Consider the following 56663-nt stretch of genomic DNA (forward strand, 5'->3'; position numbering starts at 1 on the left):
CCGAGCTGATCGTCCGCCCCGCGCGCGGGGAAGACGTGGCGGGGATCGACTCGCTGCTGCGCACCTGTTTCGCGCGCGCCGACGAGGCCGATCTGGTGCGGCGGCTGTGCGTCGACGGCGCGATGGTGCTGATGATGGCGGCGGTCGACGGCGCCACCGGCGCGATCGTCGGCGCGGTGGCGTTCAGCCGCATGGCGGTGACGGTGAACGATCGCGCCGTACCCGCGGTGGCGCTCGCGCCGCTCGCGGTAGCGCCGGCCTATCGCCGCCGCGGCGTCGGCGAGGCGCTGGTCCAGGCCGGACTCGAGCGGCTCGAGGCCGAGCGCGTGGTGCTGTGCTTCGTGCTGGGCGAGGCGGCCTACTATCGGCGCTTCGGCTTTCACGAGGATTACGCGGCCAACTTCGTCTCGCCCTATGCCGGCGAGCATCTGCTCGCGCTGCCGTTGCAGGGCGGGCTGATGCCGTGCGGAGTCCGCGGCGACGCGCGCCACGCCGACGCCTTCGCGGTGCTCGGCGGAGGGTGAGCGGACACCACGCTGCCTGTTGCCGTTCCCCGGCGAAGGCCGGGGCCCAGGTGGGAAAGCCGCGGCGGCTCTCACCAGCCTCCCCCAACTGGGCCCGGCCTTCACGGAAAACAGCTGCATTAAGCCCCTACCTTCGCCCCCTGTCCTAACCCGCGTGCTTCTGGCACAGCGCGCGCCATGTCCCATGCTGGCCGCCCGCGAACGTTGAGTCCCGACGCGCCAGCGACTCAACATTCGCAACATTCGGACCCTCGCGCATGAGCTACAACACCTTCGGCCGCGTGTTCCGCTTCACCACCTGGGGCGAGAGCCACGGGCCGGCGCTCGGCGCGGTGGTCGACGGCTGCCCGCCGGGGATCGCGCTGAGCGAGGACGACATCCAGCCTTGGCTCGACCGGCGCCGCCCTGGCCAGTCGCGCTTCACCACGCAGCGGCGCGAGCCCGACCAGGTCCGCCTTCTCTCGGGCGTGTTCGAGGGGCGTACCACCGGCACGCCGATCAGCCTGATGATCGAGAACGTCGACCAGCGCTCCAAGGACTATTCCAACGTCGCGCTCGCCTATCGACCCGGCCACGCCGACTACGCCTATGACGCGAAATACGGCTTCCGCGATTATCGCGGCGGCGGCCGCTCGTCCGCGCGCGAGACCGCCGCGCGCGTCGCCGCCGGCGCGGTGGCGCGGCTGGTGGTGCCGCAGGTGCGCGTGCGCGCCTGGGTCGAGGCGATCGGCGGCGATGCGATCGACCCGGCGGCGTTCGACGACGCCGCGATCGACACGAACCCCTTCTTCTGCCCCGACCCCGCCGCGGCGGCGCGCTGGGAAGAGACTGTCGACGCCGCGCGCAAGGCCGGTTCCTCGCTCGGCGCGGTGGTGGTGTGCGAGGCGACCGGTGTCCCCGCGGGCTGGGGCGCGCCGCTTTACGCCAAGCTCGACAGCGAGCTCGCCGCGGCGTGCATGTCGATCAACGCGGTCAAGGGCGTCGAGATCGGTGATGGCTTCGCCGCGGCGGCGCTCTCGGGCGAGCAGAACGCCGATGCGATGCGCCCCGGCGCGGACGGCCCTGCCTTCCTCGCCAATCACGCCGGAGGGATCGCCGGCGGGATCGCGACCGGCCAGCCGATCCGCGTACGCGTCGCGTTCAAGCCGACCAGTTCGATCCTCACCCCGGTCGAGACCGTCACGCGGGAGGGCGAGGCGACCGAGATCGCGACCAAGGGCCGGCACGACCCCTGTGTCGGCATTCGCGGCGTGCCGGTTGTGGAGGCGATGATCGCGCTGGTGCTCGCCGACCAGGCCTTGCTCCACCGCGCCCAATGCGGATAAGTTGGTTAATTTAGGCAAGAAATGACTGGAACACCTGCTTCGTGCGCTTCGTTCGGACCGCACACACAAGGAGAGGTTCTCATGCGCATTCTCGTGATCGCGGCCGCGGCCGCACTCGCTTTGCCCGCCGTCGCCTCGGCACAGACGACCGGCGGCACGGGCGGCAGCACCGGCGGCGGCATGGGCACCGGCATGGGCCAGTCGAGCACCGGCATGGGTCAGTCGGGCACCGGCATGGACCAGGGCACGATGGGCACGACGCAGCAGCCCGGTTCGACCGGCACCACCACCCAGAGCACGCAGTCGGACACAATGTCGACGACGTCGCCGCGCTCTACCCGTGAGTCGCGCCGCTCGTCGCGTAGCCGCTCGACCATGAGCCAGCCGAGCACGAGCACGACACCGGATCCCTCGACCCAGACGATGAACCCGGACCCGACGGTCGCGCCGATGTCGCAGAACAACCCGCGCACCACCGGCGCCGACCCGATGGCGACGACGCCGCAGTCGCCGCAGTAACCTCGCCTATGCCGACCCCCGTGCGATCGCACGGGGGTCGTGCCGCGATCAGTCGGCGAAGGGGTCGCGCACCAGGATGGTGTCCTCACGCTCCGGGCTGGTCGACACCAGCGCGACGGGGCAACGGATCAATTCCTCGACGCGACGGATATATTTGATTGCCTGCGCTGGCAGATCGGCCCAGCTCCGCGCGCCCGCGGTCGACTCCTGCCAGCCCTCGATCGTCTCATAGACGGGCTCGACCAGCGCCTGGTCCGCCGCGTGGGACGGAAAATAGTCGATCACCTCGCCGCGCAGACGATAGCCGGTGCAGATTCGCACCTCGTCCAACCCGTCGAGCACGTCGATCTTGGTCAGCGCGATCCCCGTGATGCCGCCAACCGCCGCCGACTGGCGCACCAGCACCGCATCGAACCAGCCGCAGCGCCGCTTGCGCCCCGTTACCGTGCCGAACTCGTGCCCGCGCGTGCCGAGCCGCTCGCCGGTCGAGTCCTCGAGCTCGGTCGGAAAGGGCCCGGAGCCGACCCGCGTGGTATAGGCCTTGGCGATCCCCAGTACGAACCCCACCGCCGCCGGGCCGAGCCCCGAGCCGCCCGCCGCAGTGCCCGCGATCGTGTTCGACGAGGTGACGAACGGGTAGGTACCGTGGTCGATGTCGAGCAGCACGCCCTGCGCACCCTCGAACAGGATGCGCTTGCCCGCCTCCTTGGCGGCATTGAGGTCGCGCCACACCGGCTTGGCGAAGGGCAGCACGAAGTCGGCGATGGCGCGCAGCTCGGCGACCAGCGCGTCGCGGTCGATCGGCGCCTCGCCGAAGCCGGCGCGCAGCGCGTCATGATGCGCGGTGAGCCGGTCGAGCTGCGGCCCGAGATCGTCGAGGTGCGCGAGGTCACAGACGCGCAGCGCGCGGCGGCCAACCTTGTCCTCATAGGCGGGGCCAATGCCGCGCCGTGTCGTGCCGATCTTGCCGGCGCCGCTGGCATCCTCGCGCATACCGTCGAGGTCGCGGTGGAACGGCAGGATCAGCGCGCAATTGTCCGCGATCCGCAGCGTCTCGGGCGTGGCGACCACGCCCTGCGCGGCGAGCCGCTCGATCTCGGCCTTGAGCGCCCAGGGATCGAGCACCACGCCGTTGCCGATCACCGACGGCGTGCCACGCACGATGCCGGAGGGCAGCAGCGAGAGCTTGTAGACCGACTCACCGACGACGAGTGTGTGCCCGGCATTGTGCCCGCCCTGGAAGCGCACGACGACGTCGGCGCGCTCCGCGAGCCAGTCGACGATCTTGCCCTTGCCCTCGTCGCCCCATTGCGCGCCGATGACTGCTACGTTGGCCATGGATACAGGTCTCCGCCTGCCGGGCGAACCCGCGCGCCCTTCGACAGGACTCGGCACGCGAGTGGTTCAGCGATGTCGGTGGGGCGGGTAGCGGCGGAGCAGCGGCAGGTCAACCGGCAGAGCCCGCGGCGAAGACTGCGTCATCATGGGCCAGCTCCCGGCTTGACCGCCGCCGCAGCGCCGCATCACTCTTCGGCCTCGGGGGGACCGAACGACGATGCGACACCTCGTCCTATATGCGCTCGCGAGCGCGCTGATCACGGCGCCCGCCGCCGCGCGCGAGCTCAAGGTCGGCCAGCCGGCGCCGCCGATCGAGCTCACGCTGGTCGATGGCAGCAAGACCACCCTGGCCGAGCACCGCGGCGAAGTGGTGCTGCTCAACTTCTGGGCGACCTGGTGTGTCCCGTGTCGCGCCGAGCTGCCGCTGCTCGACGGCTATTATCGTCATACCAGGCAGCACGCGCTCAGCGTCTTCGCGGTGGCAACCGACGGGTCGGCGCCGCTTCACCAGCTCAAGCCGCTGTTCGCCGCCATGGCGATCCCGGCGGTGCGCCGGATCAAGGGTATAGACGCAGAGATGCCCGCCGTGCCGACCAACTACATCATCGATCGTGCCGGCGTGGTCCGCTATGCCAAGGCCGCGGCGCTGGATCTGGACGACCTTAATCGCGAGCTGATCCCGCTGCTCAACGAACCCGCGCCGAAAGGCTGAAGCGCGCCGCGGCGGAACGGTGCCGCAGCGCGCGAGTTGAGCGAAGATGAAGTCTTTCGCGCTCGCCGCTGTCGTTCTGCTGCTGCTCTCCGGCTGCGGCGACCGGACTCGGGAGCCTGAAGGGGAAGACGCCACCGGGGCTGCGGCCAACGCAACCGCCGCCCCGGATGGCTCAGCGAACATCGTCAGCGCCACTCCCTCGCCGGTCGCTAGCACCACCCCGTCGCTCGATCGCGCGCGTTATCTCGGGCGCTGGCGGGGGGTGGAAGGTCTGAACCTCGTCGTCTCCCCCCGCGCGGACGCCGACACCTTGGTGTCGCTGGCGATGCAGTGGAGCCTCGACGACAAAGGCACCTACGACGGCGAGGTCACCGCCGAGGGTATCGCCTTCCAGCGCGCGGGCGCGCGCGAACTGCTGCGCCCGACCGACGGCGCCGCGACGGGGCTCAAGTATCTCGACGGCAAGAGGGAGTGCCTCACCGTCAAGCCCGGCGAAGGTTACTGCCGCGACTGAACCGCACGATCGAGCACGATGAGCCGGTGCGCCTCGGTGAGGTGAAGCCGCTCCACCATCTCGCCCTCGACCCGGATCGCCCCCAGCGCCGCATGCTCGGGCAAGGCGAAAGCGGCGACTATCCGCTCGGCGCGGGCGACCGCCTCCGCCGATGGCGCGAAGGCGCGGTTCGCGGGCTCGATCTGCGCCGGGTGGATCAGCGTCTTGCCGTCGAATCCCCAGCGCGCGCCCTGCGCACAGGCGCGCTCGATCGCGGCGGCGTCGTCGATCGCGTTGGTGACGCCGTCGAGCGCGACGATGCCGGCGAGCCGCGCCGCGAGCACCACCTCGGTGAGGATCGGCCACAGCGGTGCGCGATCCTCGCCCAGGATGCAGCGCAGCTCGCGCGCGAGGTCATTGGGCCCGACCACCAGCGCGGCGAGCCCGGTCTCGCGCGCCACCGCTACGATCGAGCGCAGCGCCGTGACGCCGGCGCAGGTCTCGATCATCGCCCAGAGCGCGGGCCCCTCGCCCAGCGCGGCCCGCGCGGCGCGGAGCGTGTCGGCGCCGTCCACCTTGGGGAGCAGCACCGCGTCGAGCGGCGCATCGCGCAGCGCGGCGAGGTCGTCGGCGCCCCATCCAGTGTCGGCGCCGTTGACTCGCACGATGCGTTCGCGCGCGCCCCAGCCGCCCGCGGTGAGGCGGGCGAGTGCGGCGTCGCGCGCGTCGCACTTCACCGCGGGCGCGACCGAATCCTCGAGGTCGAAAATTACCGCGTCGCAGTCGAGCGTCGCCGCCTTGGCGAGCGCGCGCTGGTTCGACGCTGGAAGGAACAGAGCGCTGCGACGCGGGCGCGCCGCCACCGCACTCACTTGCCCGCGAACCCCGTCGGCGCGGGCGAGACCGCCACCGCGCCGCCGGCGCGCAGCTCCTTCACCTCAAGCGCGCGCTCGGCGACGCCGTCGCGGCCGAAGCGGAACGCGCCGTCGATCCCGGCGAAGCCGTCGGCATCGCGCAGCCGCGGCTCGGGGAAGGCGGTGCCCGGCTTCCAGTCGCGCGCGATCCGCACCACCAGCAGCACCGAATCATAACCGAGGCTCGACAGCCGGTACGGCGCGGCGTTGAAGCGGGTGCGGTAGTTGCGCGCATATTGGCGATACAGATCGTCGGGCACGCTGGCGAACCATGAGCCGCTCAGCGCGGGCGCACTCGCGCCTTTGTCGGCGTTCCACAATTCGGTGCCGAGGATCTGCGCCGAGGGGCTGTTGCGACGGAGCAGCGGCACTGCCGCCGTGGCGGAGCCGGCGCTGTCGGCGATCAGGATCGCGTCGAACGGCGCGTCCTTGACCATGCGCTGCACCGCCGCACTGAGCGCACCGGGGCCGCGGTCATAGGTCTGCAACGAGACCACGCGCCCGCCGGCCTGCTCGACCGCGCGCAGGAAGGCGGTAGAGGCGCGGCTGCCGTACAGCGCGTTGGGCACCAGCCCGCCGAAGTTGTTCATGCCGCGCGCGCGCGCGAAGCCGACCACTCGCTCGATCGACTGCGCCGGCGCATAGCCCAGCACGTACGTGCCGTTGCCCGCGACGCCGGTGTCGTTGGAGAAGGACAGGACCGGCACCTGGGCGGCGTGCGCGATCGGGGCGACCGCGCGCACGTCCTCGGCCAGCAGCGGCCCGAGGATCAGCTGCGCGCCGTCGGCGATCGCGCGCGAGGCGGCCTGCGCGGCGCCGGTGGCGGTGTCATAGCTGGTGATTCGTACCTGGGCGTTGCGCGTGTCGAGCAGCGCCAGCTGGGTGGCGTTGGCGAGGCTGCGCCCCACGCCGGCGTTGCTGCCCGACAGCGGCACCAGCAGCGCGACGCGGTGCCGCTCCGTGTCGCGCGGCAGGCCGCTGACCACCTCGGGCGCGGTATCACGCGGCGGCGGCGCCTGGGTCTGCGCGCGCGGTGCCTCGACGGGGGCGCGCGGCACCACCGTCGAACAGGCCGCGAGCAGCAGCGCGCCGGTGACCGCGACCAATCGGCCCCATGCGTTCGACCATTGCGGCCGCCCGATCGCCTCTGCCATGACAACTCCCGTGAACTCTCTACTTCCCGGGCTCTACATCGTCGCCACCCCGATCGGCAATCTCGGCGATCTCTCTCCGCGTGCGGCGGAGGTGCTCGCCGCCGCCGACGTCATCGCGGTGGAGGACTCGCGCGTCACCGCCGGGCTGCTCCGCCACATCGGCACGAAGCGACCGATGACTCCCTATCACGACCACAATGCCGCCGAGGTACGCCCACGCCTGATCGAGCGGATGGCGACCCAGGTGGTCGCGCTCGTCTCCGACGCGGGCACGCCGCTGATCTCCGATCCGGGCTATAAGCTGGTGCGCGAGGCGCGCGCGGCCGGGCGCCACGTCGTCACCGTCCCGGGCGCCTGCGCCGCGGTCGCCGCGCTGACGCTCGCCGGACTGCCGACCGATCGCTTCCTCTTCCTCGGCTTCCTCCCTCCCAAGGAGCAGGCGCGCGCCGAGGCGATCCGCGAGGTGGCGGCGGTGCGCGCCACGCTGGTGCTGTACGAATCGGGGCCGCGGCTGGCCGCCTGCCTCGCCGCGCTGGCGCAGCTGCTGGGCGAGCGCGAGGCGGCGGTGTGCCGCGAGATCACCAAGAAGTTCGAGGAAGCCGTGACCGGCACGCTCGGCGCCCTGGCGGCGCGCTACGCCGAGGCGCCGCCAAGGGGCGAGATCGTCGTCGTGGTCGCGCCGCCTGCCCCGCCCGCCCCGGCCAGCGCGGACGACGCCGACGCTGCGCTCGCCGAGGCGCTCACCCGCCTGCCCGCATCCAAGGCGGCAGGCGAGGTGGCCAAGGCGCTCGGTCTCGACCGCCGCGAGCTGTACGCGCGCGCGCTGGCGCTCAAGGGGTAGCGGGCGCGCTGGCCCCGTTCTCGCGCGCGATCGCCCCGGCCATGCGACCGCGCTGGGTGTAGGCGAAGGCGTTGGCCCCGCCCGTGTACAGGCCGCGCAGATAGCCTCGGTCGAACGCGGTGAGCTGCGCGGGCGACGCCGCCTTGCCGCCGAACAGCGCCAGCATCGTATCGAGACCTCCGCCGGGCAGCTCGCGCGCGCCGGCGAAGAGGCGTAGAGCGGCGTAGTCGGCGAGCTGACGCGAGGTCTTGCCCACCACCGCCTTGCGCTCGACGATCAGCACCGCGGTGACCACGTCCTGCCGCACCGGCTGGACGACGCGCGAGGCGACCGCGACGTTGAAGGTCGGCGGCCCGTCCCCGGGCAGGCTCGTCTCACCGTCGCGCGTGCGTATCTCGGTGAGCCGCCACGCGAACACCGGCCCCTCGCTCTTGAGCAGCGCGCGGCGCGCGTTCAAGCCGACGCCCAGCAGCGCGCGATGGTTGGACTTCGCCATCTTCGCCACCTCGGCGTGCGCGTCGTCGACGAACAGCACCATCGTGTTGGGCCGACAGTGATCGCCGGCGAGCGTGATGCCCACCGAGTCGGCGTCGTCGAGCATGCGCTGCGCGATCTCGCTCGACACCTTGTTCGAGAGCCCTCCGACCGCGACGCAGACGGGGTCTTGGAAGCGCGCGATCGGCACGTTCTGCGACACCGGGCCGGTGGCCGCGCGCACCTGGTTGCCGATGACCTTGCGGGTAGGCGCGGCAACGATGATGTCGCCGTTGTCGCCGAGCCGCTGATCCGCGGCGGGTACGGGCGCGGACTCCGTGACGCTGGCCGCCGTGTTTTCCGGCGCCGACTGGGGAGCCGCCGCGCTCGGCACCGGGGCGGGAAGCTGCAACGCGGCGATGACCAACGCTGCCAGATATGGGCCGACCATCGCCTTCTCTCCCGTCGTGCGGTGGACAGTTTAGGCGTGCCACCCTCCCATGCCCACGCCCTTTCTGATCCGGATCGAGCGAGGAGTGGCGATCGCGTGGCGCCGGGTAGGACGATCTGTCCCATCGAACCCGCGCACCGGCGCGCCTACATCGCCGCGCATGGAACCGACGCCCCCCGCCCCCCCCGCCGCCGCGCCGAGCGGCCGCGACCGATTCTGGTGGATCATTCGCTCGGGCTGGCGCGGCCGCTGCCCGCGCTGCGGCGAAGGCAGAATGTTCGTCTCCTGGCTCAAGGTGGTACCGCGCTGTGATCATTGCGGGCTCGACTATCGCTTCGCGGCACCCGACGACGGCCCCGCCTTCTTCTCGCTGTGCATCATCGCGCTGCCGCTGACCGCCTTCGTCGTCTGGCTCCAGGTCGCGTTCGACCCGCCTGCCTGGGTTCATCTCATCACCTCGGTGCCGGTGATGGCGCTCGGCACGCTGCTGCCGCTGCGGCCGATCAAGGGCTGGCTGGTCGCGTCGCAATACGTCAATCGCGCGCAGGAGGCGGGAACGCGCGGGCTCTGGTCCGACCTGCACGGGACCTCCGGCGCGAGCGACTTCGACCAGTGAGCGCACGGCGCGTCACGCTCGCCGCGGCGACGCTGGCGCTGCTCGCCGCCTGCGGCGACGGCGACGTGGCGGCCCGCCGCAGGGCGCTGGGCGCGAACCCGACGCTGGCGGCGCGGCTCGCCGCCGCCGACGCAGGTCGCGGCGCGCGGTTGTTCGGCCAGTGTGCCGCCTGCCACACGATCGGCGCGGGTGCGGGCGACCGCAACGGGCCCAACCTGCGCGGGGTGATGGGCGCGCCCGTCGCCGGGGTGAGCCCGCGCTTCGGCTACACCGCCGCCCTGCGCGGGCACGGAGGCAGGTGGACCGACGCGGCGATGGACGCCTGGCTTGCCGACCCGGCCGCGGTCGCGCCCGGCACCGCGATGCGCTTCGCCGGCGTGCGCGACCCGCTCGATCGCGCCGACCTGATCGCCTATCTGCACCGGCAGGGCGACGCGGCTCGCTGAGCCGGGCCAGCACCTGCTTGCCGCAGCCGCGCGGCTCGGGCACCCCGCGATCATGCGCCGCCCCCGCTCCCTGCTCGACCGCCGTGACGCCGAAGCGGCCGGCCGCCGCGGCGAGCGGCTCGCCGCCTGGTGGCTGCGGCTCCAGGGCTGGCAGATCCTCGATCGGCGCGTGCGGACGCCGGCGGGCGAGGTCGATCTGGTGGCGCGGCGCGGTGCGCTGGTCGCCTTCGTCGAGGTGAAGGCGCGGCGCACCGCCGCCGAGCTCGACGTCGCGATCGACGAACGCCGGCTCGCGCGCGTGGCCGCCGCCGCCGAGCTGCTGATGCCCCGCTACGCGCTGCCGGGCGACGACATCCGCGTCGACGTGCTGCTACTCGCCCCCGGCACGCGCCCGCGCCATATCGAGAACGCCTGGATCGGCTGAGCTCCGGCGTCGGCCCGCCCAAGCCGGCGCGACCGTGCGTGACATTGGCCCTGCGCCACCCTACCTGCCGCCGCATCGCTCTGCCGGAAAGGGACAGTCCATGGCGCTCACCGTCGCGGTCCAGATGGACCCGCTCGATCAGATCAACATCGCCGGTGACTCGACCTTCGCGCTGATGCTGTCGGCGCAGCAGCGCGGGCATCGCCTGTTCCACTACACCGCCGACCAGCTCAACTGGTCGAACGGCAGGCTATGGACCAGCGCGCACCCGGTGACGGTGCAGCGCGTCGCGGGCGAACACTTCCGCTTCGGAGAGCCGGTCGCGCTCGATCTCGGCGACGAGGCCGACGTCGTGCTCATGCGCCAGGACCCGCCGTTCGATCTCGGCTATATCACCGCCACGCACCTGCTCGAGCGGGTCGCCGATCGCACCCTGGTAGTCAACGATCCCGCCAGCGTGCGCAACGCGCCCGAGAAGGTGTTCGTGCTCGATTATGCGCGCTTCATGCCGCCGACGCTGGTGACCCGCTCGCTCGACGAGGCGCGCGCGTTCCTGCGCCAGCACGGCGCGATCGTGGTCAAGCCGCTTCACGGCAACGGCGGCAAGGCGATCTTCCGCGTCGGACCGGAAGGTGAGAACCTGTCCGCGCTGATCGAGGTGTTCAACCAGACCTGGCGCGAGCCGCACATGGTCCAAGCCTTCCTCCCGGACGTCGCCAAGGGCGACAAGCGCATCGTGCTGGTCGACGGCGAGGTCGCGGGCGCGATCAACCGGCTGCCGGGTGAGGGCGAGATCCGCAGCAACCTCGCGGTCGGTGGGTCGGCCGAGAAGACCGAGCTGACCCCGCGCGAGCGCGAGATCTGCGCCGCGCTCGGGCCCGAGCTGAAGCGGCGCGGGCTGATCTTCGTCGGCATCGACGTGATCGGCGGCGAGTGGCTGACCGAGATCAACGTCACCTCGCCGACGGGCATCGTCGCGATCGAGCGGTTCGATGGCACCGACGTCGCCGGTCTCATCTGGGACGCGATCGAGCGCCGCCACGCGGAACGCACGCGCTGACCGCACCGTTGGCGAGAGCGTGACCGAGTTCATCGTCAGCTGGATCGTCAAAGGCGGCTATCTCGGGATCTTCCTGCTGATGGCGCTGGAGAATGTCGTCCCGCCCATCCCGTCCGAGGTGATCATGGGTCTGGGCGGGATCGCGGTGGCGCGCGGGCAGATGGAGCTCGTACCGCTGCTGCTCTGGGGCACCGCCGGCACCACCGCGGGCAACGTCTTCTGGTACGTGATCGGGCGACGCGTCGGCTATGCGCGCTTCCGCCCCTTCGTCGAGCGCCACGGCCGCTGGTTGACGATGGAGTGGAGCGACGTCGAGCGCGTGCAGCACTTTTTCCATCACCACGGCGGCTGGGTCATCTTCGTCTTCCGGTTCATGCCGACCTTCCGCACGATGATCTCGCTGCCCGCGGGCATGGCGGCGATGCCGATGTGGCGTTTTCTCGTCATGACCTTCCTCGGCAGCATCATCTGGAACGCGGTGCTGGCGGGCGCGGGCTTTTATCTCGGCAGCCGCTTCAGCGAGCTCGATCGCTACGTCGGACCGGTCGGGATCGTGCTGACGGTGATGGCGCTGGGCTATTACGTCTACCGCGTCGTCACCTGGTCGCCGCGCGCCGGGTAGCGGGCAGCTCCTCCCCGCCCTGGGGAGGGGCATCGCATTACCCCCGCGGGTGCGCCGCGCGATAGACGTCGAGCAGGTGCGCCGCGTCGACCGCGGTATAGACCTGCGTCGAGCTCAGGCTGGCGTGGCCGAGCAGTTCCTGCAACGCGCGCAGGTCGGCGCCGCGGCCGAGCAGGTGAGTCGCGAAACTGTGGCGCAGCGCGTGCGGCGTGGTGCGCTCGCCCAACCCTAGCCGCGCGCGCGCGCCGCGCACCTTGAGCCGCACCACGCCGGGCGAAAGCCCGCCGCCCTTCACCCCGCGGAACAGCGGCGCGTCCGCCGCGAGCGGCCACGGGCACAGTGCGGCGTAGCGCTCGATCGCGGCGCGCACCTCGGCGAGCAGCGGCACGACGCGCGTCTTGGCGCGCTTGCCGGTGACGCGCAGCGTCTCGCCGAGCGGCAATACCGCGCCCGGCAGCATCACCGCCTCGCCGATGCGCAGACCGGCGCCGTACAGCAGCAGCAGCACCGCCCAGTCGCGTGCCGCCACCCAGGGCTCGTCGCTGTCCTCCGCCACGTCGGTGGCGAGCGCGACCGCCTCCTGCGGCGCGATCGGGCGCGGGACGCCCTTGCGCACGCGCGGCCCGCGCAGCCGCGGCGCCGCCCCGGTGCCGCCCGCCCATTCGAGAAAGCCGCGTACCGCTGAGAGCTCGCGTGCGGCCGAAGCGTTGCCCAGCCCGGCGCCGCCACCCGTCGCAGCGCCGCGCCGGTACGCGAGATAGGCGCGCAGGTCGGCCGCGTCGACGCGTGCCAGCCGCGTGCGATTGGTTTCCTCGCCCCAGTGCTCCGACAGGAAGGCCAGCAGCCGCGTGGCGGTGGCGCGATAGGCACGCACCGTATGCTCCGAGCGACGGCGGTCGCGCGCGAGATGGATTGCATAATGGTCGGCGAGCGTCAGCGGCACGTCCAGCATCGCGGGTCGAACTTCTCCTTTCGTCGCATTTTGCGTGCTTACGCGCGGGTGGAAAAGGTAAATTAACGTTAGGCAACCATAAGGTCGGCGATGGCACCTTCCCCTTCTCTCATGGCCCATGCGGTCGAGTCGAGCCGGCTCGCCGCGCTGAACGCGCTCGCGCTGCTCGACAGCGAGCCCGAGAGGGAATTCGACGCGCTGGTGGCGCTCGCGGCGCAGCTGCTCGGCTGCCCCACCGCGCTGCTCAACCTCGTTGACCGCGACCGGCTGTGGATCAAGGCCAGCGCACGACCGACCGAGACGCGCGAGCTCCAGCGCGACATCGCCTTCTGCGACCGTACCGTCAGCGAGCGCGACATGGTGGTGATCGAGGACCTCGCCGCCGACCCGCGTTTCGGCACCAGCCCGCTAGTGGTGGAGAACGGCCTGCGCTTCTACGCCGGCGCGCCGGTCAACGTGCTCGGCCAGGACGGCGCGCGCCACACCGTGGGGACAATCTGTGCGGTCGACATCGCACCGCGGACGCTCGACGAGGCGGCACGCGCCGCGCTGCGTCACCTTGCCGCGCTGGCCGAGGCGCTGCTCGACGCGCGCCGCACCGCGCTGAAGGCGATCCATATCGCCACCACGGGCGAGCTGCTGGTTACAAGACTCGCGCGCCAGGATCATATCTTCCGCCAGGCCGAGCAGATCGCGATGATCGGCTCGTGGCGGCTGTCGATCGCGGACCAGTCGCTGGAATGGTCGGACAACGTCTACCGCATCCACGGCCTGCCGCTGGGCGAGAAACCCGATCTGTCGCGCGCGCTCGCCTTCTACCCTGCCGCCGTGCGCGACGGCGTCGCCGCTACGATCGAGGCTGCGATTCGCGAGGGCAGACCCTTCGACTTCGAAAGCGACTTCGTCACCGCCGATGGCCGCACGCTACGCGTTCGCTCGATGGGCGATCCCGAGGTCGTCGACGGCCGGGTCGTCGGCATGGTCGGCGTGTTCCAGGACATCACCGAGCGCCACGCGCTCGAGGTGCAGCTGCGTCACGCCGCCGACACCGATGCGCTCACCGGCCTGGCCAACCGCGCCGCGTTCGACCGCGCGCTCGACTATGCGATGGCGCGCGCGCGACGCGACCGTACGCCCCTGCACCTCGTACTGATCGACCTCGACGGCTTCAAGGCGATCAACGACACGCTGGGCCACGGCGCGGGCGACGACGTCCTGCGGCTCACCGGCGCGGCGCTGTCCGAGCCGTGGCTGAGCGGCACGCTCGCGGCGCGGATCGGCGGCGACGAGTTCGCGCTCATCGTCGAGGACCCGGCGCTGATCGCCGACCTTGACTCGCTGCGCGAGCGGATCGAGGCGGCGCTGCGAGTCGCGGTCGCGGCGAACGGCGTGACGATGACGAGCGCGGGCTCGGTCGGCATCGCCGCCTTCGACGACGACTGCCACTCGTTGCGCGACCTGGCGCGCCGCGCCGACGTGTTGCTGTACCAGGCCAAGCGCGCGCGCGTCGGCCAGCGCCGCTTCGCGCCGCCGCGCCGGGTGGCGTAGCGGGGCTTTCGCTCCGACTCAGCCGCCGCGAGCCACCTGAAATCCGGCGAAGGACTGGCTCACCGGCATCAGCTCGAGCCGGTTGACGTTGAGATGCGGCGGCAGCGTCGCGATCCACAGCACGGTCGCGGCGATGTCCTCTGCGGTCATCGGCTCGGCCCCGGCGTAGAGCGTGTCGGAAGCAGCCTGGTCACCGCCGGTGCGCACGAGAGTGAACTCGGTCTCGACCATGCCGGGATCAATCGCACTGACCCGAACGCCGGTACCGTGCAGGTCCGACCGCAGCATCAGCGTGAGCTGCTGCACGAAGGCCTTGGTGCCGCCGTACACGTTGCCGCCCGGGTAAGGGTAGCTGCCCGCGACGGAGGCGAGATTGATGATCGCGCCCTTGCGCTCGATCAGGCCAGGCAGCAGCCGGTGGGTGATCGCCACCAGCGCGGTGACGTTGGTGTCGATCATCGTCTTCCACTGCGCCAAATCGGCGTGCTGCGCGGGGCCGGTCCCCAGCGCAAGCCCGGCATTGTTGACGAGCAGGTCGATGCCGCGGAAGCGTTCGGGAAGCGCGTCCAGCGCCGAAGCGACCGCGGCCTCGTCGCGCACGTCGAACACAACGGGCAGCAGGGCCTCGCCGAGCTCGGCCCGCAGCGCGTCGAGTCGGTCGCCGCGGCGACCGGTCGCGATCACCTGCCAGCCCGCCCCCGCCAGCGCGCGCGCGGTAGCGGCGCCGATCCCCGAGGTAGCGCCCGTCACGATCGCGGTCTTGACTGTCATGAACGTACCCATCCTCTTCCCGGACCGATGCGGCGGCCACCGCCGTCTCTCATACGACGGTTGCGCGCGGGGTCTAGCGCCCCGAGCGCCGTCACGCCGACGCCGCGGCGCACAACGACCGGCATCGCACCTCGGCGAGGCTAAGACATCTCCGAGAGAAGGTTATTGGAGGTAGCGGGAAACGATACGTGTGTGGCTCGCCGCCATAGTATGGCGCCACCCGCTCGCCGCATCGCCGCTCGCCGCCGGACGAAAGCGGCGGCGGCGCACCCGTCGCCGCCGCTCCCGGGTCAGGCGAGGCGGTTCTGTCGCAGGCCCGTGCGATCGGACGGCCGATAAGGCGTGAACCAGCGGCCGTGCTCGGCCGTATCGTTCACCGGATTCACGAAGAGCTGCAGCAGCGACGCCCGCGAGGTCGTGACCGACGACGTCGGCGTGATCGCTCGCAGCCCGCGGGCCAGCGTCGTCGCGGCCGAGTCCGGCGCCGCGACCGACGGCCCCGTCACCGTTGCCGTCTCGTCAGCGTTCAGTTCGACCGTGGGTCCATCGTTGCCGTGAACCACCGGATGCGGGTGCGCGAGCCATTCCACCTCGGCCGCGGCGCGTTGCTCTCGGTCGGCGTACCACTCGTCGAAACTTCTGTACGGCTGAGCGTAACCGTGGAAGCAATTGGGTCGATTGTGAGTGGTCGTGAAATATATCTTCTTCTCTTCCTCGGACAGGCTGTTTATGAAATTCAACTCGTTTACACAACCACCTCTATCAATCCCGCCGTTGTAATTCCACGATCTTATATAAAGATCCTTTCCGAGTTTCTCGATCTCGCTATCGTCGAACGACTGATAGAGACTTCTCGCCTGAAGCGACTCTTTCGAGCTATCAGTGAACGACCCATCTATCTGGCGTCTAAACGCTTGCGACCATGCACTTAGCTTTTGATCTAACGAATAGGCACCTGTCTTATCGTTGATTATTTTGATGTATTTATTAAATTCTTCCAGCAGTTTCTTCTTGTCCGACCCAGCTGGCGATATGGACTCGATCTCGTCCGATGCCGGTCTTGTCTCGACCCGCGCCTCCGGACGCGCCACCTGCAACGTATTCGCGTTCGATGCGATCGCGCTCGTATTGATCGTTGTCATCACTTTCTCCTCGCATGATAACGGCCATGGACGCTGCCGGCGCGGAACAATCGTCCACCGGCATCGCGCAACGACGTCATTCGGACGCCGCCTTGTTGATCACTGGATAAGCGGTAAACCGGCCCGTTTGTTCGTTTACATCTGCCGTGATCGCGCAATCGTACACCTTCTCTGCCGATTCAGATCCGTCCTGCTGTTTGGCGACGAAATCAAAGACGTATTTACCCTTCGCGTTCCACCAGAAAACGTGGCTTGAGAAATAGCACCCATAATTGGTGTCATCGGCCCAGGTTGTTGTCCCACTGAAATTTTGCCCGGCGGGCGCGTAGGCGTGCCCCTCGCTAGTCCCACCGCCGGGAGAAATTTCATCCGGCAGAGATTTTTCGTAGCTCGAAGAGAATGAGTCTCCCTTGGATATAAGCTTTTTATCGCCGTTGTTGGTGAAGTGATATTCTCCACCGAGCCCGCCGTCACTCTTCCCGGCGAGAGCCGGTGCGGCGAGCGCGACGCAGACCGCCGCGAACACGGCGCGCGAACTTGATCGAAACTTCATGAACCCTCCTTTCATCGAACGAGGCTCTCTTATTGTAGCCAGAGCGACCGCCCGCCCGCGCACCGCTCCGCCGCGTACGCGCACCCGGCCGTGAGAATCCTTTGCACGGAGGGTGATAGAATTACCCGGATCGGCGATACGACTCTGCCCCGTGCGTCGCAGCGCGCTACAAGGGGCAGTTGCTCAGCACCGCCTCGTCGCGCACCGCTCTTCCCGCCTTCTCCGCCCTGCTCCATATGGCGCGCATGTCCTCCCGCGCGCGCGTCCTCGTCCTCAACTCGGCGCTCGGCCCGCTCGACTATCGCGTGCCGCGCGAGTTGGCGGTCGAGCCGGGCTCGATCGTGGTCGCGCCGCTCGGGCCGCGCCAGCTGCTCGGCGTGGTGTGGGAGCCCGAGCGGATGCCGTCGGACGCCGAGGTCGGCGACAATCGCCTGCGCAACTTGCTCGCGGTGGCGGACGTGCCGCCGCTGCGCGCGCCCTTGCGCCGGCTGATCGAGTGGACCGCGGACTATTACCTCGCCCCCCCTGCGGCGGTGGCGCGGATGACGCTGTCGTCGAGCGCGGCGCTCGAGGGCGCGCGCAGCGCGGTCGAATATCGCGCCACCGGCGCGGTGCCGGACCGGCTCACCCCGCAGCGCGCGCAGGCGCTCGAGCGTATCGGCGACCGCCAGGGATTGATCCGCGAGCTGGCGACGATCGCCGAGGTGAGCGATGCGGTGATCCGCGGGCTGGTCAAGAGCGGCGCGATCGAGCCGGTCGAGGTGGGGATCGACAGCCCTTATCCCTCCCCCGACCCCGATCACGCACCGCCCGCGCTCTCACCGGAACAGGGCGAAGCGGCCGCGACGCTGATCGGCGCGGTCGAGGCCGCCGCGTTCCAGCCGATCCTGCTCGACGGCGTCACCGGGTCGGGCAAGACCGAGGTCTATTTCGAGGCGGTCGCGGCGGCGCTGCGCGCGGGCCGACAGGTGCTGGTGCTGCTCCCCGAGATCGCGCTGACCGAGCCCTTCCTTAAGCGCTTCCACGATCGCTTCGGCTGCGAGCCGGTGGCGTGGCACTCGGGGCTGCGCGCGACGCAGCGGCGGCGCGCCTGGCGCGCGGTGGCGAGCGGCGAGGCCAAGGTGACGGTGGGAGCGCGCTCGGCGCTGTTCCTGCCCTACGCCGAGCTCGGGCTGATCGTGGTCGACGAGGCGCACGAGACCAGCTTCAAGCAGGAGGACGGCGTCCACTATCACGCGCGCGACGTGGCGGTGATGCGCGGGCTGTTCGAGCGCTGCCCGGTGATCCTCGCCTCCGCCACGCCCGCGATCGAGACGCGCCACCAGGTCGCGCTCGGCACCTATGCCGAGGTCAAGCTGCCGGGCCGCTACGGCGTCGCCGAGCTGCCCGCGATCGCCGCGATCGACCTGATCGAGGAGCCGCCCGAGCGCGGCCGCTGGCTCAGCCCGCGACTGGTCGAGGCACTGCGCGACACGCTCGCGCGCGGCGAGCAGTCGCTGCTTTTCCTCAACCGCCGCGGCTACGCGCCGCTGACGCTCTGCCGCACCTGCGGGCACCGCTTCCAATGCCCGAACTGCACCGCCTGGATGGTCGAGCACCGGCTGACGCGCCGGCTCGCCTGCCACCATTGCGGGCATGTCGAACCGGTGCCGCGGCTCTGCCCCGAGTGCAGCAACGAGGACACGTTGGTGGCGTGCGGCCCCGGGGTCGAACGGATCGCGGACGAGGTCGCGGCGCTATTCCCGGAGGCGCGCGCGGCGGTGGTGACGTCCGACACGATCTGGTCGCCGGCCAAGGCGGCGGAGTTCGTCGCCCGCATGGAAGAAGGTGCGATCGACATCGTCGTCGGCACGCAGCTGGTGACCAAGGGCTATCATTTCCCCAACCTGACGTTGGTCGGGGTGGTCGACGCCGACCTCGGGCTGGACGGCGGCGACCTGCGCGCGGCCGAGCGCACCTTCCAGCAGATCCGCCAGGTCTCCGGACGCGCGGGGCGCGGTGCGAAGAAGGGGCAGGTGTTCATCCAGACGCACAGTCCCAAGGCGCAGGTGATGCAGGCGCTGGTGACCGGCGACGCCGATGCCTTCTACGCCGCCGAGACCGAGGCGCGGCAGGACGCCGGAGCGCCGCCGTACGGCCGCTACGCCGCGATCATCGTGTCGAGCGAGGAACAGGCCGCCGCGCACGAGGTGGCGCGACTGATCGGGCGGCACGCGCCCGAGGTCGAGGGAATGGCGGTGTACGGCCCCGCCCCGGCGCCGCTGGCGATGCTGCGCGGACGGCACCGTTTCCGCCTGCTGGTCCACGCACGGCGCGCGCTCGACGTGCAGGACGTGATCCGCGCCTGGCTGGGTACGCTCGACTGGCCGGCGAAGGTGCGTGTCGCGGTGGACGTCGACCCGTACAGCTTCCTCTGATCCGCGTCGGCGAGCAGCCTCAGCCGGCGTGTTCGGCCAGCACCGTCAGCCCCTTGGCGTTGACCTCGGCGAAGCCGCCGCGGATCGCGATCGTCTCGGGCGCGGCGCCGGGCGCCTTCTGCACCAGCACCTCGCCGTCACGGATCGTCGACATGAAGGGCGCGTGCCCCTCGAGCACGGCGAAGTCGCCGTCGGTGCCGGGCACCGTGACCATATGCACCTCGTCGGAGCGGACGAGGCGTTCGGGAGTGACGAGTTCGAAGTGCAGCATGGGTCTGATATCCTGGACGGCATGAAAGAGATAAGGCCGAGGCGTGCGGGCGACGGCGCACGGGCGCCGACGCGGGGCTAGCTTATCACAGCTTCAGTACTGCGATCAGCACGCCCGTGGCGGTGAAGATCGCGCCGACGAGCCAGGTGAGCGGCTGCGTCTTGGCCGACTCGATCCGGGCGGTCATGCGCTCCTCGACCAGGCGAAGATCGGTGGCGAACTGAGCGAAGCGGGCGTCGACCTTGACGTCCGCTTCATCGAGCCGCGCCTCGATATGATCGAACCGCGCGTCGACCTGGGCGAAGCGCGCATCGACACGGGCTGCCTCTCGATCGAACTGACCATCGACACGAGCAGCCTCCCGCTCGAAGCGAGCATCAATCCGCTCGCCCAGACGATCCAGATCCGCCTTCGTCGCCGCGCCTTCGCTCATCGCGCCACCGATCGCGGCGGCGATGGCCTCGGCCTGGTCCTGCGGCAGCGCCGCCGCGCGCAGGTCCTTCGCGATCGAGAGCGTGTCGATGCCCATACCACCCTAAAGTAGCCGGGCACCGACCCCGAGTCGATCAGGCGTCCTGCGCCAGCTTCTCCGCTTTGGCGACCGCCTCGTCGATGCCGCCCACCATGTAGAAGGCGGCCTCAGGCAGATGGTCATACTCGCCGTTCACCACCGCCTTGAACGAGCGGATCGTGTCGTCGAGCTGGACGAACTTGCCCGGGATGTTGGTGAACACCTCGGCGACGTGGAACGGCTGCGACAGGAAGCGCTGGATCTTGCGCGCGCGGCTGACCGTCAGCTTATCCTCCTCGGACAGCTCGTCCATGCCGAGGATCGCGATGATGTCCTGCAGCGACTTGTACTTCTGCAGGATCGACTGCACCGCGCGCGCCGTCTCGTAATGATCCTGGCCGACGGTGCGCGGCTCCAGCACGCGGCTGGTCGAGTCGAGCGGGTCCACCGCCGGGTAGATGCCCAACTCGGAGATCGCGCGGCTCAGCACGGTCGTGGCGTCGAGGTGCGCGAACGAGGTCGCCGGGGCCGGGTCGGTGAGGTCATCCGCGGGGACGTACACCGCCTGCACCGAGGTGATCGACCCCTTGTTGGTCGAGGTGATGCGCTCCTGCAGCGCGCCCATGTCGGTCGACAGCGTCGGCTGATAGCCCACTGCCGAGGGGATGCGGCCGAGCAGCGCCGACACTTCCGCACCCGCCTGGGTGAAGCGGAAGATGTTGTCGACGAAGAACAGCACGTCCTGCCCTTCCTGGTCACGGAAATATTCCGCGATGGCGAGCCCCGACAGCGCGACGCGCGCGCGCGCGCCCGGCGGCTCGTTCATCTGGCCATAGACCAGGGCGACCTTCGACCCCTCGCTGATCGCATTGCCCTCGGCGTCCTTGGCAATCACGCCCGCGTCGAGGAACTCGTGATACAGATCGTTGCCTTCGCGGGTGCGCTCGCCGACGCCGGCGAACACCGAGGTGCCGCCATGGCCCTTGGCGATGTTGTTGATCAGCTCCTGGATCAACACGGTCTTGCCGACGCCGGCGCCGCCGAACAGGCCGATCTTGCCGCCCTTCGCGTAAGGCGCGAGCAGGTCGATGACCTTGATGCCGGTGACCAGGATCGCGCTCTCGGTCGACTGGTCGACGAACTCTGGCGCCTTGGCGTGGATCGGCGCGCGCAGCTCGGTCTGCACCGGGCCGCGCTCGTCGATCGGCTCGCCGACCACGTTCATGATGCGGCCGAGCGTCGCCGGACCGACCGGCACCTGGATCTGGCTGCCGGTGTCCGTCACGGTCTGGCCGCGGGTCAGCCCCTCGGTCGAGTCCATCGCGATCGTGCGGACGGTGTTCTCGCCGAGATGCTGCGCGACCTCGAGCACCAGCCGCTGGCCGTTGTTGCTCGTCTCCAGCGCCGACAAGATCGCGGGCAGGTTGTTGTCGAAATGGACATCGACCACCGCGCCGATCACCTGGCTGACGCGGCCGACGTTGTTGCTGCCCGATCCGGTGCTCCCGCTGGTCGGGCGAATGTCTTCGGCGAGGGTTGCCATCACATCTTTCCTTGGTTCGTCTGCCCCGATGTAGGCGCGGAGCGGGTGAAGGTCACGGCCAACAGCCGCTCCTTGGGGGTGGTGGTGCGCGTCACCGCGTAATCGGCGCCGCCTTTGAGTTGTCCGGTGGCGCGCCGAGTGCCATGGATCGCGGCGAGCGCGCTGTCGCCGCCGCTCACGCCGAGCTGTTGGAGCGACTGGGCGAGCCATTTGTCGAACGAGTCGCGCGCGAGCTGGTCGTTCGCCGAGGTCGGCTCGACGAGGCGATATTCGATCGTCTCGAGCCGGTCGGCCGCGCCGCTGGCGGTGAAATGCGCCACCACCGGGTGCTTGCCCTGCGGGTCCGACATCGGCGTCGGCGCCGCCTCGGAACGCCAGACGCTGCCGCGCTTCTCATAGGCGCCCGGCCGCAGCCCGATCCGCCCGAAGCGGTCGAGCGCGACACCCGGATCGGTGAACACGCCGTCCCAGCTGCCGCCGGCGAGATTGGGCCCGCTCGGTTCCGCCGCCGAGGCGGTGTCGTCGGCCGGCGCCTGGTCGGCGGCGGGCTTCGAGCAGCCTGCCACCGCCAGCGTCGCCGCCAGCAGCAGGATGCCCGCCCGGATCACAGCGCCTCGGCGCCCGAGATGATCTCCACCAGCTCGGTGGTGATCGCCGCCTGCCGCGCGCGGTTGTACTGAATGCTCAGCCGCTTGATCATGTCACCCGCGTTGCGCGTGGCATTGTCCATCGCGGTCATGCGGCTGCCCTGCTCGGACGCGGCATTCTCCAGCATGGCGCGGAAGATCTGGATGGCGACGTTGCGCGGCAGCAGGTCGGCGAGGATCGCTTCCTCGCTGGGCTCATATTCGACCGTCGCGTCACCGGCGTTCGCCAGCCTGGGCTCGCCGCGATCGGAGATGGCAACCGGGATGATCTGCTGGCCCACCGGCTGCTGCACCAGCGCCGACTGGAACTTGGCGTAGAACAGATGCGCGACGTCGAACTCGCCGGCGGTGTAGCGCGCGATCAGGTCGTCCGCGATCGCCTTGGCGTCGTCGAACGCCACGGTCTTCACCGTGGACAGATCGTGGTCGACCTTGATCGCTTGCGGGTAGAAGCGACGCAGCACGCGCCCCTTCTTGCCGGCGAGATAGAAGATCACGGTCTTGCCCGCGGCCTCCAGCTCCTCGGCCTTGCGGCGCGCGGCGCGGACGATGTTGGTGTTGAACGCGCCCGCGAGGCCGCGCTCCGAGGTGGCGACCACCAGCAGATGCACCTGGTCCTTGCCCGTCCCTGCCAGCAGCGGCGAGGCGCCGACACCGACGTTGCGCGCCAGGCTGGCGACGACGCCCTCGAGCCGCTCGGCATAGGGGCGACCGGCGATCGCGGCCTCCTGCGCGCGGCGCAGCTTGGCGGCGGCGACCATCTTCATCGCCTTGGTGATCTTCTGCGTCGACTTGACCGAGCCGATGCGGATCTTGAGGGCCTTGAGTGACGCCATTCTATCCTCTTGCCGTCATCCCGGCGAAGGCCGGGATCCAGTTTCCACCGTCGGACTGGACCCCGGCCTGCGCCGGGGTGACGGTCATGCGTGTGTCAGCGATCAGGCGAAGGTCTTCGCGAACTGGTCGAGCGCGCCCTTGAGCTTGCTCTCGGTGTCCTTGCCCAGCTCGCGCGTGTCGCGGATCGCGCCCAGCACGTCGGCATGATCGTTGCGCAGGAACGCCAGCATCGCTGACTCGTAACGGGTGACGTCGGCGACCGGCACCTTGTCCAGATAGCCGTTGGTGCCGGCGTAGATCGACGCGGTCTGCTCCTCGAACGGCATCGGCGAGAACTGCGGCTGCTTGAGCAACTCGGTCAGTCGCGCGCCGCGGTTGAGCAGCTTCTGCGTCGAGGCATCGAGGTCCGAGCCGAACTGCGCGAACGCCGCCATCTCGCGATACTGCGCCAGCTCCAGCTTGATCGATCCCGACACCTTCTTCATCGCCTTGGTCTGCGCCGCGCCGCCGACGCGGCTGACCGACAGGCCGACGTTGATCGCGGGGCGGATGCCAGCGAAAAACAGGTCTGTCTCGAGGAAGATCTGGCCGTCGGTGATCGAGATCACGTTGGTCGGGATGTACGCCGACACGTCGCCCGCCTGGGTCTCGATGATCGGCAGCGCGGTGAGCGACCCGTTGCCGTTGGCGTCGTTCATCTTCGCCGCGCGCTCGAGCAGGCGCGAGTGGAGATAGAAGACGTCGCCCGGATAGGCCTCGCGGCCCGGCGGACGGCGCAGCAGCAGCGACATCTGACGATAGGCCACCGCCTGCTTCGACAGATCGTCGAACACGATCACCGCATGCATCCCGTTGTCACGGAAATACTCGCCCATCGCGGTGCCGGTGTAGGGCGCGAGGAACTGCAGCGGCGCGGGGTCCGACGCGGTCGCGGCGACGACGATGGAATAGTCCATCGCGCCATTCTCCTCGAGCGTGCGGACCAGCTGCGCCACGGTCGAGCGCTTCTGGCCGACCGCGACATAGACGCAGTACAGCTTATTCGACTCGTCGGTGCCCGCGTTGGCGGTCTTCTGGTTGATGAAGGTGTCGATCGCGATCGCCGACTTGCCGGTCTGGCGGTCGCCGATGATCAGCTCGCGCTGGCCGCGGCCGACCGGCACCAGCGCGTCGATCGCCTTGAGCCCGGTCTGCACCGGCTCGTGCACCGACTTGCGCGGGATGATGCCGGGCGCCTTGACCTCGACGCGGCTGCGCTGCTCGGCGACGATCGGCCCCTTGCCGTCGATCGGGTTGCCGAGACCGTCGACGACGCGGCCGAGCAGGCCCTTGCCCACTGGCACGTCGACGATGGTGCCGGTGCGGCGGACGACGTCGCCTTCCTTGATCTCCGAGTCCGAGCCGAAGATCACGACGCCGACATTGTCGGCCTCGAGGTTGAGCGCCATGCCTTGCACGCCGTTCGAGAATTCGACCATCTCGCCGGCCTGGACGTTGTCGAGCCCGTAGATGCGCGCGATGCCGTCACCGACGCTCAGCACCTGGCCGGTCTCGGACACCTGGGCCTCGGTGCCGAAATTGGCGATCTGGTCCTTGATGACCTTCGAGATTTCTGCGGCGCGGATATCCATGTGGTTAGCCCTTCATCGCGCTGGCGAGCGCATTCAAACGGGTACGGATCGAGGAGTCGATCATCTGGGAGCCGATGCGGACGACGAGCCCGCCGAGGATCGCCGGATCGACCTCGAGGTCGACCGACACCTCGCGACCGACGCGGCGGCGCAGCTGCTGCTTGAGCTCGTCGACCTGCTCGGCCGAGAGCGGGTGCGCGCTGGTCACCTCGGCGGTGGTCTCGCCGCGGTGGCGCGCCGCGAAGGTGCGGAACGCGCGGATGATCTGCGGCAGTTGCGACAGCCGGCGATTCTCCGCGAGCACGCCGAGGAAGCTGCGCGTGGTGGCGTCGACGCCGATCGCGTCGGCCGCGGCGACCACCGCGCGCACCGCGTCGCGCCGCGCCACCACGGGCGAGGCGATCAGCGCGCGAAAGTCGGCCGATTCGGCGAGCGCGTCGCGCACCGCGGCGAGGCTGCGCTCGACCTGGTCGACCGCCTTGGCCTCCACCGCCAGATCGAACAGCGCGCTCGCGTAGCGCCCGCCGAGGCTGGCCTGGATGCTGCTGCCCTGATTACCGCTGGAACTCTCCACGCGATCCACTTTCCTCGCATAAACCCAAGGGTGTCGAACCCATGCGACCGGGTGGCGCGCGGCGGCGCCTTCGCTTGGGTAGCGGCGCGCGTAGCAAAGGGTTGCCGGGGATGCAACCGGAGCGGGCGGGTGTGGTGTTCAACGTGATCAACGGCGTGCGCGGCGGCGTGAGGGTTCGGGCGCAAGCCGTGGGATGCGGTGAGGGAGGCGGTGGCGTATAGACATGGGTAATGGTCGCGACCCGATACGTACAGAGGCCGCCGCGACGCCGAGGCAAGCGAGATGGCCGATGACCGACACGGTGCCCCTCCCCCACGCCCTTCCGTCATCCCGGACTTGGTCCGGGATCCACCCATCCGCGGATTCTGCCGCCGACGCGTATTCGGCACGGTGGATCCCGGACCAAGTCCGGGATGACGGGGGATGGGTGGCGCATGGCGTCGACCACGCGGACCCCGTTGCCATCTCAGGCACCATACCTGCCCCCTCCGCCCCCATCGCCGCCGACGTCGCCTGGGCCGCCTTCGTCCGCCGCGACCGCGCCTATGACGGCCGGTTCGTCGTCACCGTCAGCTCGACCCGCATCTATTGCCGGCCGAGCTGCGCGGCGCGGCGGCCGCGGCGCGAGCACGTCGGCTTCCTGCCCGATGGCGCTGCCGCGCGCGCGGCAGGGTATCGCGCCTGCCGCCGCTGTCTGCCCGACGACGTCACGCGCGACGCGACCGCGGTGAGGCGTGCGCTCACGCTGCTGGACGACGCCGAACGGCCCCTGTCGCTCGCCGACCTCGCCGCGTCGGTCGGCTACGCGCCGCATCACTTCCAGCGGTTGTTCACGCGCGCCACCGGCCTCTCCCCCGCCGCCTACGCCCGAGACCGTCGCGCGGCGCGCGCCGTCGCGGCGCTGCGGGCCGAGCGCAACGTCACCGCCGCGATCTACGCTGCGGGCTATGCCGCGCCGAGCCGCTTCTACGCCGACACCGCCGCGCTCGGCATGGCGCCGACCGCCTGGGCAAGCGGGGGGGCGGGCGAGCGAGTCGCCTGGTGCGTGCTGCCCTCGCCGCTCGGCGCGCTGCTGGTGGCGCATACCGGGCGCGGCTTGTGCCACGTCGCGTTCGATGAGGGGGTGGAGGCCCTCGCGGCGTTGCTGCCGGCGGCGACGCTGGTGGAGGCGGACCCGGGCGAGCAGGCGCGCGCGCTGCACTGGCTGGAGACGGCGGCGGTGCCGCTGGACGCCGCGCTGCCGGAGACACAGCGGCGGGCGTTGTTCCTCGCGGCGGTGCGGGCGGCGGCGCGCGAAGAAGGACAAACATATCGCGTGCTCCTGCGCCTGCCGGAAACCGGAGGATGAGCGCTTTCCTCACGGAGAGAAGTTGAGGCGCATATCTTTCTTGTCCGGGTCGCAGCCAGCGCGGGGACACGGCCACACCAGGCCGAGGCCGGTCGTGGCCTTGGTTAGGCGATTATAAAGGCTTGTCGCTTAGCTCGATCCTCGGACTTTCGAGGATGACCGGGTCGATGAACGCGTTCGGACGCCGCAACGGCGGGATGGGGACGACAGGCGCGCGCGGCGGCTTCGGTGTGGCGCGGCCGATGCAGGCCAACCCGCTCGCGCGCCCAGAGCCCGAGCCCTTTCCTACCGTCGACGCGCTCGCGCTTCCCGGCGAGGGCGACCCGTCGCTGTTGCCGCAGGGCACGGTCGACGCGATGCAGCGACTCGCCGACCGACAGAACGCCAGCGGGGACGCCGGCGCGAGCCGGATGGAGGGGTTCGAGGCCTCGATCCACCGCATCAAGGAGCAGGTGCTGCCGCGCCTGCTCGAGCGCGTCGACCCGGAGGCCGCCGCCACGCTCGGCAAGGACGAGCTGGCCGAGGAGTTCCGCCCGATCATCGGCGAGGTGCTCGCCGAGCTCAAGCTGACGCTCAACCGCCGCGAGCAGTTCGCGCTGGAGAAGGTGCTGGTCGACGAGCTGCTCGGTCTCGGGCCGCTGGAGGAGCTGCTCGCCGACGCCGACATCAGCGACATCATGGTCAACGGCCCGGACCAGACCTTCGTCGAGCGCAAGGGCAAGCTGGAGTTGGCCAACATCCAGTTCCGCGACGAGGAGCATCTGTTCCAGATCGCGCAGCGGATCTGCAACTCGGTCGGCCGCCGCGTCGACCAGACCACGCCGCTCGCCGACGCACGCCTCAAGGACGGCAGCCGCGTCAACGTGATCGTGCCGCCGCTGAGCCTGCGCGGCACGGCCATCTCGATCCGTAAGTTCTCCGCCAAGCCGATCACGCTCGACATGATGGCGGGCTTCGGCAGCATGTCGCAGAAGATGGCGACCGCGCTCAAGATCGCGGGAGCGTGCCGCTTCAACGTCGTGATCTCGGGCGGCACCGGCTCGGGCAAGACGACGATGCTCAACGCCTTGTCGAAGATGATCGACCCGGGCGAGCGCGTGCTGACGATCGAGGACGCCGCCGAGCTGCGGCTCCAGCAGCCGCACTGGCTGCCTCTCGAGACGCGCCCGGCCAACCTCGAGGGCCAGGGCGAGATCTCGATCCGCGACCTTGTCAAGAACGCGCTGCGTATGCGCCCCGACCGCATCATCCTGGGCGAGATCCGTGGCAGCGAATGTTTCGACATGCTCGCCGCGATGAACACCGGCCACGACGGATCGATGTGCACGCTCCACTCCAACTCGCCGCGCGAGGCGCTGGCGCGCATGGAGAACATGGTGATGATGTCGGACATCAAGGTGCCCAAGGAAGCGATCAGCCGCCAGATTGCCGATTCGGTCGACATGATCATCCAGGTCAAGCGCCTGCGCGACGGCTCGCGCCGCGTCACCAACATCACCGAGGTGATCGGCATGGAAGGGCCGGTGATCGTGACCCAGGAGCTGTTCAAGTTCGAGTATCTCGACGAGAGCGCCGACGGCAAGATCATCGGCGAGTATCGCTCGATGGGGCTGCGTCCGTACACGTTCGACAAGGCCAAGCAGTTCGGCTTCGATCAGGCGTATCTGGAAGCGTGTCTGTGAGTGGATTGTGCTATCGCTAGTGTTGCGGCGCGTCTTGCGGCTTTGGCCCGAGATCAGGACGAGAGAAGGCTCTCGAAACCGTCTGCGAAAAGGCGAGTGACCGAACCATGCCTTCCATCTAGGTCGGCCCATTGGCCCGATGGATTGCACTCGAAGAAGACCGTCTTTCCGTTCGGGGTCACCGCGAAATCGAACACACCGCTGTGCAGATGAGACCTGCGCAGGAAGGCGCTGGTGAAGTATTGCATCTCCGGCGGGAGCGGGACAGGCTCGCGACCGACAATCCCGGCCAACCTCTCGGCACGACGCCAATCGATGACAGAGCGAGGCGACGCTTGCGAGTTAATTTTTGAAGCCGAGGCACGCGTCGCCGAACGCAACAACCCTCAGCTCGTGCGATTTCTCGATACACGCTTGGTAGATCGCCGGGAAGGATGCCACTTGCTCATCACAGGCGGCAGAGATCTCCGCGACCCTTACCACATTGGCCATGATGCTTATGAGCGTGGCGTCGTCGCTACCGTAAGCTGGCGCGAAGCTCATACTGAATGGTTTCACGATCGTTCGACCGGAAGCCTGGATGAACGCGATGATCTGAGCCTTGTCACACGAGACAAGCGTGTCAGCAACTGCGAAACCGAGCGAGCGCGCGATATCAAGCTGGGTCAGCTTGTCGGGCAACCCGCGCCACTCATTGTTGAAGCACCGGCATCCACGGTTGGCAATCAGCGAAAGCGCGACATCGCGCCGCGTCGTGGCCTCGAAGCTGCGGCGCTGATCGTCCGCCGAGCGATAGCGGATCGTCCGATGCTTGCTCCTGAGCCACCACCAGTCCTTGGGCTCAACCGAGACGGCTATGCCGCTCGCGTCCGTTAGGCGGACAGATGGAAGACGTGTTCCTTCCTCGTCGGCCACCGGTGAGTAGACGAGGCACGTTACCCCCCTGGTTAGCAGCTCAGCGGTGACGCCTCTGATGTGAGGGTCACCGGGCGAGCCAAGGATATGGAGCAGCGCGCGCCGCCCCATTATCGGGCGCTCACCGGCCCGATCGCCGGCGGAGAGGCTGTCAGACTGGTACCTACGGAGAAGACGCCGTTGAAGCCATCGGTGATCGTCGGCAGGGCGCGAACATAGGCCGACTTATGTGTGCCCTTACCCGAGAGTGAATGAGGGCCGCAACCGTCTTGCTGACAGTTCCACGCGCTACCGGTGGCAGGCTCCGACTGGAGCGACAAGACGTCCGCGGCGGGAAGATGGCTGGCGGCGGGCGCGAACATCATACCGGGCTGACGTACCAGATGCGCGTGTAAGCTCCCCACCAGGATCAGCACGACGCTATTCGGGTGAGTGTCTGCCAGACTTGCCCAACGATCCGCCATCGCCAGCTAATAATGATGTTGGTCGAGACGGCCGCTGGCCCGCGGCTGCGTCCCATGCACCTCGATCACTCGGCCGGCAGCGCGCCAGTCGCGCAAGCGGCGCAGCAACGTCAACATTGCCATGCTCGATCGACCGTCCGCCATGTCTCGCGCCCAGATGTCGGATCGCAGCAATCTCTCGACAGCCGCATCGTCGCCGGAAGAGGCAAGAAATTGCGCGACGTCCACGTCGGTCCGTTCGTCGAACTCGAGCGCGATAACCACGGGGCGCCGCTTGGCGACAACGCAGGCGACGTCTCCGAAGAGGCGTGGAACCTGGTCGGTGCCATGGATCTCACCGACAATCACGAAACGCGGCGCGCGCTCCGCCAAGTCTTCGCTTCCGTTGAGAGAGGCGCAGACCTGCGGATCATCGGCGCGTCCAACGGGAGGCGTGAGGGGCCGCGCTGCTCCGCTCGTCGCGAGCATGAAGAGGATAGCGATAGATGGTAGGAGTGCCATAAATGCCCCGATAGCGGTAGGCGGCCCGCAGGCGAGCCGCCAAGAAAGTTCAGGGATCGTCGCTGTGGATTCCACGCCCTCCGTCGTTGGGAGTATACCAGGTGCCTGTATTTCCAGTCGGCGTCGAATAGATCGTGCCGTCCGGATCTCCACCCGCCACCATCACTTCCTCTTCTTCACTTATTATTGAAAAGTTGGTTCATTTTTGCTAAATAGAAAAGGTTCTGCCATTGCCTTCTCCGAAGGATGAAGCCGACTCATTGTCGGCAAGTATATGCTGCCTTCAACGGATTATCTTTTCTATGCAGAAGTGGCACAAAGCGGCCAAACTAACCATTAACCTTGTAGAATAATTGACAATCATCGGATTGGCGAGTTGGATGGCGCTTGATCAATGCGACCATCGCGGTCATTGCTCCATGATGCCGGTACCCGGTTGACCCAGCGCCTACCGCGACGCAGCATTGCGCGATGGCTACACTCCCCCCGATCACCAACAATCCCGACGTCCGCTATCTCGGCCGCGTGCTGGGCGACGTTATCCGCGCTTATGGGGGCGAGACGCTCTACGAGCGCACCGAGGCGATTCGCTCCGCCTCGGTCGAGCGCCACCGTGGCAACGACCAGGGCTCGCCCGACGTCGGGCTCGGCGCGCTCGACCTCGACGAGACGCTCGACTTCGTGCGCGGCTTCATGCTGTTCTCGATGCTCGCCAATCTCGCCGAGGACCGCCAGGGGATCGCCGCCGAGGAGGGCGCCGACGTCGCCGCCGCGCTCCAGCGCCTGGCCGGGGCCGGCGTTGACCGCGACCAGGTGCTCGCCCTGCTCGACCGCGCGCTGATCGCGCCGGTGCTCACCGCGCACCCCACCGAGGTGCGGCGCAAGAGCATGATCGATCACCGCAACCGCATCGCCCAGCTGATGGCGCTGCGCGACCGCGGGATCGACACCACGCCCGAGGGGGACCAGGTCGACGAGGCGATCGTGCGCCAGGTCGCGCTGCTGTGGCAGACGCGCGTGCTGCGGCGCGAGCGCCTGTACGTCACCGACGAGGTCGAGACCGCGCTCAGCTACCTGCGCGACGTCTTCCTGCCGGTGATCCCCGCGCTCTACCAACGCTGGGATCGTGCGCTGGGCGCCCGCGTGCCCGCCTTCCTGCGCCCGGGCAGCTGGATCGGCGGCGACCGCGACGGCAATCCCTTCGTCACAGCGGACAGCCTGCGCGCCGCGCTCGCACGCGCGTCGCGCGCGGTGCTGGGCTATTATCTCGACCAGCTCCACGCGATGGGGGCCGAGCTGTCGATCTCCGCCGACCATGGCGCGGTCGACGAGGGCGTGCTCGCGCTGGCCGAGGCGAGCGGCGACACCTCCGAGACGCGCAGCGACGAGCCCTATCGCCGCGCCATCAGCGGTATCTACGCGCGCACCGCGGCGACCTATCAGAAGCTCACCGGCGAGCCAGCGCCCCGCCCCGGCACGCTGCGCGGTGAGCCCTATGACAACCCGGCCGCGCTTCGTGCCGACCTCAAGACGATCGCGCGCCCGCTCTCGGCCGAGGGCGCGGGGCTGCTCGGTACCGGCGGCGCGATCGGGCGGCTGATCCGCGCGGTCGAGGTGTTCGGCTTCCATCTCGCCACGCTCGATCTGCGCCAGAACAGCGCGGTGCACGAAAAGGTCGTCGCCGAGATGCTGCGCGTCGCCGGCGTCTGCGCCGATTACACCGCGCTGGACGAAGACGCGCGCGTGATGCTGCTGCGCCAAGAGCTGGCCACGCCGCGCCCGCTGACCAGCCGCTTCACTACCTATTCGGACGAGACGGCGTCCGAGCTGGCGATCGTCCAGGCCGCGGCCGAGGCGCACGCCACCTACGGTGCGGCGTGCATTCGCCAATATATCGTGTCGATGACCAAGTCGGTGTCCGACCTGCTCGAGGTCCACCTGCTGCTCAAGGAGGTCGGGCTGTACCGCCCAGCGTCCGACGACGCCCCTGCCAGCGCCGCCGTGATGGCGGTGCCCTTGTTCGAGACGATCGAGGATCTCGAGGCCGCGCCCGCGATCATGACCGAGTGGTTCGCCATCCCCGAGGTGCGCGACATCGCGTGCGCGCGCGGTCACCAGGAGGTGATGATCGGCTATTCGGACAGCAACAAGGACGGCGGCTATCTCACCTCGACCTGGCAGCTGTCGCGCGCCTCGACCGCGCTGAAGCCGGTGTTCGACGCCGCGGGAGTCGGCATGCAGTTGTTCCACGGCCGCGGCGGTGCGGTCGGGCGCGGCGGCGGCTCCAGCTTCGCCGCGATCCGCGCGCAGCCCGCGGGCACGGTGCAGGGCCGCATCCGCATCACCGAACAGGGTGAGGTGATCGCGGGCAAGTACGGCACGCGCGAGAGCGCCAGCACCAACCTGGAGGCGATGGCCTCGGCGACCTTGCTCGCCAGCCTCGAGCCCGAGCAATTGTCGAACAGCGACAATGCCAGCTTCGCCGCGGCAATGGACCGGCTGTCCGACGCGGCCTTCCGCGCCTATCGCGGGCTGGTCTACGAGACCGAGGGCTTCCGCACCTTCTTCCGCCAGATGACCCCGATCGCCGAGATCGCCGGACTGAAGATCGGCAGTCGCCCTGCCAGCCGCAAGCAATCGGACGCGATCGAGGACCTGCGCGCCATACCCTGGGTGTTCAGCTGGGCGCAGGCGCGCGTGATGCTGCCGGGCTGGTACGGTGTCGGCCAGGCGATCGCCGCGTTCGAGGATCGCGGGCTGCTGCGCGAGATGGCGCAGGGTTGGCCGCTGTTCGCCGCGACGCTGGCCAACATGGAGATGGTGCTCGCCAAGTCGGACATGGGGATCGCCGAGCGCTATGCCGGGCTGGTCGAGGACGCCGAGCTGCGCGACCGCGTATTCGGGCGCATCCGCGACGGCTGGCAGCAGACCCACGACGGGCTGCTCGACGTCACCGCGCAGTCGCACCTGCTCGAGAAGCATCCGGCGCTCGACGCCTCGATCCGGCTACGGCTGCCCTATATCGAGCCGCTGAACCTGCTCCAAATCGAGCTGATGAAACGCCACCGCGCGGGCGAGGCCGACGAGCGCGTGCGTCAGGGCATCCTGCTGTCGATCAACGCGATCGCGACGGCGCTGCGCAATTCGGGGTGAGGAGGCAGCGTGACGAGCGATGCGTGCCGGTGGCGGACGCGCGGACGGTTCTGATCGTTCCTTTCGATCATGCCCTCACGCCCACTCCTGCGTCATCCCCGCGCAGGCGGGGATCCATACACGCTGACGCCTCGGCTCCGTCGTAGGTCCGCGCGTCTGGATCCGCGCCTGCGCGGGGATGACGGATGGTATCGATGAAGTGCTTCATGACCGGGGCTCGCCCGCGGCTGATATCTGCTGACGTATCAGCGAGCGGAAGCCGCGCCGAGCCGCCTCCCTTTACTACCCCTCCAGGCTCTTCGACGCCTGTTCGAACAAGTCCTTGCTGATCCCAGGCGTCGCGACGATCCGCTCCAGCTCGGCGCGCATGAGCGCCGCGCGTGCAGGGTCGAAGCGGCGCCAGCGGCCGAGCGGGGGCAGCAACCGCGCCGAGGTTTGCGGGTTGAGCGGGTCGAGCGCGAGCAGCTGGTCCGCGAGCCAGCGATAGCCTGCCCCCCCGGCGACGTGGAAGGCACGCTGGTTAACCGCGAAGGCGCCGATCAGCGCGCGCGCGCGATTGGGGTTGGCGAGCGAGAAATCGGGGTGGCGCGCCAGCTCGGCGACGAGCGCGGGCGTGTCGTCGCGCGATGCCAGCGCCTGCGTCTGGAACCATTTGTCGAGCACCAGCGGATTGTCGGCATAGCGCGCGTAGAAGGCCGCCAGCGCGGCGTCGCGCTCGTCGGAATGGCCGCTCGCCAGCGCGGTGAGCGCGCCCTGCCGGTCGGTCATGTTGTCCGCTGCCGCGAACTGCGCCCAGGCCAGCGCCGGCGCGTCCGCCGCGCCGCCCGCCTGAAGGTAGTGGAGCGCGACGTTGCGCAGGCGCCGCACGCCCTTGGCCGCCGGCGTATAAGCGTAAGGCACGCGATCGCCGAGATCGCAGGCGGCGCGCCAGCGCTGGTCGAGCGCGCGCGCAAGCGCACGCCGCAGCGCCTCACGCGCGGTGAAGACCGCCTCGGGGTCGACCATGGCGAGCTGGTCGCCGATAAAATTCTCCGATGGCAGCAGCACCGCCTCGGCGACGAAGGCACGGTCGAGCGCTGGATCGTCGAGCGTGTCCGCCACCGCCTCGATCACGGCGCGATGATCGGCCTCGCCCTCCACGGTTGCGGCCACCAATGTGTCGAGCATCAGCTGCTGCGTCGCCTCGTAGCGCGCAAAGGAATCGTCGTCGTGGCGCGCGAGGAAGGCAAGGTCGGCGGCGGTGCGATCGCTCTCGATGATCACCGGCGCGGAGAAGCCGCGGTTGAGCGAGACCACGGGCCGCTCGGTCACGTCCTCGAAGGCGACGCTCTCCGCCGCGTCGCGCAGCACCACCAACCGCTCGGCACCGAGCGGCTTGCCGGTGGCGCTGCCGAACAGTCGCACCCGCAGCGGCAGGACCTGCGGCGCCTTGCCGCTTTGCCCCGGCGTGTCGGGCACCTTCTGCGCGAGGTGGAGCAGCGCACGGCCGCTGCCGGGCTCATGCTCGACGCTGGCCGACACGCGCGGCGTGCCCGCCTGGCTGTACCATAGGCGGAACTGCGCGAGGTCGACCCCGCTCGCCTCCTCCATGCAGCGGACGAAGTCCTCGCAGGTCGCGGCGGTGCCGTCGTGGCGGTCGAAGTAGAGGTCGGCGCCGGCGCGGAAGGCGGCGTCACCCAGCATCGTCGCCACCATGCGGATCAGCTCGGCGCCCTTGTTGTAGATGGTCGCGGTGTAGAAGTTGCTGATCTCGATGTAGCTCTCGGGGCGCACCGGGTGCGCCAGCGGGCCGGAATCTTCGGGGAACTGCGCCGCGCGCAGCCCGCGCACGTCCTCGATCCGCTTCACCGCGGCGGAGCCCTGGTCGGCGCTGAACGACTGGTCGCGATAAACGGTGAAGCCTTCCTTCAGGCTCAGCTGGAACCAGTCGCGGCACGTGACGCGATTGCCCGACCAGTTGTGGAAATATTCGTGCGCCACCACCGCGGCGATGGCGTCATAGTCATAGTCGGTCGCGGTGTCCGGATCGGCGAGGATGTAGCGGCTGTTGAAGATGTTCAGCCCCTTGTTCTCCATCGCGCCGAAGTTGAAGTCGTCGACCGCGACGATATTGAACACGTCGAGGTCATATTCGCGGCCGTAGACGCGCTCGTCCCACGCCATCGAGAGCTTGAGCGCGTCGAGCGCGTGCGCGGTCTTGGCCAGCTCCGCGGCGCGGACCCAGATGCCCAGTGCCACCTCACGTCCCGAGCGCGTGGTGAACGTGTCGCGGTTCACCGCCAGGTCGCCCGCCACCAGCGCGAAGAGATAGGAGGGCTTGGGATAGGGATCGTGCCACTCGGCCCAGTGCGTTCCGTCGGCGCCCTCGCCCTGCGCCACGGGGTCCCCATTGGCGAGCAGCACCGGGAAGCGGCGCCGGTCGGCGCTCATCCGCACCCGATAGGTGGCGAGCACGTCGGGCCGATCGGGGAAATAGGTGATGCGTCGGAAGCCCTCGGCCTCGCATTGCGTGCACAGGATCCCACCCGAGGCGTAGAGCCCCATCAGCTGGGTGTTGCGATCGGGCGCGACCTCCACTTCGGTCTCGATCACGTGGCGGTCGCCGGCGAGCGGCACGACGAGTTGCTCGCCCTCTATCGTCCAGCCCTCGGCGGGCGCGCCGTCCACCATGACCGAGAGCGGCACCTGCCCCGCGCCGTCGAGCCGCAGCGGCAGGTCGTGCGTGCCGTTGCGCTCGACGCTGAGCCGGGCGCGCACGCGCGTGCGCGTCGGATCAAGCGCGAAATCGAGCGCTATATCAGGGACGAGCCAAGCGGGCGCCTGATAATCGCGGCGATAGGTGACGAGGGGTGCGGCGGCGGTGAGGCGTGCGTCCATGGCCTTGACTATAATCGGGCGCCGCGCTGGTTCCATGAGAAAGCGGCGTCCGTCTCCGCCGCACCGGGCCACTCGGCAGGTGCGCGATGTGAAAAGCTAAGCTACGGCGATTCCTTCAAATTGCCGAAGGTCGCCGATGTACCGTCGTATCGTCACTCCGCTGCTGCTCGCCTGTGCCACCGTCGCCACCGCCCAGGTTCCCGCCCCCGCACCTGCCCCGACGCCGGCCGCGCGCAACGCCGCGCTCACCGCTCCGCTGCCCGCCGATCAGGCGGCGATGAAGGCGCACGTGATGTTCCTCGCCTCGGACGCGATGCGCGGGCGCGAGGCGGGCAGCGGCGAATATGACATCGCCGCGCAATATGTCGCCTCGCAATTCTACGGCGCCGGGCTCAAGCCGATGGGCGACGACGGCGGCTACCTCCAGAAGGTGCCGCTGACCGCCTATAAAATCGCGGACGAGGGCGCATTCAGCTGGGCACCGGCGACCGGCGCATCGCAGAAGCTGGCGTTCGGCACCGACTATGTGCCCGCCGCAAACCCCGCCGCGAAGCAGACGCGCGTATCGGCACCGGTGGTCTATGTCGGCCACGGCCTGTCGGCGAACGCTTATGGCATCGACGATTACGCCGGCGCCGACGTGCGCGGCAAGATCGTCGCCTATGTCGGCGGTGTGCCGACCGGGCTGCCGAGCGAGATCGCGGCGACGCTGAGCGGCGCGCCGGCGCGGCTCGCCGCCGCAGCAGCGCACGGCGCGGTGGGAGCGGTCGCGATCGCCGACCTGCGCGCGCCGGGGCGCGGCACGCCGGGCTTCGACACGGTGAAGAAGGGCTATGACTCGGAGCGGGTGACCTGGGCGCTGCCCGACGGCACCGGCAGCAGTGCCACCCCCTCGGTGCCGCTGCTCGGCACGCTCTCCACCGCTGGCGCGGCCAAGCTCTTCGGGCGCGACTGGGCGACGATGGTGCGCGCGGCGAAGAAGAAGGTGCTGCGCGCGCGCCCGGTCACCGCCGCCGGCACGCTGACGGTGCAGAGCGCGACCGGCTTCCGCGCGCTGCCCAGCAGCAACGTCATCGGCATGATCCCCGGCACCGATCCGAGCGTCGGGCGCGAGACCGTCGTGCTGTCGGCGCACCTCGATCACGTCGGCGTTGGCATGGCGGTCAAGGGCGACACGATCTACAACGGCGCGCTCGACGACGCGATCGGCATCGCCAGCCTGATCGAGGCGGCCAAGCGCTTCAGGCAGGCGCCGCCGCCGAAGCGGTCGGTGCTGTTCCTCGCCGTCACCGCCGAGGAGAAGGGGCTCGTCGGCAGCGACTATTTCACCAACCATTCGACCGTGCCGATCACCGACATCGTCGCCGACGTGAACCTCGACATGCCGATCCTCACCTACAGGTTCGAGGACATGGTGGCGTTCGGCGGCGACCGCTCGTCGCTCGGGCCGATCATCGCGCGCGCGGTCGGCGCGATCGGCGTCGGCCTCTCGCCCGATCCGATGCCGGAGGAGGCAATCTTCGTCCGATCGGACCATTTCCGCTTCGTGCAGAAAGGCGTGCCCTCGGTCTTCCTGTGGCCGGGACAGAAGGGGCCGGGCAAGGCCGCGGTCGCCGACTTCATGGGCAACTGCTACCACAAGCCGTGCGACGATCTGTCGCAGCCGATCCTGTGGGACCAGGGCGTCCGCTTCGTCGACGCCAATTACCGCATCGCGCGCGAGATCGCCGACGCGGCCGACCGGCCGCGCTGGAACAGAGGCGACTATTTCGGCCTGCTGTTCAAGGGACCGATGGCGGCGCAATGAGCCGCCGCGGCGGCGCGCGGCGCGCTCAGTCGAGCGGCCGCGCCTCGCCCTCGGCGTAGAGGTGCGTGCAGACCTGCGCCTCGGGCGTGTCACCCGGCTCCAGCGCCGCGACGGTAACCCAGCCTTCCGCGCGCATCGCCGCGCCGTCCGCCGCCGGCGTGCCGAACGGCAGGAACAACCGGCGGCGCTCGCCCGCGGGCTGGTCGCCGATCAGCCGGTCCGCGAACAGCGAGAAGCCGGTCGCCGCCTCCTCGGAACCGCCCTCGTGCACGACGGTGTAAGTGCCGCCGCGGCCGACCTCCGCGGACGAGCTCCCCGCGAACAGCGAGAAGCCCAGCCAGGTCTGATATTCGAAGCCGTGGCGCTCGGTCGGGTCGAGCGTCAGCACCGCGCGACCATCCAGCGCACGCGCGATCGCGGCGAGCGCGTCGAGCCGTGACCCGAGCGCGCCGTCGCGGTCGAAGTCTCGCAGCCGCGCCAGCGCCTGATCGAACGGTCCCGCCGCCGCGACGAGCGGGAGGTAGTCGGGCGCGAGCTCGGCGACCGCGCCCGCGTCCTTGGCGTCGAGCCGCTGGCGCAGCGAGTCGAGCTTCTCGGGCGCGACCGGCAGCGCGCCCGCCGCGAGCGTGTCGACCAGATCGGGCAAGGTAAAGTCGATCGAGGGACGCGCCACCCTCGCGGCCGCGACCGCCTCGATCGCGACGGTCACCACCTCCTGCGCCGCCGCCACGGTGTCCAGCCCGAACAGCTCGGCGCCGATCTGCCGCGTCTCGCGCGCGGGAGCGAGCTGGCTGGCGCGCAGCTTGAGCACCGCGCCGGCGTAGCTCAGCCGCACCGGCCGCGGATGGTGCCCCATCCGGGTCGCCGCGATCCGCGCCACCTGCGCGGTCAGGTCCGGCCGGATCGCCAGCGTGCGCTGCGACACCGGGTCGACGAAGCGCACCGCATCCTGCAACGCGCCGGCCTTGAGCCGCGAGCCTAACCCCTCGGCGAACTCGGCGAGCGGCGGGTCGACGCGCTCATAGCCGTGGGCGTGAATCGCGCCGAGCACGCGCGCCTCCAGTGCCGCAGCGGCGTCGGCGACGGGCGGAAGGCGGTCGCGCAGCCCCTCGGGCAGCAGCGCGGTCACGCGCGACGCTCCCGCTCGTCCGCCACGAGAAGGCAGGGGTGAGGCGTCATCGTCATCGTCCCGTTCGCGTTGCGGCGGCACACCCGATGGCCGCGCGCCTCGAGCCCTGTTGTCCGCCGGTCGCCGCCCGATTGGTCGCTGCGCGCGCCGCCGTCAACCTCGCCGGAAGGCGGGCGCCACCTTGAGCGGCAAGTGATTGAGAAGGCGCGGCACCCGCGCGCGCCCCGCCGCGTTACCCCGCCATGCCTACACCCTCCGAACACCCGCTCCGCCTCGGCTTCCCGGTCAAGGTGATGGGTAAGCCCGGCCTCAAGAGCGGCGACACGCGCCGCTGGCAGGCCAATCCGCATCTGAAATGCTCGCTCGAGCAGGTCGATAAGGTGCTCGACTATCTCGCCAGCGAGCGGCTCGACATGTATCGGCTCTCGTCCGATCTGGCGCCCTACGCCACGCATCCGGACATGCCGCAGTTCCACGACATGGTGCGCGAGAGCGACGCCGAGCTCGCCGCCTTCGGTGCCAAGGCGCGCACGCTGGGCATCCGGCTGTCGTTCCACCCCTCGCAATATGTGCTGCTCAACAGCCCCGACGACGCGCTGACCGCCAAGTCGATCTGGGATCTGTCGTCGCAGGCCGAGATGCTCGACCGTATGGGGCTGGACGAGGAGGCCGTGATGGTGACGCACGTCGGCGGCGTCTACGACGACCATGACGCCAGCCGTGAGCGCTGGCTGCGCGGCTGGGAGCGCTGCCCCGAGCATGTGCGGCAGCGGATCGTGCTCGAGAACGACGACCTGCGCTTCTCCGCCGCCGACGCTTTGTGGATCCACGAGCGCTGCGGCGTACGGCTGATCTTCGACTATCAGCATTTCTGGTGCCTCAACCCCGAGGGGCTGGACATGCGCGAGACGCTGGAGCGCTTCCTGGCGACCTGGCCTACCGGCGTGCGTCCCAAGATCCACTTCTCCTCGCCGCGCACCGAGATGCGGGAGATCAAACAGAAGATCACCGCCAAGCAGCGTGCCAGCGGCAAGACGGTGCGCAAGGGCGAGCTGGTCAAGGCGCCGGTCAAGGCGGGCGCGCGCGTCAAGACGGTGTTGCGCCCGCCGGTGTGGACCGGCCACGCCGACTTCACCAACCCGTTCGAGTTCGCCACCTTCATGCGAACCGCGGCGGGGCTGGTGTTCGACGTGATGATGGAGGGCAAGGCGAAGGACGTCAGCCTGCTCAAGCTACGCCCCGACCTGCTGCGCTACGCTCCCGACGTGGCGGCGCGCTTCGGCATCACCGCGGCCGATGCCGACGCGCTCGCCGCAGACGAGGCGGCGCTGGAGAGCGGCGGCGCGGCGGCGGACGAGGCGCCCGACGTGGACGAGGGCGAGATGTGATATGCCGTTCTCCGGCACAGGCCGGGGCCCCGTTGGGAGACGCCAGTGTGACTCACAGGCGCCTTCCCACCTGGGCCACGGCCTTCGCCGGGAACGGCCTCACTCCCGATAGGCCGGGCTCACCCGGTCGAGCTTGCGCAGCAGCGCGGGCCAGGCGAGCGCCTGTGCCACCATCCCCATCCCCGCCGGGCTGGCCTGGTGCGCGACCTTCTCCTCGACGCCGTCGGGCGGCGGATTGAGCCCGTCGCGCCCCGCCGCGAGCATGTGCACCTGCGCCTGGCACGCGCGCTCGAGGAAGTAGAGCCGCAGGAAACAGGCCGCGACCGAGTTGCCCACCGCCAGCGTGCCATGGTTGCGCAGGATCATCGCGTTCTTGGCACCGAGATCCGCGACGAGCCGCTCACGCTCGGCGAGGTCGGTCGCGATGCCCTCGTAATCGTGATAGGCGACGTCGTGGCTCGCGATCATCGCGGTCTGCGTGTGCGGCAGCAGCCCGCACGCCATCGCCGAGACCGCCTGACCGTGCGGCGTGTGCAGGTGCATCACCGCGTGCGCGTCGTCGCGCGCCACGTGGATCGCCGAGTGGATGGTGAAGCCCGCCGGGTTGACCGGATGGTCCGAGCGGCCGACCGGCTGTCCGTCGACGTCGATCTTGACCAGAGTCGAGGCGGTGATTTCCTCGAACATCATGTCGTACGGGTTGATCAGGAAATGATGCTCGGGCCCGGGCACCCGCGCCGACAGATGGGTGAAGATCAGGTCGTCCCAGCCGTATAGCGCGACCAGCCGGTAGGCAGCGGCGAGATCGACCCGCGCCTCCCACTCGCCGGGCGCATAGGCCGCAGTGTCCACCGACGCGAGCGTCGCCATCGCCTCTCTCCTCTATTTTCGCGCGAGGGTAGAGGAAGCGCGGCGGAGTCGCCAGCGTGCGGTTGGAGCGCAAGAAGAGCTCGGCCGGCCGCCCTGACCGCTGGCCCTTCTTCCTCTCGCCGTGACCCCGGCGAAGGCCGGGGTCAACTCGTCCGCGCACCCATGGGCCGGCGATGCGCGGCAGGGTGGATCCCGGACCACGTCCGGGATGACGGAAGAGAGCGACGTTCGCGTCCCTAGGAACGGGCCGGCCCCGCCCGCTCAGTCGACGAAGGCGCGCTCGATCACGAACTGGCCGGGGTTGGCGTTGGAGCCCTCGACCAGCCCGCGCTGCTCGAGCATGCCCGCGACCTCGCGGATCATCGCGGTCGAGCCGCACAGCATCACGCGGTCGTTCTCGGCGTCGAACTTGGCATCGCCGCCGAGCCCGTCGAACAGGCGGCCGTCCTCGATCAGCGCGGGGATGCGCGCCTGCACCGGAAAGTCCTCGCGCGTCACCGTCGGCAGGTAGCGGAACTGCGCCGCCGCCTGCTCCGACACCAGCGGGTCCTCAGCCAGCTTGGCCTCGAGCATCTCGCGCCAGGCGAGGTCGTCGACGCGGCGGACGCCGTGAACCACCACCACCTCGTCGAACCGCTCGTACACGTCGGGGTCGCGCGCCACGCTGAGGAACGGCGCGAGCCCAGTGCCGGTCGACAGCAGGAACAATCGCCGTCCACCGAGCAACGCGTCGAGCACCAGCGTGCCGGTCGGCTTCTTGCCGAGATAGACCTGGTCGCCGGGCTCGATCTGCTGCAGCCGACCGGTCAGCGGCCCCTCGGGCACCTTGATGGAGAGGAATTCGAGCTCCTCGGCCCAAGCCGGGCTGGCGATCGAATAGGCGCGCATCACCGGCTTGGCGGCCTTGCCGTCCTCGCCCGCGATGCCGGGCAGGCCGATCATCACGAACTCGCCCGAGCGGAAGCGGAACGAGGCGGGACGCTCGACCGCGAAGCTGAACAGATGCTCGTTCCAGTGACGCACCCAGGTGACCGCCACGCTATGAAAGGCGGTGGATTCAGGGATAAGCACTGGCGCGCGGAGGTCGGTCATCGGCGATCCGGTCTGAGAACGGGGAATGTCGTGCGAATGGGGCGCATTATGGCCCGAGAGGCGCAGGGTCAACCATAGGTCGGCTTGGGGCGCGCGCGGTCAGGCTTGTCGCGGCGTGCCGTCCCGCTGCGCCAGCGGCGCTTGTAGGAAGCGCAGCGCCACCCACTCGATCGCGGTGACGGTGCGCGCCAGTGCGGGCTCGGTCACGAGCGTCGCCGCGATCCGCCGCGTCCCATCGCGCTCGCCGTGCATCGCCGAGTCGATCAGCGCGAGCAGCACCGCCTCGTCATCGCTCACCGTGCGCGCGGTCGCCGCGCCGAACCGGAGCCATCGCTTCCCCTCGCGATCGAGCGCTCCCATCGCCGCGGCGAAGTCCGGGAGCGCGGCATTGACCCCGCGCCAGGTGAAGGCCGGGGCGAGCGCGCGGCAGGCGCAGCGGCCCGCGCGCGTGACCAGCGTCCACTGACGCATCGCGCTGACGAGGAAATGCAGATGCTCGTCAAGCTGGTCGAGCGGCCGATCGAGGAAGCGGTACATCGTCGCCCCATGTGGTTGCGATTAACTCGCAGTAGCGTTCTGCTGGCGTGGAAGCAAGAGGGCCAGCAACGTTTCCCCCGGCACGTAGTGGGGGACCGCTCGCGGAAGCGAGCGGTCGAGGGGGCTTCCTCATACGAGCCGCCCGTCGGTGGAGAGCTCCCTTCGCCACCGGCCTGCGGCCGGCGGTCGCCCTCCGCGCGCGCGGGGAGGATCTTCCCTTACCCGAACCCTTTCCCCCGCTCGATCCCGCGCCCATATCAGCGGCATGGCGATCCAGATCCGTACGTCCCTTGCCGAGCCGGAGACCGGCACCGACTTCGTCCCTCACCGCCCCAACCGCCCGCAGAAGGTCGAGGGTGGCCGTCGCTTCACCCTCGTCAGCGAGTATCAGCCCTCCGGCGACCAGCCGACCGCGATCCGCGAGCTGGTCGAGGCCGCCAGGGCGGGCGAGCGCGACCAGGTGCTGCTCGGCGTCACCGGCTCGGGCAAGACCTTCACCATGGCCAAGGTGATCGAGGAGATGCAGCGCCCCGCGCTGATCCTCGCGCCTAACAAGATCCTCGCCGCGCAGCTCTACGGCGAGTTCAAGAGCTTCTTCCCCGACAACGCGGTCGAGTATTTCGTCAGCTATTACGATTATTACCAGCCCGAAGCCTATGTCCCGCGCTCCGACACGTACATCGAGAAAGAGAGCTCGATCAACGAGTCGATAGATCGCATGCGTCACTCGGCGACGCGCTCGCTGCTCGAGCGCGACGACGTCATCATCGTCGCCTCGGTGTCGTGTCTCTACGGCATCGGTTCGGTCGAGACCTATTCGGCGATGATCTTTGACCTGAAGAAGGGCCAGAGCGTCGACCAGCGCGAGATCGTCCGCAAGCTGGTCGCGCTGCAATACAAGCGCAACGACGCCGCCTTCCAGCGCGGCAACTTCCGCGTGAAGGGCGATACGCTCGAGATCTTTCCCTCGCACTATGAGGACAGTGCCTGGCGCGTGTCCTTCTTCGGCGACGAGATCGAGGAGATCGTCGAGTTCGACCCGCTCACCGGCAAGAAGAGCGCGTCGCTCAACACGGTGCGGATCTACGCCAACTCGCACTATGTCACGCCCGGGCCGACGATGAAGCAGGCCGCGGAGGCGATCCGGCATGAGCTGAGCGAGCGGCTCAAGGAGCTGGAGATCGAGGGCAAGCTGCTCGAGCGCCAGCGGCTGGAGCAGCGCACCAACTTCGACCTCGAGATGATCGCGGCGACGGGCAGCTGCAACGGCATCGAGAATTACAGCCGCTTCCTCACCGGCCGCCTGCCCGGCGAGCCGCCCCCCACCTTGTTCGAGTATCTGCCCGAGAACGCGCTGCTCTTCGTCGACGAGAGCCACCAGACGATCGGCCAGATCAACGGCATGTCGCGCGGCGACCACCGCCGCAAGATCACGCTGGCCGAGTACGGCTTCCGCCTGCCCTCCGCGATCGACAACCGCCCGCTTCGTTTCAACGAGTGGGACGCGATGCGCCCGCAGACCGTCTGCGTCTCCGCGACGCCGGGTAGCTGGGAGATGGAACAGGCCAGCGGCGTCTTCGCCGAGCAGGTGATCCGCCCGACCGGGCTGATCGACCCGCCGGTCGAGATCAAGCCGGTCGAGGAGCAGGTGCAGGACCTGATCGTCGAGTGTCGCGCCACCACCGAGAAGGGCTATCGCACGCTCGTCACCACGCTGACCAAGCGGATGGCTGAGGATCTCACCGAGTACATGCACGAGGCCGGGATCAAGGTCCGCTACATGCACTCCGACGTCGAGACGCTGGAGCGCATCGAGCTGATCCGCGACCTGCGCTTGGGCGTGTATGACGTGCTCATCGGCATCAACCTGCTGCGTGAGGGGCTCGACATCCCCGAGTGCGGGCTGGTCGCGATCCTCGACGCCGACAAGGAGGGCTTCCTCCGCTCCGAGACGTCGCTGATCCAGACGATCGGACGCGCCGCGCGCAACGTCGACGGGCGCGTGATCCTCTACGCCGACCGGATCACCGGCAGCATGGAGCGCGCGATGAACGAGACCGCGCGCCGCCGCGAGAAGCAGGAGGCGTATAACCGCGAGCACGGCATCACGCCGACCACGATCCGCCGCAACATCGGCGACATCATCGCGCACGTCGCCTCGAAGGACCAGGTCACCGTCGAGATCGACGACGAGCGGCCGCACATGGTCGGCCACAACCTGCGCGCCTATATCGAGGAACTCGAAAAGAAGATGCGCAAGGCCGCATCGGACCTCGAGTTCGAGGAAGCGGGCCGGCTGCGCGACGAGATCCGCCAGCTCGAGCAGGAGGAGCTCGGACTGCCGGTGGAGCAGCACAAGGCGCCGCTGATGGGCCGCTCCAACGAGGGCAAGCCGGGGACGCGGAAGACCCGGTTCGGCAAGACGCAGCGCAAGTTCGGGAAGAGGTGAGAGCGTCCTGCGGCGCAGGGAAGCAACCCCGCGAGTGTTGCCAGCCGGCACCGTCACTTCGGGTCAGCCCCACCGTCGTATCAAAAACTTTCCGTCATCCCGGACTAAGTCCGGGATCCACCGGCCCGCATACTCGAGAGGCGTTGGTTTGGCGGAAGAGTGTATCCCTGACCAAGCCCAGGATGACGGAAAGGTAAGGGCCTGTTCGCATCTCGCGCAAGTTCTGCTGAAGATTGCGCGGGCGAGCCTTTCCTCGCCTCAGCCTAGCAGCATCTCCTTCACCCCGTGACGAAACAGGCCTCGCCCGCGACCTTGAGCCGACCGCAGAGGTTCGCCGCGTTGCCCGCGCTCCCCGCGTTGACCCGCAGCCGATAGACGTTGCGCCCGTTGACCGTCGCCGGCTGCACCACCTTGCCCAGAGCGGCGACATAGCCAAAGCGCTTGGCGATCGCGCTCCAGGCGACGTTCGCCGCTGCCTCGGTCGGGAAGGCGCCAAGCTGAACCAGCGCGCCACCCGTCCCGGCCCCAGGCACGCGCGGCACCGGCGCGGCGACGGGGCGTGCCGCGCGCAGCGGTGCCGCGGCCTGCGGCACTGCCGCGCTGACCGAGGGGGCGCCACTGGGCGGCGTCGGCGTCGCGCTGGGCGCCGCGCTCGGGCGCGCGATCGGCGCCTCGGGTACGGCGGAGAGATCGATCGCCGCCGCGCTGTTGCTGCCCGCGCTCGCCGCGATCGCCGAGTCGCCCTCACCCTCCACCTTGAGCCCGCCGGGCTCGTCGGGGCGGATCTTATAGTCGCCCGCCGGCGCCGCGATCAGCGCGCCCTCGCCGCTCGCACCGCGCTGGTAATGGTAGAGGCCGAACAGCACCGCGCCGAGCACCACCAGCCCCAGCAGCACGAGCAGCACCACCCGGCCGACCGGGGCGCCTTCGGGCTCGTCCGGCTCGACCGTCTCGAGCCAGGGCAGCCGGTCCTCGTCGCCGCGCGCGAACGACCCAGACCTCGACATCAGTGCATCTCCGTGACCGCCTCCACGCCCATGATGGCGAGGCCGTTGCGGATAATCTGGCCGATCGCGGCGGCCAAGGACAAGCGCGCGGCGGTGACCTGAGCATCCTCCGGGACGAGGAAGCGACGCTCCGGTCGATCGTTGCCGACATTCCACAGCGCGTGGAACTCCGCCGCCAGATCATAGAGATAGAAGGCGATACGGTGCGGCTCGCGCGCCGCGGCGGCGGTCTCGACCACGCGCGGGAACTGTGCCGCGCGCTTCACCAGCGCCAGCTCCTCCGTATCAAGCCGGGACAGATCGGCCGCCTCGGCGCTGATCCCCGCCTCGGCCGCGCGGCGGTGGAGCGAGTGCACCCGCGCGTGCGCGTACTGCACGTAGAACACCGGATTCTCCTTCGACGCCTCCACCACCTTGGCGAAGTCGAAGTCCATCTGCGCGTCGGAGCGGCGGGTCAGCATGGTGAAGCGCACCACGTCCTTGCCGACCTCGCGCACCACGTCGGCGAGCGTGACGAAATTGCCCGCGCGCTTCGACATCTTGACGGGCTCGCCGCCGCGCAGCAACCGCACCATCTGCACCAGCTTGACGTCGAAACGCGTCTTGCCCTCGGTCAGCGCGGCGACGGCGGCCTGGATGCGCTTGACCGTGCCGGCGTGATCGGCGCCCCAGATGTCGATCAGCTGGTCCGCGCCCTGCGCCTTCTGGAAGTGATAGGCGAGGTCGGCGCCGAAATAGGTCCAGTTGCCGTTCGACTTCTTGATCGGTCGGTCCTGGTCGTCGCCGAAGCGGCTGGAGCGGAACAGCGGCAGCTCGACGGGCTCCCAGTCCTCGGGCGTCTCGCCCTTGGGCGCCTCGAGCACGCCGTCATAGACGAGGTCGCGCGCGCGCAGCCACGCCTCGGCCGCCTCGGGCTTGCCCGCCGCCTGCAGCTCCGCCTCGGACGAGAACAGGTCGTGGTGAATGCCGAGCAGCGCGAGGTCGTCGCGGATCAGCACCAGCATCGCCGCCACCGCGCGCGCGCGGAACAGCGCGAGCCACTCGCTCTCGGGCGCGGCGGCGTAGCGGTCGCCGAACTCCTCGGCGAGCGCGCGCCCGACCGGGATCAGATAGTCGCCGGGGTATAGTCCCTCGGGCACAGCGCCGACATCCTCCCCGAGCGCCTCGCGATAACGCAGGTGCGCCGAGCGCGCGAGCACGTCGACCTGCCCGCCCGCATCGTTGACGTAATATTCGCGCACCACCTTGTGCCCGGCGAACTCGAGCAGGCTGGCGAGCGCGTCGCCGACCACCGCGCCGCGGCAATGCCCCATGTGCATCGGACCGGTCGGGTTGGCGGAGACATATTCGATGTTGACGGTGACGCCCTCGCCGCCGGACGAGCGACCGTAATCCGCCGCCGCCGCATGGATCGCGCCGATCTCGCCGCGCCACACGTCGTCGCGCAGGCGCAGGTTGATGAAGCCCGGCCCGGCGACGCTCACCTCGGCCACGTCGGGCAGCTGGCGCAGCTCGCCCGCCAGCGCTTCGGCGAGCGCGCGCGGGTTGGTCGCGGCCGGCTTGGCGAGCACCATCGCCGCGTTGGTGGCGAGGTCGCCGTGGCTGGGATCGCGCGGCGGCTCGACGGTGACGTTGCGGCGGTCGAGCCCCGCGGGCAGCGTGCCGGCGGCGGTGAGCGCGTCGAGCGCGGCGTCGAGGTGAGCGGCGAAGCGAGTGAAGAGCGTCATAGGCGCGGCGCCTTAGCCGATGCGCGAGGGCGACGCAAAAGCGCGTGCGGCGATGCGGGATCGACAGGTGCAATCGCTGCAATCACGTTTGCGAATCACTCAGTTGCGCATGTTGCGGCGCAACATCCATGCTGCGACGCATCAATCGGGCACTCGCCCCCTAGCCTGGAGCAACGTTCATGCGCACCACCACTATCCTCGCCGCCGCCGCCGCGCTGACCGCCACCGCCGCGACCGCCGCGCCGGCCGAGCGCAGCTTCACGCGCGACGGCCACACCTATGTGTACACCACCAGCGCGCTGGACTCGCAGCGCACCGTGATCGAGGGCCGCGAGGTCGGCCGTGGCGGTCGCTTCCGCTTGGTCGTGAATGGCGATCGTGTCTCGGGCCAGGCGAACGGCGTGCCGGTCTCGTTCCGCGCCGCTCAGCCACTGTCGACGAACGTCGTCGGCGCTGCCAACTGAGCGAACGGGCCGCTCGCCCGTTGGGCTGAGCTTTCGTCGAGCCGTTGATCTCGACACCGACGCGGCGTGCTCTTGGCTGAGCGCGCCGCGCTGGCTCACACCGTCCGTTCGTCCGCCAGCCCACACGGCGCCCCGGTCTCCACCTGCAGCGTCGCGTGTCCGATCCCGAAGCGGGTGTGCAGCATCTCCTGCGCGGAATGAAGGAAGCCGTCGCCGGGGTGACCGCCCGGCATGCAGAGATGCGCGGTGAGGCTCGGCTCGGTCGTCGACATCGGCCAGATATGCAGGTCGTGGATCGCCGCGACGCCCGGCAGCCCGGCGAGCGCGGCGCGTACGCCGTCATAGTCGATCCCGCGCGGCACCGCCGCCAGTGCCATCTCCACCGTCTCACGCAGCAGCCCCCAGGTCTGCCAGAAGATCACCGCGGCGATGACGAGGCTCACCGCCGGGTCGATCCAGCCGAAGCCCGTGAAGTAGAGCGCGATCCCGGCCGCGACCACGCCCGCCGACACCACCGCGTCGGCGAGCATGTGGAGATAGGCACCGCGAATGTTGACGTCGCCCTCGCGTCCGCGCGCGAACAGCCAGGCGGTGACGGCGTTGACCGCGATCCCGGCGCCGGCGACGAGCGAGACGGTCAGGCCCGGCACCGGCTGCGGCGCGCCGAAGCGATGTACCGCCTCCAGCGCGATCGCGCCGATCGCCACCAGCAGCAGCAGCGCGTTGGCGAGAGCGGCGAGGATGGTCGAGCCCTTCAACCCGTAAGTGAAGCGCTTCGACGGCGCCGCCCGCGCCAGCGTCGCGCCCCCCCAGGCCACCGCGAGGCCGAGCACGTCGGACAGATTGTGTCCGGCGTCGGCGAGCAGCGCCATCGATCCCAGGATCAGCCCGGCCGCTCCCTCGGCGACGACATAGGCGAGGTTGAGCCCGATCCCGATCGCAAAGGCGCGGTCCCAGCGCTCCGGTGGGGCGTGGTGATGGTGGCCGGGCGACTCGTGATCGTGGTGGTGGTGCGCGTGCGCGTGATGGTGACCGTGGCCCATGCGGGCGCGTCTACCATCACGGGGGCGGCGCGCGCCAGCGGCGCAGCGAGGGCCAGGTTGGCAGTCGAAGTGAGGGTGCTAGTCAGGGCTATTGAACATCGTTTCGCGGAAAGATCCTCCCCGCTCGCGGGGAAGGGGGACCGGCGCGCGAAGCGCCATGGTGGAGGGGGCTCTCCACGCAACGCAGCGTTCGCGGACAACCCCCTCCACCACCCGGCTGCGCCGGGCGGTCCCCCTCCCCGTACCGGCGAGGATCTCACTCCCTCGCCGCATCGAGTAGCGCAGCGTCCGAGGAAGCCCCACCGCTACCTGCTTCGCCGCTTGGATTTTCCTTCCTCACCCCGTCTCGAGCAGCCGCTCCGCCTGGGCCCGCGCCTCATCGGTGACGGTGGCGCCCGACAGCATGCGCGCGATCTCCTCGCGGCGCTCGGCCGCGTCGAGCGGGCGCACGCCGGTGCGGGTTACGACACCGTCGCTCGACTTGGCGATCAGCCAGTGCGTCGCGCCGCGCGCCGCCACCTGCGGGCTGTGCGTCACCACCAGCAGCTGGGTCGCCTGCGCCAGCCGCGCCAGCCGCTCGCCGATCGCGCTCGCCACCGCGCCGCCGACACCGCGATCGATCTCGTCGAAGATCATCGTGGTCGCGCCGCCCTCCTGCGCCAGCGCCACCTTGAGCGCCAGGATGAAGCGCGAGAGCTCACCGCCCGACGCGATCTTGGCGAGCGCCGCGAAGGGGGCGCCCGGGTTCGTCGCGATCTCGAACTCGACCCGGTCGCGCCCAGCCGCCGACCAGTCACTCTCCGCCAGCGGCGCGACCACGGTGCGGAAGCGCGCGGCGTCGAGTTTCAATGGTGCCAATTCATCGGCCACCGCGGCATCGAGCCGGGTCGCCGCGGCGGTGCGCGTCGCGGTCAGCTCGGCCGCGGCACTCTCGTAGCGCGTGCGCGCCGCCGCCACCGCGCGCTCCAGACCGCTCAACCCTTCCTCGCCGGCGTTGAGCCGCTCGAGCTGCGCCGCCAGATCGCCCGCCAGTGCGGCGAGCTCATCGGGCTGCACGCGATGCTTGCGCGCCATCGCACGAAGCTCGAACAGCCGCGCCTCGTCGTCCTCGAGCTGACGCGGGTCGTACAGCAGCGCCGCGGCGGCCTCGCGCAGCCGCTCCTCCGCCGCGCCTCCCTCGATCAGCGCGCGATCGACCGCCGCCAGCGCGTCGCCGAGCGCGGGATGGTCCTCCGCGATCCGCTCCAGCACGCGCGCGGCCTGGCGGAGATGAGTCAGCGCCCCGTCGCCGCCGTCGAGATGGTCGGTCACCGCGCCCAGATCGTCCGCCACCTTCTCGGCGCGCTGCATCGCGCGTCGCCGCTCGGCCAGCGTCTCCTCCTCGCCCGGCTCGGGCGCGAGCGCGACGAGCTCGGCGACCGAATGCTCGAGCCACTCGCGATCGCGCTGGGCCGCGGCGATGCCGTCGCGCGCCTCGTCCAGCGCGCGCTCGGCGGCACGCCATGCTACGTGCGCCTCGGCCACCGCGCGGGTGTTGCCGCGGGCATACGCGTCGAGGAGGGCACGATGACCTGCCGCGGCGAGCAGGCCGCGGTCGTCGTGCTGCCCGTGAATCTCGACGAGCAGCGCGCCGACTTCTCTCAGCAGCGCCGCCGACGCGGGCTGGTCGTTGACGAAGGCGCGGCTGCCGCCGTCGGCCTTGACGATGCGGCGGATGATCAGCGGCTCGCCGGGTTCGAGCTCCAGCCCGTTGTCGGCGAGCAGCGCCGCCGCCGCGGGCGGCGCGTCGAAGCTGGCGGTCACTACCGCCTGGGTCGCGCCGCTGCGCACCAGCCCGCTCTCGCCGCGACGACCGAGGGCTAGCCCCAGCGCATCGAGCAGGATCGACTTGCCCGCGCCAGTCTCGCCGGTGAGCACGCCGAGTCCGGCGCCGAACTCCAGCTCGAGCGCCTCGATCAGCACGACGTCACGGATGGATAGCGCGGTCAGCATCGGCCTGCGCTCCTTAGCGGCGAATCGTGCGCCTGTTTACCCCTTCTGTTCCGCCGCAACCGCTTATTGCGGCGCGCTCGGCGTCGTCGCGGGCGTGTCGGTGACCGCACCGGGGGCGGTGCTGCCCGACGGATTGTCGCCGCCGGTGGTGGTCGGCGTCGTCGGCGCGGGCGCCTCGGCGCTGGGCGGGGCGGCGGTCGCCTCGCCCGGCACGCTCGGCCGAGTCGCCACCGGCACGACCAGCTCGCCTGGCGCGAGCGGGGTCAGCGGCTTGGCGGGATACTCACGCATCAGCTTGTAGGCGCGCTGATACCATTCGCTGCCCGGGTAGTTGGCGCCGAGCACCGCCGCGGCCTTCTCCGCCTCGGGGCGGACGCCGAGCGCGAGATAAGTCTCGGTCAGCCGCATCAGCGCCTCGGGCGCATGGGTCGTGGTCTGATACTCGTCGACGACGCGGCGGAAGCGCAGCGTGGCGGAGAGCCACTGCCGGCGCCGCTCGTAGAAGCGGCCGATCTCCATCTCCTTGCCGGCGAGATGGTCGCGCACCAGATCGATCTTGAGTCGCGCATCGGCGGCGTAGCGCGTGTTGGGATAGCGCCGCGTCAGCTCGCCGAGCGCGTCCTGCGCCTGCGAGGTGATCTTCTGGTCGCGCGTGACGTCGTTGATCTGCTCGTAATAGCTCATCGCCACAAGATAGTAAGCGTAGGGGGCGTCGCGGTTGCCCGGGTGCACCGAGAGGAAGCGCTGCGCGCCCTGAATCGCCTGAGTGTAATCGCGGTTGAGGTAGTAGCTGAATGCGCCCATCAGCTGCGCGCGGCGCGCCCAGACCGAATAGGGGTGCTGCCGCTCCACCTCGTCAAACAGCGCCGCCGCCTCCTTGTACCGGCCCTGATCGAGCCGCTGCTTCGCGGCCGAATAGAGCGTGCCCACGTCGCGCGCGACATAGGGCAGATCGGCCCGATTGGATTTGCCCGCGCAGCCGGCGACCGGCAGCGCCAGCGCGGCGACGAGCCCGAGCGCGAGCGGCCGGACGGAGGGGGAGCGGAAAAGGGGGGTACGCATCGACCCGGCTCTTAGCTTAAGGAGGTCGCGACGAACAACGGCTTTCACGCGGACGCAACGCGCCGCGCGCACGACACGTTGTCGCCGCTCGATCCGCTCGCACCCAAGGAGTCCGCATGCCCGCTACCCTGCTCGCCACCAAGCGCGTCGAGAAGCCCTGGGGGCGGCACCACCTGTTCCCCGGCTTCCCCGATCCGGCACCCGATGCCGAGCCGATCGGCGAGATCTGGTTCCAGTCGCCCCACCCGGAACAGTCGGAGCTGCTGATCAAATACTTGTTCACCAGCGAGAAATTGTCGGTGCAGGATCACCCTTCCGACGAGGAGGCGCAGAAGCGTGGCCTGCCGCGCGGCAAGGACGAGTGCTGGACCATCCTGGCCGCCGAGCCCGAGTCGACGATCGCGCTCGGACCGCTCCAGCCGATCACGCGCGAGGAGCTGCGCGCGAGCGCCGAGGATGGCAGCCTCGAGCACAAGCTCGACTGGAAGCCGGTGAAGGCGGGCGACTTCTTCTACTCGCACTCGGGCGTGATCCACGCCATCGGCGCGGGCCTTACGCTGATCGAAGTGCAGCAGAACTCCGACACGACCTATCGCCTGTTCGATTACGGCCGGCCGCGTGAGCTGCATCTCGACGACGGCGTCGCCGTGGCCGACCTCGAGCCCTACGTCGATTATCCCTCGCCCGGCGAGGTCGCGCCGGGGCGCATCATCCTCGTCGAAGGTCCCAAGTTCGTGCTGGAGCGCTGGACCGGCGGCGCGCGCGAGATCGCGCTGCCCGAAGGCACGACCGGCTGGCTCGTCCCGATCCGTGGCGAGGGCGTGGTCGCCGGTGTCGAGTGGAAGGCGGGCGAGTGCGTCACCGTCACGGGGCACGAGCAGCTGCACGCGTCGAACGATGCCGACCTGCTGTTCGCCTACCCCGGGCAGCGGCGTCTGTGAGGCTGCGGCAGGAGCGTCGCTAACATAAGCTAAGCTCCTGAATTTGATCCATAGTAAATCTTCTTCGCTCCATTCTCGCACCATTCATGTTAGCGATGTGCATCAGACCGCGATCGCGGCACGGACACGGGGATGGACGCGATGGATCGCGCGGCGTCGCGGAGCCTGATGAGTTGCCTAGTTGACGAGCACATGCGGGTCGTTGACGCCGACGACGACTTCGTCGCCATGCTGGGTTACGGGCGCGACCTGCTGGTCGGCCGCAGCGTCCTGGAGTTTACGCACCAGGACGATCGTACCGTCAATCGCCAGCGCTCGGACGCGCTGCTCGCCGGCGGCGACCCCTTCTCGATCACCAAACGCTACATCGCCGCCGACGGTAGCGCTATCTGGGTGACCAACCACGTCAGCCTGTTCCACACCGGTACCAAGCGGCGCCAGCTCGCCACGGTCGAGGTGCTGGAGACGCCGCGGGTCGAGGATCAGCGCCGGCTGCTTCGGGTCGCGGCCGAGCGGATCCTCGCCAAGCGGCGGCTGCGCTCGCATTTTTTCCAGGGCGAGATGTTCGGCGAGCCCGCCTTCGACCTGATGCTCGATCTGTTCGTCCAGGAATTGTCCAACCGCCAGACCTATACCACCAGCGCGGCGGTCGCGTCGGGGGCGCCCCTCACCACCGCGCTGCGCCAGATCACCATGCTGGTCGAACGCGGACTGGTGTGCCGCGAGGCCGATCCGGTCGACCGCCGCCGCGTGCTGCTGCGGCTGACGAGCGAGGGCAGCAAGCAGATGTGGGACTATCTCGCCGCGGCCGAGAAGATCTGAGCGCCGCGCCATGCTCGGCTCGTCGCCGGGTCGGCGCGCTTCACCGCAGCACCGCCGGCGGCGTCATTGCCGGTTCAGCCGCCACCCGGTCTAGACGGCGGCCCGGCCCGGCGACGGGCCTCAGCCAGTCCGCCCGCCGCATCGCGGGCGGGGAGAACAGTTCGCATGACCGACGTCCCTCGCCCGCGACCGGGACGCACGCTCGCCGCCGCGCTCGCGCCGCTGGCGCTCGCCGCCGCGCTCGCCGCCGCGCCCGCGACGGTCGCGCGCGCGCAGGCGATCATGCCCGTCGCCAATCCGGAGGCCGACCGGCTCGCCGAGCTGGTGCGGCGCATCGGCGCGTCGCCGCGCGACCTCTCCGCGCTGGTCGAGGCGGGCGAGCTGTCGTTCAAGCTCGGCGATGCCACCGCCGCCGCCGCGCTGTACAAGCGCGCCGAGGCGATCGATCCGCGCAACGCGCGCGTGAAGGGTGGGATCGCGCGCATCCTGGTCAACGGCGAGCGCCCCGGCGAGGCGCTGCGCTATTTCGACGAGGCGCAGCGCTATGGTGCGGTGATGGCGCGTTACGCCGACGATCGCGGACTGGCCTACGACCTGATCGGCGAGCAGGAGCGCGCCCAACGCGACTATCGGCTGGCGCTGGCGCAAGGCGGCGTGCAGGGCGACGAGCTCGACGAGATCCGCCGCCGCTACGCGCTCTCGCTCGGCATCTCGGGGCGGCAGCAGGAGGCCTTGGCGGAGATCGACGCGCTGCTGCGCCGCTCCGACCGCGGCGCGTGGCGCGCGCGCGCTTTCATTCTCGCGATGGGCGGCGACGTCTCCGGTGCGAACCGCATCGCCACCGGGATGATGCCGCCGGGCATGGCGCAGGGACTCGCCGCCTTCTTCCAGCGTCTGCCGACACTGAACGCCGCCGACCGCGCCTTCGCAGTGCATTTCGGCGAGGTGGCGCCGACCGCTGCGCGGCTCGCCGACGCGCGCATGGTGCCGGTACTGCCTGTGCTCGGCGCCGATCCTTACGCGCCGCGGCGGCTCGAGGTCGCCGCCGTGACACCGACGCCCGTTGCGGAGAAGCCGCTGTCGCGCAGCGAGCAGCGCCGCCGCCTGAAGGAAGCCGAGCGTCAGCGCCAGCTCGCGGCGCGTACGGCGTCGCCAAGCCGGCAGATCGCCGCGCGTCCCGCCGTATCTCCGACGCCGACTCCGACTCCCCCGCAACAGGTCGCCGCCGCGTCCCTGCCGGCGATACCGTCGACCGCGGCCGCGCGCACGTGGCCGCTGGCCTCGGCCGCGCCCGCTAGCGTCGCGCGCGCACCTGCCGCACCCGCGCCGGACACGTCCGTTACCACTGCCAACGCGGCGCCGACCACCGCGCGCGCACCTGCCGCGCCCACGTCGAGCGCCGTAGCCGCTGCGGCGCCGGCGCCGAGCGCCCCGACCTCGACCTCGCCGCCGACCGCCGCCGTGCAGGTTGCCGCTGCAACGTCTCCGCCACCGACGCCGACGCCGCTCCCCTCACCCGCCGCATCGCGCCCCTCCGCGGCGCCCGCGCCCGCGATCGGCACCGCGCGGCCGACGCCCCCGCGTCTGGGCGAGGACTCGATTCTCGCGCGCATCGTCGCGGGCATCTCGGTGCCTGGCGCCGAGCTCGGCGTGGCGCCGATGCCGGGCACGCAGCGCGTCGTCGCGGTCGCCGCGCCGCCCGCCCCGACCGGTGCCTCGCTCGACGAAGCGGCGGCGGCGGCCGAGCGCAACGCGGCCGCCGACGAGCAGAAGCGCCAGCGGCTCGCCGCGGCGAAGCGCGTCACCACGCGCGACGTCACCGCCGAGGAACCGGTCGAACCGACGCGGGCGCGCGGCCGGCGACTCGCCGCCGCGGACAAGCGCACGTCGCGCGCCGCCGAGGAAGAAGATGCACCCGTCGGCAAGAAGGGCGCGCGCGGGCGTGCCGCTGCCGACGACGAGCCGCCCGCCAAGGGCACCGCCGCCAAGACAGCCGGCAAGAAGGGGGCGAGCGACAGGAAACTCGCCGTCGAGAAGGACAGCGACTCGGACGACGCCCCGGCCGGCAAGGCCGGCAAGACCG

Annotated in this window: 50 protein-coding genes (2 of these 50 running past the window's edge); 23 read left to right on the plus strand and 27 right to left on the minus strand. The window is 69.9% G+C overall.

Translation table 11 applies throughout. The features are described 5' to 3' along the window. The 3 genes from FHY03_RS15015 to FHY03_RS15025 all read left to right on the plus strand — a co-directional run. Positions 1–524 carry the 3' portion of a GNAT family N-acetyltransferase gene (locus FHY03_RS15015; RefSeq protein ID WP_183919424.1) on the plus strand. The gene continues 22 nt to the left of window position 1, outside the view, so the window shows 524 of its 546 coding nt (coding positions 23–546); the start codon falls outside the window, past its left edge; it ends in the stop codon at positions 522–524. A 257-nt stretch (positions 525–781) separates the two neighbouring features. Further along, positions 782–1849, plus strand: a complete 1068-nt coding sequence (aroC, locus tag FHY03_RS15020) for a chorismate synthase (RefSeq protein ID WP_183931544.1) — start codon at positions 782–784, stop codon at positions 1847–1849. 81 nt (positions 1850–1930) lie between these two features. Then, a complete protein-coding gene (locus tag FHY03_RS15025) occupies positions 1931–2368 on the plus strand; it encodes a hypothetical protein (protein ID WP_183931545.1) in 438 nt (145 codons plus the stop codon). 48 nt (positions 2369–2416) lie between these two features. On the opposite strand, the gene FHY03_RS15030 is transcribed toward FHY03_RS15025, so the two are convergent. Then, positions 2417–3706: an adenylosuccinate synthase gene (locus FHY03_RS15030; RefSeq protein ID WP_183919419.1), complete on the minus strand. Its 1290-nt coding sequence runs from the start codon at positions 3704–3706 to the stop codon at positions 2417–2419. Positions 3707–3923: 217 nt separating this feature from the next. On the opposite strand from FHY03_RS15030, the gene FHY03_RS15035 reads away from it, so the two are divergent. Together FHY03_RS15035 and FHY03_RS15040 are read left to right on the plus strand one after the other, a co-directional pair. Then, positions 3924–4418: a TlpA disulfide reductase family protein gene (locus tag FHY03_RS15035; protein ID WP_183931546.1), complete on the plus strand. Its 495-nt coding sequence runs from the start codon at positions 3924–3926 to the stop codon at positions 4416–4418. A 46-nt stretch (positions 4419–4464) separates the two neighbouring features. Continuing rightward, positions 4465–4932: a hypothetical protein gene (locus FHY03_RS15040; protein WP_221190220.1), complete on the plus strand. Its 468-nt coding sequence runs from the start codon at positions 4465–4467 to the stop codon at positions 4930–4932. Here the strand turns inward: FHY03_RS15040 and FHY03_RS15045 are convergent. Both FHY03_RS15045 and FHY03_RS15050 read right to left on the minus strand, forming a co-directional pair. Next, the gene (locus FHY03_RS15045) at positions 4917–5774 is read right to left on the minus strand and encodes a CoA ester lyase (RefSeq protein ID WP_183931547.1); all 858 of its coding nucleotides are present in this window, start codon (positions 5772–5774) and stop codon (positions 4917–4919) included. The genes FHY03_RS15040 and FHY03_RS15045 overlap by 16 nt on opposite strands. 5 nt (positions 5775–5779) lie before the next feature. Continuing rightward, the gene (locus FHY03_RS15050; protein WP_183919412.1) at positions 5780–6979 is read right to left on the minus strand and encodes a penicillin-binding protein activator; all 1200 of its coding nucleotides are present in this window, start codon (positions 6977–6979) and stop codon (positions 5780–5782) included. Between FHY03_RS15050 and rsmI the strand changes: the two genes are divergently transcribed. Then, complete coding sequence (gene rsmI / locus FHY03_RS15055; RefSeq protein WP_183919410.1) at positions 6978–7820, plus strand: 16S rRNA (cytidine(1402)-2'-O)-methyltransferase; 843 nt, start codon at positions 6978–6980, stop codon at positions 7818–7820. The genes FHY03_RS15050 and rsmI overlap by 2 nt on opposite strands. Here the strand turns inward: rsmI and FHY03_RS15060 are convergent. Continuing rightward, positions 7810–8745, minus strand: coding sequence for a hypothetical protein (locus tag FHY03_RS15060; RefSeq protein ID WP_183931548.1), 936 nt, complete (start codon positions 8743–8745; stop codon positions 7810–7812). The genes rsmI and FHY03_RS15060 overlap by 11 nt on opposite strands. 160 nt (positions 8746–8905) lie before the next feature. On the opposite strand from FHY03_RS15060, the gene FHY03_RS15065 reads away from it, so the two are divergent. The 5 genes from FHY03_RS15065 to FHY03_RS15085 all read left to right on the plus strand — a co-directional run bounded on the left by FHY03_RS15065 (position 8906) and on the right by FHY03_RS15085 (position 11913). After that, positions 8906–9361 carry a DUF983 domain-containing protein gene (locus FHY03_RS15065; protein ID WP_183931549.1) on the plus strand — a complete coding sequence of 152 codons (456 nt, stop codon included), beginning with the start codon at positions 8906–8908 and terminating at the stop codon, positions 9359–9361. Beyond that, on the plus strand, positions 9358–9807 hold the full coding sequence (locus tag FHY03_RS15070; RefSeq protein ID WP_183931550.1) for a c-type cytochrome: 450 nt from the start codon (positions 9358–9360) through the stop codon (positions 9805–9807). The genes FHY03_RS15065 and FHY03_RS15070 overlap by 4 nt, the downstream gene beginning before the upstream one ends. A gap of 52 nt (positions 9808–9859) precedes the next feature. Then, positions 9860–10231 carry a YraN family protein gene (locus FHY03_RS15075; RefSeq protein ID WP_183919402.1) on the plus strand — a complete coding sequence of 124 codons (372 nt, stop codon included), beginning with the start codon at positions 9860–9862 and terminating at the stop codon, positions 10229–10231. A 100-nt stretch (positions 10232–10331) separates the two neighbouring features. Then, positions 10332–11291: a glutathione synthase gene (gene gshB / locus FHY03_RS15080; protein ID WP_183931551.1), complete on the plus strand. Its 960-nt coding sequence runs from the start codon at positions 10332–10334 to the stop codon at positions 11289–11291. Positions 11292–11310: 19 nt separating this feature from the next. Further along, positions 11311–11913: a DedA family protein gene (locus FHY03_RS15085; protein ID WP_183919398.1), complete on the plus strand. Its 603-nt coding sequence runs from the start codon at positions 11311–11313 to the stop codon at positions 11911–11913. Positions 11914–11950: 37 nt separating this feature from the next. Here the strand turns inward: FHY03_RS15085 and FHY03_RS15090 are convergent, their stop codons facing one another. Beyond that, positions 11951–12865, minus strand: coding sequence for a tyrosine recombinase XerC (locus FHY03_RS15090; RefSeq protein WP_183931552.1), 915 nt, complete (start codon positions 12863–12865; stop codon positions 11951–11953). 111 nt (positions 12866–12976) lie between these two features. Here FHY03_RS15090 and FHY03_RS15095 point away from each other — a divergent pair, with 111 nt between their 5' ends. Further along, the gene (locus FHY03_RS15095) at positions 12977–14413 is read left to right on the plus strand and encodes a diguanylate cyclase domain-containing protein (protein ID WP_260159199.1); all 1437 of its coding nucleotides are present in this window, start codon (positions 12977–12979) and stop codon (positions 14411–14413) included. Between the two features lie 18 nt (positions 14414–14431). Here FHY03_RS15095 and FHY03_RS15100 read toward each other — a convergent pair whose 3' ends face one another. The 3 genes from FHY03_RS15100 to FHY03_RS15110 form a co-directional block, all read right to left on the minus strand. Continuing rightward, positions 14432–15184, minus strand: coding sequence for an SDR family NAD(P)-dependent oxidoreductase (locus FHY03_RS15100; RefSeq protein ID WP_183931554.1), 753 nt, complete (start codon positions 15182–15184; stop codon positions 14432–14434). Between the two features lie 290 nt (positions 15185–15474). Next, on the minus strand, positions 15475–16326 hold the full coding sequence (locus FHY03_RS15105) for a hypothetical protein (protein ID WP_183931555.1): 852 nt from the start codon (positions 16324–16326) through the stop codon (positions 15475–15477). Positions 16327–16402: 76 nt separating this feature from the next. Further along, the gene (locus FHY03_RS15110; RefSeq protein ID WP_183931556.1) at positions 16403–16879 is read right to left on the minus strand and encodes a hypothetical protein; all 477 of its coding nucleotides are present in this window, start codon (positions 16877–16879) and stop codon (positions 16403–16405) included. A gap of 245 nt (positions 16880–17124) precedes the next feature. Between FHY03_RS15110 and FHY03_RS15115 the strand changes: the two genes are divergently transcribed. Continuing rightward, on the plus strand, positions 17125–19296 hold the full coding sequence (locus FHY03_RS15115; RefSeq protein WP_183931601.1) for a primosomal protein N': 2172 nt from the start codon (positions 17125–17127) through the stop codon (positions 19294–19296). Positions 19297–19315: 19 nt separating this feature from the next. Here FHY03_RS15115 and FHY03_RS15120 read toward each other — a convergent pair whose 3' ends face one another. From FHY03_RS15120 to FHY03_RS15150, 7 genes are all read right to left on the minus strand, one after another. After that, positions 19316–19567 carry an ATP synthase F1 subunit epsilon gene (locus FHY03_RS15120; protein ID WP_183931557.1) on the minus strand — a complete coding sequence of 84 codons (252 nt, stop codon included), beginning with the start codon at positions 19565–19567 and terminating at the stop codon, positions 19316–19318. Positions 19568–19652: 85 nt separating this feature from the next. Further along, positions 19653–20096 carry a hypothetical protein gene (locus FHY03_RS15125; RefSeq protein WP_221190222.1) on the minus strand — a complete coding sequence of 148 codons (444 nt, stop codon included), beginning with the start codon at positions 20094–20096 and terminating at the stop codon, positions 19653–19655. Positions 20097–20133: 37 nt separating this feature from the next. Continuing rightward, positions 20134–21621, minus strand: a complete 1488-nt coding sequence (atpD, locus tag FHY03_RS15130; RefSeq protein WP_132911055.1) for a F0F1 ATP synthase subunit beta — start codon at positions 21619–21621, stop codon at positions 20134–20136. Then, positions 21621–22229: a hypothetical protein gene (locus FHY03_RS15135; RefSeq protein WP_183931558.1), complete on the minus strand. Its 609-nt coding sequence runs from the start codon at positions 22227–22229 to the stop codon at positions 21621–21623. The genes atpD and FHY03_RS15135 overlap by 1 nt, the downstream gene beginning before the upstream one ends. Next, the gene (locus FHY03_RS15140; protein WP_183931559.1) at positions 22226–23104 is read right to left on the minus strand and encodes a F0F1 ATP synthase subunit gamma; all 879 of its coding nucleotides are present in this window, start codon (positions 23102–23104) and stop codon (positions 22226–22228) included. Before FHY03_RS15140 ends, FHY03_RS15135 begins: the two co-directional genes overlap by 4 nt. Positions 23105–23206: 102 nt before the next feature. Beyond that, positions 23207–24736 carry a F0F1 ATP synthase subunit alpha gene (gene atpA, locus FHY03_RS15145; RefSeq protein ID WP_183931560.1) on the minus strand — a complete coding sequence of 510 codons (1530 nt, stop codon included), beginning with the start codon at positions 24734–24736 and terminating at the stop codon, positions 23207–23209. A gap of 4 nt (positions 24737–24740) precedes the next feature. After that, entirely contained in the window at positions 24741–25310 is a 570-nt protein-coding gene (locus FHY03_RS15150; RefSeq protein WP_183919373.1) for a F0F1 ATP synthase subunit delta, read from the minus strand. A gap of 427 nt (positions 25311–25737) precedes the next feature. On the opposite strand from FHY03_RS15150, the gene FHY03_RS15155 reads away from it, so the two are divergent. Next, on the plus strand, positions 25738–26658 hold the full coding sequence (locus FHY03_RS15155) for an Ada metal-binding domain-containing protein (RefSeq protein ID WP_409314204.1): 921 nt from the start codon (positions 25738–25740) through the stop codon (positions 26656–26658). A gap of 167 nt (positions 26659–26825) precedes the next feature. Further along, positions 26826–28340: a CpaF family protein gene (locus FHY03_RS15160; protein ID WP_183931561.1), complete on the plus strand. Its 1515-nt coding sequence runs from the start codon at positions 26826–26828 to the stop codon at positions 28338–28340. A 342-nt stretch (positions 28341–28682) separates the two neighbouring features. Here FHY03_RS15160 and FHY03_RS15165 read toward each other — a convergent pair whose 3' ends face one another. Together FHY03_RS15165 and FHY03_RS15170 are read right to left on the minus strand one after the other, a co-directional pair. Then, entirely contained in the window at positions 28683–29255 is a 573-nt protein-coding gene (locus tag FHY03_RS15165) for a hypothetical protein (RefSeq protein ID WP_183931562.1), read from the minus strand. A 470-nt stretch (positions 29256–29725) separates the two neighbouring features. Continuing rightward, a complete protein-coding gene (locus FHY03_RS15170) occupies positions 29726–30220 on the minus strand; it encodes a hypothetical protein (RefSeq protein WP_183931563.1) in 495 nt (164 codons plus the stop codon). 471 nt (positions 30221–30691) lie between these two features. On the opposite strand from FHY03_RS15170, the gene ppc reads away from it, so the two are divergent. After that, positions 30692–33373 carry a phosphoenolpyruvate carboxylase gene (gene ppc, locus FHY03_RS15175; RefSeq protein ID WP_183919361.1) on the plus strand — a complete coding sequence of 894 codons (2682 nt, stop codon included), beginning with the start codon at positions 30692–30694 and terminating at the stop codon, positions 33371–33373. Between the two features lie 282 nt (positions 33374–33655). Here ppc and pepN read toward each other — a convergent pair whose 3' ends face one another. After that, positions 33656–36250 (minus strand): aminopeptidase N, encoded by a 2595-nt coding sequence (gene pepN / locus FHY03_RS15180; RefSeq protein WP_183919359.1) that lies wholly within the window; start codon positions 36248–36250, stop codon positions 33656–33658. 136 nt (positions 36251–36386) lie between these two features. Here pepN and FHY03_RS15185 point away from each other — a divergent pair, with 136 nt between their 5' ends. Next, positions 36387–38057 (plus strand): M28 family peptidase, encoded by a 1671-nt coding sequence (locus tag FHY03_RS15185; protein ID WP_183931564.1) that lies wholly within the window; start codon positions 36387–36389, stop codon positions 38055–38057. Between the two features lie 25 nt (positions 38058–38082). On the opposite strand, the gene FHY03_RS15190 is transcribed toward FHY03_RS15185, so the two are convergent. Next, positions 38083–39186: an ATP phosphoribosyltransferase regulatory subunit gene (locus FHY03_RS15190; protein WP_183919355.1), complete on the minus strand. Its 1104-nt coding sequence runs from the start codon at positions 39184–39186 to the stop codon at positions 38083–38085. Between the two features lie 242 nt (positions 39187–39428). Between FHY03_RS15190 and uvsE the strand changes: the two genes are divergently transcribed. Then, on the plus strand, positions 39429–40574 hold the full coding sequence (gene uvsE, locus FHY03_RS15195; RefSeq protein ID WP_183931565.1) for a UV DNA damage repair endonuclease UvsE: 1146 nt from the start codon (positions 39429–39431) through the stop codon (positions 40572–40574). 99 nt (positions 40575–40673) lie between these two features. Here uvsE and FHY03_RS15200 read toward each other — a convergent pair whose 3' ends face one another. The 3 genes from FHY03_RS15200 to FHY03_RS15210 form a co-directional block, all read right to left on the minus strand. Then, positions 40674–41444, minus strand: coding sequence for a class II aldolase/adducin family protein (locus tag FHY03_RS15200; protein WP_183919351.1), 771 nt, complete (start codon positions 41442–41444; stop codon positions 40674–40676). A gap of 261 nt (positions 41445–41705) precedes the next feature. After that, entirely contained in the window at positions 41706–42536 is an 831-nt protein-coding gene (locus FHY03_RS15205) for a ferredoxin--NADP reductase (protein ID WP_183931566.1), read from the minus strand. A gap of 99 nt (positions 42537–42635) precedes the next feature. Further along, on the minus strand, positions 42636–43073 hold the full coding sequence (locus FHY03_RS15210; protein WP_183931567.1) for a hypothetical protein: 438 nt from the start codon (positions 43071–43073) through the stop codon (positions 42636–42638). A gap of 265 nt (positions 43074–43338) precedes the next feature. Here FHY03_RS15210 and uvrB point away from each other — a divergent pair, with 265 nt between their 5' ends. Then, complete coding sequence (uvrB, locus tag FHY03_RS15215) at positions 43339–45522, plus strand: excinuclease ABC subunit UvrB (RefSeq protein WP_183931568.1); 2184 nt, start codon at positions 43339–43341, stop codon at positions 45520–45522. Between the two features lie 278 nt (positions 45523–45800). Here uvrB and FHY03_RS15220 read toward each other — a convergent pair whose 3' ends face one another. Both FHY03_RS15220 and argS read right to left on the minus strand, forming a co-directional pair. Continuing rightward, on the minus strand, positions 45801–46529 hold the full coding sequence (locus FHY03_RS15220; protein WP_183931569.1) for an SPOR domain-containing protein: 729 nt from the start codon (positions 46527–46529) through the stop codon (positions 45801–45803). Next, positions 46529–48256, minus strand: coding sequence for an arginine--tRNA ligase (gene argS, locus FHY03_RS15225; protein WP_183931570.1), 1728 nt, complete (start codon positions 48254–48256; stop codon positions 46529–46531). Before argS ends, FHY03_RS15220 begins: the two co-directional genes overlap by 1 nt. A 179-nt stretch (positions 48257–48435) precedes the next feature. On the opposite strand from argS, the gene FHY03_RS15230 reads away from it, so the two are divergent. Beyond that, on the plus strand, positions 48436–48720 hold the full coding sequence (locus FHY03_RS15230) for a hypothetical protein (RefSeq protein WP_183919344.1): 285 nt from the start codon (positions 48436–48438) through the stop codon (positions 48718–48720). 95 nt (positions 48721–48815) lie between these two features. On the opposite strand, the gene FHY03_RS15235 is transcribed toward FHY03_RS15230, so the two are convergent. The 3 genes from FHY03_RS15235 to FHY03_RS15245 form a co-directional block, all read right to left on the minus strand. Beyond that, positions 48816–49763 (minus strand): cation diffusion facilitator family transporter, encoded by a 948-nt coding sequence (locus FHY03_RS15235; RefSeq protein ID WP_183931571.1) that lies wholly within the window; start codon positions 49761–49763, stop codon positions 48816–48818. A 336-nt stretch (positions 49764–50099) separates the two neighbouring features. Beyond that, positions 50100–51755, minus strand: a complete 1656-nt coding sequence (gene recN, locus FHY03_RS15240; RefSeq protein ID WP_183931572.1) for a DNA repair protein RecN — start codon at positions 51753–51755, stop codon at positions 50100–50102. Positions 51756–51818: 63 nt separating this feature from the next. Further along, the gene (locus tag FHY03_RS15245; protein ID WP_183919340.1) at positions 51819–52817 is read right to left on the minus strand and encodes an outer membrane protein assembly factor BamD; all 999 of its coding nucleotides are present in this window, start codon (positions 52815–52817) and stop codon (positions 51819–51821) included. A 116-nt stretch (positions 52818–52933) separates the two neighbouring features. Between FHY03_RS15245 and FHY03_RS15250 the strand changes: the two genes are divergently transcribed. The 3 genes from FHY03_RS15250 to FHY03_RS15260 form a co-directional block, all read left to right on the plus strand. Then, positions 52934–53758 carry a class I mannose-6-phosphate isomerase gene (locus tag FHY03_RS15250; protein WP_183919338.1) on the plus strand — a complete coding sequence of 275 codons (825 nt, stop codon included), beginning with the start codon at positions 52934–52936 and terminating at the stop codon, positions 53756–53758. 168 nt (positions 53759–53926) lie between these two features. Then, on the plus strand, positions 53927–54580 hold the full coding sequence (locus FHY03_RS15255; protein WP_260159222.1) for a PAS domain S-box protein: 654 nt from the start codon (positions 53927–53929) through the stop codon (positions 54578–54580). 165 nt (positions 54581–54745) lie between these two features. Then, a protein-coding gene (locus tag FHY03_RS15260; RefSeq protein ID WP_183931573.1) for an SPOR domain-containing protein crosses the window boundary here: on the plus strand, positions 54746–56663 show its 5' portion. It continues 317 nt past the right edge of the window; only the first 1918 of its 2235 coding nucleotides appear in the window; it begins with the start codon at positions 54746–54748; its stop codon lies beyond the right edge, outside the window.

This window comes from Sphingomonas sp. BK345 (assembly GCF_014193845.1).
GTDB lineage: Bacteria > Pseudomonadota > Alphaproteobacteria > Sphingomonadales > Sphingomonadaceae > Sphingomonas.

Bases quoted from the DNA above. Each gene is read 5' to 3' on its own strand.
- aroC (WP_183931544.1), top strand. From the start codon at position 782: ATGAGCTACAACACCTTCGGCCGCGTGTTCCGCTTCACCACCTGGGGC.
- FHY03_RS15025 (WP_183931545.1), top strand. From the start codon at position 1,931: ATGCGCATTCTCGTGATCGCGGCCGCGGCCGCACTCGCTTTGCCCGCC.
- FHY03_RS15030 (WP_183919419.1), bottom strand. From the start codon at position 3,706: ATGGCCAACGTAGCAGTCATCGGCGCGCAATGGGGCGACGAGGGCAAG.
- FHY03_RS15035 (WP_183931546.1), top strand. From the start codon at position 3,924: ATGCGACACCTCGTCCTATATGCGCTCGCGAGCGCGCTGATCACGGCG.
- FHY03_RS15040 (WP_221190220.1), top strand. From the start codon at position 4,465: ATGAAGTCTTTCGCGCTCGCCGCTGTCGTTCTGCTGCTGCTCTCCGGC.
- rsmI (WP_183919410.1), top strand. From the start codon at position 6,978: ATGACAACTCCCGTGAACTCTCTACTTCCCGGGCTCTACATCGTCGCC.
- FHY03_RS15050 (WP_183919412.1), bottom strand. From the start codon at position 6,979: ATGGCAGAGGCGATCGGGCGGCCGCAATGGTCGAACGCATGGGGCCGA.
- FHY03_RS15060 (WP_183931548.1), bottom strand. From the start codon at position 8,745: ATGGTCGGCCCATATCTGGCAGCGTTGGTCATCGCCGCGTTGCAGCTT.
- FHY03_RS15065 (WP_183931549.1), top strand. From the start codon at position 8,906: ATGGAACCGACGCCCCCCGCCCCCCCCGCCGCCGCGCCGAGCGGCCGC.
- FHY03_RS15075 (WP_183919402.1), top strand. From the start codon at position 9,860: ATGCGCCGCCCCCGCTCCCTGCTCGACCGCCGTGACGCCGAAGCGGCC.
- gshB (WP_183931551.1), top strand. From the start codon at position 10,332: ATGGCGCTCACCGTCGCGGTCCAGATGGACCCGCTCGATCAGATCAAC.
- FHY03_RS15090 (WP_183931552.1), bottom strand. From the start codon at position 12,865: ATGCTGGACGTGCCGCTGACGCTCGCCGACCATTATGCAATCCATCTC.
- FHY03_RS15095 (WP_260159199.1), top strand. From the start codon at position 12,977: ATGGCCCATGCGGTCGAGTCGAGCCGGCTCGCCGCGCTGAACGCGCTC.
- FHY03_RS15100 (WP_183931554.1), bottom strand. From the start codon at position 15,184: ATGACAGTCAAGACCGCGATCGTGACGGGCGCTACCTCGGGGATCGGC.
- FHY03_RS15105 (WP_183931555.1), bottom strand. From the start codon at position 16,326: ATGACAACGATCAATACGAGCGCGATCGCATCGAACGCGAATACGTTG.
- FHY03_RS15110 (WP_183931556.1), bottom strand. From the start codon at position 16,879: ATGAAGTTTCGATCAAGTTCGCGCGCCGTGTTCGCGGCGGTCTGCGTC.
- FHY03_RS15115 (WP_183931601.1), top strand. From the start codon at position 17,125: ATGTCCTCCCGCGCGCGCGTCCTCGTCCTCAACTCGGCGCTCGGCCCG.
- FHY03_RS15120 (WP_183931557.1), bottom strand. From the start codon at position 19,567: ATGCTGCACTTCGAACTCGTCACTCCCGAACGCCTCGTCCGCTCCGAC.
- FHY03_RS15125 (WP_221190222.1), bottom strand. From the start codon at position 20,096: ATGGGCATCGACACGCTCTCGATCGCGAAGGACCTGCGCGCGGCGGCG.
- atpD (WP_132911055.1), bottom strand. From the start codon at position 21,621: ATGGCAACCCTCGCCGAAGACATTCGCCCGACCAGCGGGAGCACCGGA.
- FHY03_RS15140 (WP_183931559.1), bottom strand. From the start codon at position 23,104: ATGGCGTCACTCAAGGCCCTCAAGATCCGCATCGGCTCGGTCAAGTCG.
- atpA (WP_183931560.1), bottom strand. From the start codon at position 24,736: ATGGATATCCGCGCCGCAGAAATCTCGAAGGTCATCAAGGACCAGATC.
- FHY03_RS15160 (WP_183931561.1), top strand. From the start codon at position 26,826: ATGAACGCGTTCGGACGCCGCAACGGCGGGATGGGGACGACAGGCGCG.
- FHY03_RS15170 (WP_183931563.1), bottom strand. From the start codon at position 30,220: ATGGCACTCCTACCATCTATCGCTATCCTCTTCATGCTCGCGACGAGC.
- ppc (WP_183919361.1), top strand. From the start codon at position 30,692: ATGGCTACACTCCCCCCGATCACCAACAATCCCGACGTCCGCTATCTC.
- pepN (WP_183919359.1), bottom strand. From the start codon at position 36,250: ATGGACGCACGCCTCACCGCCGCCGCACCCCTCGTCACCTATCGCCGC.
- FHY03_RS15185 (WP_183931564.1), top strand. From the start codon at position 36,387: ATGTACCGTCGTATCGTCACTCCGCTGCTGCTCGCCTGTGCCACCGTC.
- uvsE (WP_183931565.1), top strand. From the start codon at position 39,429: ATGCCTACACCCTCCGAACACCCGCTCCGCCTCGGCTTCCCGGTCAAG.
- FHY03_RS15200 (WP_183919351.1), bottom strand. From the start codon at position 41,444: ATGGCGACGCTCGCGTCGGTGGACACTGCGGCCTATGCGCCCGGCGAG.
- FHY03_RS15205 (WP_183931566.1), bottom strand. From the start codon at position 42,536: ATGACCGACCTCCGCGCGCCAGTGCTTATCCCTGAATCCACCGCCTTT.
- FHY03_RS15210 (WP_183931567.1), bottom strand. From the start codon at position 43,073: ATGTACCGCTTCCTCGATCGGCCGCTCGACCAGCTTGACGAGCATCTG.
- uvrB (WP_183931568.1), top strand. From the start codon at position 43,339: ATGGCGATCCAGATCCGTACGTCCCTTGCCGAGCCGGAGACCGGCACC.
- FHY03_RS15220 (WP_183931569.1), bottom strand. From the start codon at position 46,529: ATGTCGAGGTCTGGGTCGTTCGCGCGCGGCGACGAGGACCGGCTGCCC.
- argS (WP_183931570.1), bottom strand. From the start codon at position 48,256: ATGACGCTCTTCACTCGCTTCGCCGCTCACCTCGACGCCGCGCTCGAC.
- FHY03_RS15230 (WP_183919344.1), top strand. From the start codon at position 48,436: ATGCGCACCACCACTATCCTCGCCGCCGCCGCCGCGCTGACCGCCACC.
- FHY03_RS15235 (WP_183931571.1), bottom strand. From the start codon at position 49,763: ATGGGCCACGGTCACCATCACGCGCACGCGCACCACCACCACGATCAC.
- recN (WP_183931572.1), bottom strand. From the start codon at position 51,755: ATGCTGACCGCGCTATCCATCCGTGACGTCGTGCTGATCGAGGCGCTC.
- FHY03_RS15245 (WP_183919340.1), bottom strand. From the start codon at position 52,817: ATGCGTACCCCCCTTTTCCGCTCCCCCTCCGTCCGGCCGCTCGCGCTC.
- FHY03_RS15250 (WP_183919338.1), top strand. From the start codon at position 52,934: ATGCCCGCTACCCTGCTCGCCACCAAGCGCGTCGAGAAGCCCTGGGGG.
- FHY03_RS15255 (WP_260159222.1), top strand. From the start codon at position 53,927: ATGAGTTGCCTAGTTGACGAGCACATGCGGGTCGTTGACGCCGACGAC.